Source organism: Albidovulum denitrificans, from assembly GCF_002973535.1.
GTDB lineage: Bacteria > Pseudomonadota > Alphaproteobacteria > Rhodobacterales > Rhodobacteraceae > Albidovulum > Albidovulum denitrificans.
Genome location: NZ_PVEP01000010.1, coordinates 1 through 55,935 on the forward strand (window position 1 = coordinate 1; position 55,935 = coordinate 55,935).

Below are 55,935 nucleotides of genomic sequence, written 5' to 3' on the forward strand. Positions count from 1 at the left end.
AGTGTCGCCACATCCATCATCTGCTCGGCCAACATCTTCTTGAGCTTCGTGTTCTCGGCTTCGAGCGCCTTCAGCCGCTTCGCATCGGCGACCTCCATGCCGCCATACTTGCGCCGCCAGTTGTAGAAAGTCGCGTCGCTGATCCCGTGCTTGCGGCACAGATCCGGCGCGCTCATGCCCGCCTGATGCTCCTTCAGAATACCAATGATCTGCGCTTCGCTGAACCGTGATCTCTTCATCGTCTGTCTCCTCAGTTGGAGAACAGGCTAACCTCAAATCGAGGACTTTTCAGGGGAGCAGGTCACTGCCCGATTTGTCCGTCGACAAATCGGGCCGCGCCTGCCTGCCCCCGGCAGGCGCGTTTCCGCGCCAGCCCAGGCAGCCGCGTCCCGATTGCGGACGCACGGCGCAAGCGGAGAACCCCTTGGCTTCCGGCTTGCGCCTCCAGCCAATCGGACCGGGTGACGTGCCACTGGCACGTCCCCTGCCGGTCCTCTCTTGCCCCATCCGATGTAGCTACAAGACCCCTACACAAACCCGACGCCTCCCCGACGGCATTCCGACGCGCCTGGACGCATGGGGCCCGCCCCGAACCCCTTCGCACGCGCAGAAACCGCCCTCTCTCCGAACGCATGGCCCTCAGACCGCCAACCCTGCCGGGGGACAGCAGAAATTCCCGCCGTCCACAGGTTGTCCACAAGGAAAATCAACGGGTTATCCCCCGCTAATTTTCATGCTGCACTGCTATTTCCTTGCGCGACTCAGCCCCGGCGCGCGAACGTTCCTTTACCGCAACGGATCGCAAGACACCGGGCGGGGCGCAAAGGCCTCCGCAACCCGCGGGTGGTAGGATCGGACTTCGGTTCAATCATACCCTTGCACGGTGTGGAACGCTGGCGGATCGTGGACGGTCTTCGGACTGGAAAGCGGACGCGGTGTCGCAAGGGCTGGAGCGGGCCACGGACGGGCCTTCGGGTTCCAAGTGGTTGTGATGGTTCACAGAATCGTCACATTGATGGGGATGCCCGGCAACGGGAAACCCGATCAGGAAGGCGTCAGGGAGGGTCGCAGGACCCATGCGAAGACCGCGTCTGAGCACCTGGCGCCTTTTCTGACTCCGTCTTTCGAAAAGCAACGGGACCCGCCTGCAAGCAGGGGGTCCCGTTTCGTCAGGGATAATCTACCGCGTCTGTAGCACCTGTGACGGTTTCATAGCGCCGATCGCGGGCCGGATCAACAAAATCTCGCGGGTAGGGCGGGGCTGAACGCAAGATATGCGCAAGGCGTCAGCCGTAAGAGATCGCCAGAACCTCAAGCGACACCCGCCCCGCAGGCCGGTTCCATTCCACCACATCCCCCACCGAGGCCCCGGTCAGCGCCCGCGCCAAGGGCGAATGCGGCGCGATCCGCCCCTGTGCCGCGTCCGCCTCATCCTCGCCGGTGATCTCATAGGTGGTCTCGACATCGTCCTCATCCACCACCCTGACCCTCGCGCCAAAGGCCACCTCATCCTGCGGTTGGGTCGCGGGATCGACCGGGATGGCCGAGGCGATGCGGGCGCTTAAGTATCTGATATCCCTTTCCGCCGCGCGTTCGGGCAGGGTATCCAACCGGTCCGCCCGCGCCTTCAGGCGGGCAAGCTCCGCCTGCCGTTCCTCCATCCGGTCGCGCAAGGATTGCAGTCCGCACGGGGTGACGTAGTTCGGGTGCGGGCTGATCGGCAGGTCGGGCAGAGGGGTGTTGTCCGGCCCGTCCTCCTTCACGAAGGCGCGGCTCATCTCACGATCTCCTCCAGCGGGTCGTAAAGGGCGGGGCCGGGGGGCGCGAAGGCCACCTTCGGCAGGCTGTCGGGCTTGAAGCGGATCGCGGTCATCTCCTCGCGGGCAAAGAAGCGGCGGTCGGTCACGACGTTTTCGGGGTCGCGCCAGCCGTCGTCAAGCGTGCCGCCGGTGATCTCGCAACGGAAGTAGAGGTCGATCTGGTGAAAGCCGGTGGCGGGGTCGTGGAATTCGTTGACGAGGGCGAGCGGGCCGACCGCGACGCTCAGCCCGGTTTCCTCATGCACCTCACGCCGCAGGTTGTCGGGCAGCGACGCACCCGCCTCCACCCCGCCGCCGGGCGCGCACCACAGGTCGCTGACCCCGCCGGGATAGGCGTTGACCAGCAAAAGCCGGTCGTCCCGAAGGATCAGGGCGCGGGTGGCGAGGCGGGGCAGGCGCGGTTTCATGGGGGGCGAGAGTGACGAAACGTCGCGTCGCACGCAAGGGGATGCGGTGGCGGGTTCGATCGCCTATCTTCCCTTCATGTTGAAAACGTTTCTGGTCGCCCTGTCCCTGATCCCCGCCGCCGCCGCACGGGCCGATTGCGTCGTGCTGCTGCATGGGCTGGCGCGGTCGGAAACGTCGCTTCTGGCGATGGAGGCGGCGCTGGAAGGGGCCGGGTACCGGGTTGTCAACGAAGGCTACCCGTCCACCAAGCAGCCGATCGAGGTTCTGGTGAAGGACTATGTCGGCCCGCAGATCGCCGAATGCGGGCAGGAAAGGGTGCATATCGTCACCCACTCCATGGGCGGCATCCTTGCGCGCGCCTGGCTGTCGGCGCATCGGCCGCCGGATATGGGGCGCGTCGTGATGCTGGCGCCGCCGAACCACGGCAGCGAGCTTGTCGATGCCTTTGGCGATCTGGGGCCGTTTCAGTGGATCAACGGCCCTGCCGGGCTTGCGCTTGGCACCGGGCCGGAGAGTGTGCCGAACGAATTGCCGCCGGTGCAGTTCGACCTTGGCATCATCGCGGGGGACGTGTCGCTGAACCCGATCTATTCAAGCGTGATCGAGGGGCCGGATGACGGCAAGGTCAGCGTCGCCTCGACCCGGATCGAGGGGATGCGCGACCATATGGTCCTGCCTGTCACCCACACCTTCCTGATGAACAACCCGCTGGTCATCGCCGAGGTGATCGAGTTTTTGCAAAACGGCCGGTTCAACCGCGAGCTGAGTTTTCTTCAGGCCGTGGGGCGGGTGACGACGGGCGAGTGAGCTGCCCGAACGCTCAGCCCTTCGTGACGATGCGGTTCACATGGCCCATCTTGCGGCCCGGACGGGCCTCGGCCTTGCCGTAGAGATGGATCGCGGTGTTCGCCTCGCGCGCCAGGTCGGGGATGCGGTCGATGTCGTCGCCGATCAGGTTTTCCATGACGACATCCGCATGCCGCGACCCGTCGCCCAAGGGCCAGCCCGCGACCGCGCGGATATGCTGTTCGAACTGATCGACGGCGCAGCCGTTCTGCGTCCAGTGGCCGGAATTGTGGACGCGGGGCGCGATTTCATTGACCACGAGGCCCGCGTCGGTGACGAACAGCTCAACCCCCATCACGCCGACATAATGCAGCGCGTTCAGGACCTTGCCCGCCAGCAGCACGGCGTCGGTGCGTTCGGCATTGGTCAGTTGTGCCGGTACGGTCGTGGTGCGCAGGATGCCGCCCTCGTGGATATTCTCGCCCGGATCGAAGGCCGCAACCTCGCCGGTCGCGCTGCGGGCGGCGATGACGGAGACTTCGCGGCTGAAATTCACGAAACCTTCCAGGATCGAGGGCGCGCCCGCCATGGCGGCCAGCGCGGTGTCGGCATCCTCCGGCCCGTTCAGCCGTGCCTGCCCCTTGCCGTCATAGCCCAGCCGCCGGGTCTTCAGGATCGCCGGGCAGCCGATTTCGGCAAGCGCCTCGGCCAGATCTTCGGCATCGTCCACGGCGGCGAAGGGCGCGGTTTGCAGGCCGAGGTCGCGCAGGAAGGCTTTCTCGATCAGCCGGTCCTGGCTGATGGTCAGCGCGCGGCGGTTGGGGTGGATCGGGCGATGCGCCTCAAGCGCGTCGAGGGCCGAGGCGGGGATGTTCTCGAACTCATAGGTGACGACATCGACCGCTTCGGCAAAGGCGGCCAGTGCATCAAGATCCTCATAGGGTGCGGTCGTTACGCGGTCGGCGACATGGCCCGCCGGGGGATTGGCGGCGGGTTCGTAGATATGGGTTCTGTAGCCAAGGCGCGCGGCGGCGACAGAGAGCATCCGGCCAAGCTGGCCGCCGCCGAGAATGCCGATGGTGGCGCCTGCGGGAAGGGGGCGGTCGGTCATGCCTGGTCCAGTCGTCTTTCAATCGCGTCAAGCGCGCGGGTCAGCGCCGCATGGGCGCCGCCATCACGCAGGATTTCGGTCATTTGCAGGCTAAGCGTCCCTTCGGTTGCCAGCGCATCGCGTTCTTGGGCCAGCCGTCCGGCGCGGCCCTTCTCCATCGCGGCAAGGAAGCCCGCCATCAACTGCGTGGTGTAGAACTCTGCCCCGTCGGCGCCGCTGCGCTGGCCAAGCCAGCCTGAGGCGGTCGCCATCAGGTCAAGGATGCCCGGCACCATGGCGCAGATTGCGAAATGGGCGTTCAGTGCGGCTTCGTCCGGCACTTTCACCACCGGGTTTTCGGGCGCGAAAAGGTCGGCCAGCAGGACGTCATTGCCATGCGCGGCCAGCGGGCAGCCGCCCTGTTCCAGAAAGCCAAGGGGGATGGTCTGGACGAAATCCGTGGCGGGGGCGCAGAGACGGGTCAGCGTTTCGACCGGCACCCCGGCCATGACCGACACGATCTGCTGGCCTTCGCGGAAGCGCAGTGGCGACAGCCCCGCCTCGGCATGATGCGGGCGCAGGCAGAGGAAGACGATGTCGCTTGCGTCGACAACCGCCTGCGGCTCGGCAATCGTCACGCCGCAGTCGCGCGCCAGCGCCGCCGACACGGTTTCGTTCCGCCGCGTGACCGCGATTTCGTGGCCCTTGGCGGCCAGGTGGCGGACCATGGGCGCCGCGATATGGCCGGTGCCGATGAAGCCGATCCGGCTCATCCCTGCGGTTCCTCGGGGATGGAGGCGGAAAGGGTCGCGCGCCACTGGTCGAGGCGTTTGGCCAGTTCGGGATCGTTCAGCGCCAGAATGCCCGCCGCCATCAGCCCGGCATTCGCGGCCCCGGCGGCGCCGATGGCCATGGTGGCGACCGGAAAGCCGCGCGGCATCTGGACGATGGAATAAAGGCTGTCGACACCCGACAGCGCGCGGGTCTGAACCGGCACCCCGATCACCGGCACGCGGGTCTTCGACGCCATCATGCCGGGCAGATGCGCGGCGCCCCCCGCGCCCGCGATGATGACCTGAAGGCCACGCTCCACGGCGGTCTTGCCATAGTCCCAAAGCCGGTCCGGGGTGCGGTGGGCGGAGACGATCCTTGCCTCATGCGGCACGCCGAGTTCATCGAGAACCCCCGCCGCCTCGCGCATCGTTTCCCAGTCCGACTGGGAGCCCATGATGATCCCGACCTTCACGCCCATGCCAATCCCCGCATGCCGAATGGAGCGCGCACTATAGCCATGCGCGCCCTGCGCGCAATGGCGTCAGGCGATGATATCGGGGGTCAGGATATCCTCGATCCGCGCGATCTGGTCCTTCAGCATCAGCTTTTGCTTTTTCAGGCGTCGCAGCCGAAGCTGATCCGACCGGCCCGAGGTCTCCATCATGTGGATCGCCTCGTCCAGGTCGCGATGTTCCTGCCGAAGGACGCCCAGCTTCACCTGCATCACTTCGATACTGTCCATTTCGGGATGGGCGTTCATTCGGGGCAATCCGTGCGGAAATTGGTCGGTATCGAAAGATAGCAATTCCATGCAGTTGCGGAAAGCATTTCCGTGCGCCGCCCCTTGCCGTGCGGGGCAGGGGCGACCATATCTGATCCATGGCCGCCGGGATCGGGGCCATGACCAGTGTCGCTTGAACCCGAGGACATGTCGAAATGACGAAACTGACCTTTGCCGCGCACCCCTTCCTTCTGGGCTTTGATCAGCTTGAAAGGCTTGTCGAACGCACCGCGAAAACCGGGAATGACGGCTATCCCCCGTTCAATATCGAGCAGTCCTCGGAAAACAGTTTCCGCATCACGCTGGCCGTGGCCGGTTTCCGCGAGGCCGATCTGTCGATCACGGTCGAGGATCGCCAGCTGATGATCCGCGGCCGTCAGGCCGACGATGCCGATGAGGGGCGCGTTTTCCTGCATCGCGGGATCGCCGCACGCGCCTTCCAGCGCAGTTTCGTGCTGGCCGATGGTGTCGATGTGGCCGGGGCGGTGATGGAAAACGGGCTTCTGCATGTCGATCTGCGCCGGGCGGTGCCTGAAAGGATCGTGCAGACGATCCGTATCGAGAAAGGGTGAGGAGAGCAGTCATGGATACCAGATACGATTTCGGCCCGGAAACGGGCGACCGCATCGTCTATGTCCGCCCCGTGGCGGTCGCCGATCTGCCCGAGGAACTGCGCGAGCAGGCGATGGGGCTTGAGACCATCTATGCCGTCCACGATGCCTCGGGCGAACGGCTGGCCCTGGTGAAGGACCGCAAGCTGGCCTTCATCGTGGCGCGTCAGAACGACATGGCGCCGGTCAGCGTTCACTGACCCCGGCTTCGGGATTGACCCGCGACGGAAAACGTTCCTCAGTGCGTTGAAGGGTATGGGCGCGGGTGCAAGCCGCGCCCCGCGCCACCCAAATGCATGAGGGACAAATGAGTAGTGTAAGCGGATATAGCCGGGGGCAGATCATCCTCCACTGGGCGATCGTCGTCCTGTTGATCGTCAACTATGTGACAAGCGAGGCGATGGAAGAGGCCTGGCGCGCCTTCCTGAAGGGGGGCGAGGCCTTCACGCTTGGCACCGCCGTTCATGTCTGGATCGGGGTGCTGGTCCTCGTCCTTGCGGTCGTGCGGCTTTTGCTGCGCAAGACGCGCGGCGCGCCGGACCTGCCGCCGGGCGGGCATCCGGTCGCCGATCTGGTCGCCAAGCTGACGCATCTGGGGCTTTATGCCTGCATCTTCCTGCTTCCCATCGTTGGTATGGTGGGCTGGTTCGGCGCGGTTCGGGACGCGGGCATGATCCACGGACTGCTGTTCAACATCCTGATGGTGCTGACCGTGCTTCACGTCGCGGGCGCGCTTTACCACCAATATGTGCTGAAGGACGGGCTGATCCGCCGGATGATGCGCGCCGAATGACGGCGCGGTGGTGAGACGAAAAAAGCCCCGCCGGTTGGCGGGGCTTTCCTGTTTCCGGGGGGCGGATCAGGCCTTGATAAGACCCATGCTTTCCAGCTTCAGGATCACCTGGTGGGCGCAGTTGTCGACGTCCACATTCTCCGTCTCGACCTTCAGTTCCGCGTTCAACGGTTCCTCATAGGGGTCGGAGATGCCGGTGAATTCCTTGATCTTGCCTTCGCGGGCAAGCTTGTAGAGCCCCTTGCGGTCGCGCCGTTCGCATTCCTCAAGGCTGGTCGCGACATGGACCTCGATGAAGGCGCCGAAGGCCTCGACCATCTCGCGCACGGCGCGGCGGGTCGCGGTGTAGGGCGCGATGGGCGCGCAGATCGCGATGCCGCCGTTCTTGGTGATCTCGGACGCGACATAGCCGATGCGGCGGATGTTGATGTCGCGGTGTTCCTTGGAGAAGCCGAGTTCCGAGGACAGATGCTTGCGCACCACATCGCCGTCCAGAAGCGTCGTCGGACGGCCGCCCATCTCCATCAGCTTGACCATCAGCGCGTTGGCGATGGTTGACTTGCCGGACCCGGAGAGGCCGGTGAAGAAGACCGTGAAGCCCTGTTTGGCGCGCGGCGGCGAGGTGCGGCGAAGCTCCTGCACCACCTCGGGGAAGGAGAACCAGTCGGGGATCTCAAGCCCTTCGCGCAGGCGGCGGCGAAGCTCGGTGCCGGAAATGTCGAGGACGGTGGAGCCTTCCGGCACCTCGTCGACGGGGAAGTACTGGGCCTTTTCCTGCACATAGACCATCTGTTTGAAATCAACCATCTCGATGCCGATTTCTTCCTGATGTTTGCGCACCAGTTCCTGCGCGGCATAGGGATCGTAGAAATCCTTGCCCTGGCTGTTCTTGCCGGGGCCGGCATGGTCACGGCCGACGATGAAATGGGTCAGGCCGTGGTTCTTGCGGATGATCGCGTGCCAAAGCGCCTCACGCGGGCCGCCCATGCGCATGGCAAGGTTCAGAAGCGACAGATGCGTGGTCGAGGCCGGGTATTGGTCCAGAACCGCCTCATAGCAGCGCACGCGGGTGAAGTGATCGACATCGCCCGGCTTGGTCATGCCGACGACGGGGTGGATCAGGAGGTTCGCCTGCGCCTCGCGCGCGGCGCGGAAGGTCAGTTCCTGATGCGCGCGGTGCAGCGGGTTGCGGGTCTGGAAGGCGACGATCTTGCGCCAGCCCATCTTGCGGAAATAGGCGCGCAGTTCGTTCGGCGTGTCGCGGCGGCCCTTGAAGTCATAGTGAACGGGCTGCTGGATGCCGGTGACCGGGCCGCCAAGATAGACGCTGCCCGCGGTGTTGTGCAGGTAGTTCACCGCCGGGTGGGCAAGGTCGTTGGCGCCAAAGACCTTCTCGGCCTCGACAACCTTGTTCGGCACCCATTTGTCGGTGACCGAGAGGATGGCGAGGATCACGCCCTCGGCGTCACGCAGGGCGATGTCCTGGCCCGGCTCGATCCCTTCGGCGAATTTCTCGCTGACGTCCAGCGTCACCGGCATCGGCCAAAGCGCGCCGTCGGCGGTGCGCATGTCAGAGACGACGCCATCGTAATCGGCCTCTGTCATGAAGCCCTTCAGCGGGTAGAAGCCGCCGTTCATCAGAAGCTCAAGATCGCAGACCTGGCGCTGGGTCAGGTCCCAGGACGGCAGCGCGCCCGCTTCGTGCTTCAGCTTCTGGGCGCTATCGTAAGAGACGTAAAGCTCCGGGATCGGGGCGAGGTTGGATTGCATGAGGGGGGTCCTTTTCTTGATCTGGAGAAGGCCGCTGTCGCTGCCGGTCAGTTCGGCATGCAGCGCGTCGTATTCGGCGAGTTTGCGGGTCAGGAACTGATCGGTCAGGCGGGCCTTGGTGGCGGCGCCCTTTGTCGTCAGCTCATAGGTGAAGCGCTGGCGGCGGTCCGGGCCGCTGCGGCTTGCAACGCGGATATGTCCGGCGTCGGTGGCGGCGCGCAGATGGGCGTTGAGGGTGCCAAGGCTGACACCCAGCGCCTGCGCCGTCGCCCGCTGCGAAGCCTCCGGCGCCAGGTCAAGCTGACGCAGAAGGCGGAAGAGCTGGTCGTCTTCCGAGGGGGATGTCACCACTTGCGACACGGGCGCGCTTTCGACTCACTATTTGTTCAGCGCTGAACATATCTCACGGAAAGCCTGAGAAAGAAAGGGCTGCGTGCCTATTGTACCCGTTGCGGCCGGAAGTGACCCGGCTGCAACAGGACTGTTTTGGGATATGGGGTTAAGTGGGCAAGGCCGGGCGCGGCCAGCCTGCCGGTGGGGGCGATGCCTCTGGCGGCTGGATTACTCCGCCGCCTCGACCTCTTTTTCGGCGTCCTGTTCGGCCAGCCAGCGTTCCGCATCCAGCGCCGCCATGCAACCCATGCCAGCGGAGGTCACCGCCTGGCGATAGACATGATCGGTCAGGTCGCCCGCCGCGAAGACGCCGGGGATGGAGGTTTCGGTGCTGCCCGGTTTCACCTTCACATAGGCGCCGTGGTGAAGCTCAACCTGATCCTTCACCAGTTCGGAGGCGGGCGCATGACCGATGGCGACGAAGAAGCCGTCGCAGGGGACGACCGTCTCTTCCCCGGTCTTGACGTTCTTCGCGCGCACGCCCGTGACGCCCAGCGGCTTTTCGGTGCCGAGGATCTCCTCGACCGTGTGGTTCCACAGAAGTTCCACCTTCGGGTTCTTGAACAGCCGGTCTTGCAGGATCTTCTCGGAGCGGAGTTCGTCGCGGCGATGGATCAGCGTGACCTTGCTGGCGAAATTGGTCAGGAACAGCGCTTCTTCCACGGCGGTATTGCCGCCGCCGATGACTACGACCTCCTTGCCGCGATAGAAGAACCCGTCGCAGGTCGCGCAGGCCGAAACGCCGAAGCCCTTGAACTTTTCCTCCGACGGCAGGCCCAGCCATTTCGCCTGCGCGCCGGTCGCAAGGATCACCGCATCGGCGGTATAGGTCGTGCCGCTGTCGCCTTGCGCGGTGAAGGGACGGCGCGAGAGGTCAAGCGAGGAGATATGGTCCGAGATCACCTCGGCCCCCATCGCCTTGGCATGGGCCTCCATCCGTACCATCAGTTCCGGGCCTTGGACCTCGGTATCGCCGGGCCAGTTCTCCACCTCGGTGGTGATGGTCAGCTGACCGCCGGGCTGGATGCCCTGCACCAGAACCGGGTTCAGCATCGCGCGCGCGGAATAGACGGCGGCGGTATACCCGGCCGGGCCGGAGCCGATGATGAGTACCTTGCTGTGGCGCTTGTCGGTCATGTCGGATGCCCCTTCACCTCGTTCGCTTCGCCATATAAGCAGCCACGGTCCGGGGGGAAAGCCCCAGAAGGGGAGCCGCCCCGACAAAAAATTGCGGTGTTTTGGAATAATATTGCGCAGAACGCGCCCGGACAGTAAGTTCCGCACCAAAAGGAGAGCCCGAGCATGAGCGCCAACAAACTCGACGAGATCGACCGCAAGATACTTGCCGAGTTGCAGGCCGATGGCCGCATGACGAATGTCGAACTGGCGCGGCGCGTGGGCATCTCGGCCCCGCCCTGTCTGCGACGGGTGCGGACGCTGGAAGAGGCGGGCTATATCCGCAGCTACCACGCCGATGTCGACACGCGCGAGTTGGGCTTCGAAGTGCAGGTCTTTGCCATGGTGCGCCTGCACAGCCAGGCCGAGGCCGACCTGTCGGCTTTCGAGACGCGCTGCCGCAACTGGCCGCTTGTGCGCGAATGCCACATGCTGAACGGCGAGATCGACTTCATCCTGAAATGCGTGGCGCTGGACCTGTCGAGCTTTCAGTCCTTCCTGACGGAAGAGCTTTTGCGCGCCGATAATGTGGCCAGCGTGAAGACGAGCCTGGTGATCCGGGTCGCCAAGGACGATCCGGGCGTGCCGTTCGAGGTGCTGGAAGACCGGCTGCGGCGCAGCGCCTGAACGCCGCGCCGCCTGGCCAGGGGTGGTCTCGCGGTCAGTAGGTCAGCGCCGCCTCGACCTCGCGCGCCGAAAGGCGCGGATGGGCCATCGGTCCGAACCCGGCAAAGCCGCGCAGATGCGGGAAGAGGCCCAGCAGTTCGGACGAAAGCTGCGCGTCCATACGGTCGCCGATGTCGCTGCCCGGATGGTAGCTTTCCACCTCAAGCCCCGCGGCGCGGAGCGAGCCGTGCTGTTCCAGCATGATGTGAAACACCGTGATCGGCGCCACCGGCGTGACCTCGATGATGCTGACACCGTCCGCGAAGCTGCGCGCGGGGGCATAGCTGGTGACGACGCCGGTTGCCATCCGGCTGCGGGCATCGCGCAGAAGGATGCGCGCGCGCGGCCCCAGGACGAGGTCCGGCATCGGCCGCCCGACACCGAAGGCGTCCGCCGTAATGCGCGTCATGCGCGCGGGCGCGACGCCGGGGATGGAGCAGTTGGGGAAAAGCGTCATCGACCCGATCCAGGTGATGCGGGCCGTCCCGCCCTCGGCGGTCAATGCCTGCATGCCCGGCACCAGATCCTCGACCGCGACGGGGCCGTCGGCGGTGGCGATCACCGTGCCGCGGGCGAGAGCGGAAAATGCCTCCTCGATCTCCGGCACGGCGGTGGCGACGCGGGTTTCATAGGCCACGGTGCCATCTTCGGCGAGATAGGACAGCTCATACCGACGGGTCAGCCGGGTGGAGCGGGTCAGCGCGGTGGATTTCGGGGACTGGGTCGGCGGGAAATTCGCCGGAGTTGTGATTTGCGGGGAAAAGAGATCAATCGAGCGCCGGGAAACGGCGTCACTATGGTAAGACACGCGAGCAGCCTTTCGGTCTGTCCTTCTGCGGGGCCCCCACCCGAAATGCAGATTGACTATGCGAACAAACTGCGGATTTTCTCCAATCTTGTCAAAAATCAGCGACTATTTTCCGGGGTGTGCAGGGCAATGCGGGGGGCGGTCGCCGCTTTGTCCACGGGGGCAAAACGGGGACCTGTCTAAAAGGACAAGTCCTTGAAATCTTAACACAACCTTAACGTGCGAATCGGACTGTGAAACTGGCGAAACCGGAAGGGGGGGGCCGGTTCCGCCAGTCCACAGGTCCGTGCGGGCGGCACGGGGGAGGTCGGCAAGGGATCGGGGTGCGGGAAACGGTGACGCGGGGCCGGATCAGCGGCGTCTGGCGGCCTTGCGGGCGCCACGCTGCCAGGGGAGGATCAGGTCGGACCGGGTGCTTTCGGCCAGAACCCATTGCATCCAGCGACGCGTCGGTTTCATGAAGTGCTCCTTTGCCTCAAGACGCGGCCTGCATTGGGCCGCCGGTGCCGGATCTTGCGCCCGGCTACGTCCTTCATCGCACCGCAATGCGGCGGGTTTTGGGCAAGGGTGGAGGGATTGTGTGGCTTTTGCCGTGGCGGTCAGGGCGCCCGGTCAGATGCGGATGGCCGAGATCAGGCGGCCGTAATCGGCTTCATGCCGGTGGACGGAGCGGCGGTAGCTGTAGAAGCGCGCGGCATCCTCATAGGTGCAGTGCCGGGTCCATTCGGCAAGGCCGACGCCGTGGCTGCGCAGCCGGTGCAGTCCGAAGGCGGGCAGGTCGAAATGGACCCGGTCGCCGCTGCCACCGGCGAAAAAGCGGCCATAGTCGGGGTCTTCGGTCAGGAATTCCTCAAGAAACTCGGGTCCGACCTCATAGGCGCGCTGGCTGATGGTCGGGCCGATCACCGCGCGGACCTTTTCGCGTCGCGCGCCAAGCGCCTCCATCGCGTCCACCGTCGCCTCAAGCACGCCGCCCAGCGCGCCGCGCCAGCCGGCATGGGCCGCGCCGATGACCTTCGCCTCGGGGTCGGCGAACAGGACGGGTTCGCAATCGGCGGTCAGGACGGTCAGCGCGATGCCGGGCGTCGCCGTCACCAGCGCATCGGCGCGGGGGGAAGAGGAAAGCGGCCCGGTCACGGTGACGACATCGGCGGAATGCACCTGATGCAGGCCCGCAAGATCGGTGGCGGCGACGCCAAGCGCCTCGGCCACACGGGCGCGGTTGATCGCGACCGCCTCGCTTTGGTCGGACGATCCCGCGCCGCAGTTCAGCCCCTGGAAGATGCCCGAGGATGCGCCGCCCTTGCGTGTGAAGAAACCGTGCCGGAACGGGGCGAGCGCGGGGTGGGTCAGGATTTCCAGCGTCATCGCATGGGGTCCAGTCCGGGCGGGGTCGCGTTTCCGGCCGGATAACAGGCCAGTACCTTGAACAACTGACCCATTTCTTCGGCATCGGTCAAGCGGCGATGCGCGGCGCGGTGGCTTTGCAGCGCCTCGCCGCCAAGATTGCGCGCCAGCGCCTCGGCCCGCGCGCCGATGCCCAGACGGGTCAGGAATGCGCCCTGCGGGGTCATCGCGCTGACGTCGCAGCCCGCGCCCCGGAACGCCGCCGCCAGCGCCTGAAAATCCACATGCGCGGTCAGGTCGGCCTCTCCCGGTGTGGCGAAGGGGTCCTCGAACCGATGCGCGCGCAGCGCTTGAAGCGTGTCGCCGCGCGACTGCCAGCCGCCATAGTCGATGGTCAGGGCGATACCGCCATGGGCGGCGATGCGGCGGGCGATTTCCGTGGCGATCGCGGGCAGGGCGGGGCAGGTTTCGACCATCCCGCCCTCGGCCGTGTCTTCCAGCCGGTCGGTCAGCTCGCCATAGCGCGTTTCCGGCCCGAAGGCGGGGGCAAGCCGACCCTCGGCCGCTGTCACATGCCGCTCCCGCCAGCCCGCGCCCGACCGCAGGAATTGCCGGATCGGCAGGGCGTCGAAGAACTCGTTGGCGATCAGGTAAAGCGGGCCTTCGGGCAGGTCTTCGACACGGTCATGCCAAGCGCTGACCGCCGCACCAAGGGTCGCCGCCTGCCGCGCCCTCAACGTCGGTGAGGTTTCCACCAGATGCACACGCGCCGCGTCCACCAGCCCCGGCACGGACTTCATCGCCCGCAGCGTATCGGCCATCAGCGTCCCGCGCCCCGGCCCGATCTCGGCCAGCACAAAGGGGGCAGGGCGGCCCTGATCCAGCCAGCACTGGGCGAGGAAAAGGCCGATCAGTTCCCCGAACATCTGGCTGATTTCCGGCGCGGTGGTGAAATCGCCCGCCTGCCCGAAGGGGTCGCGGGTGGAATAATAGCCATGGCGCGGGTGCATCAGACATTCGGCCATGTATTCCGCGATGGTGATCGGCCCCGTGGCCGCGATCCTTGCGGCGAGAATCCCGGCCAGCGGTGTCATGCCCGCGCCTTCGCCCGCACGATCAGCCAAAGGCCCGCAAGGATCATCGGCAGCGACAGAAGCTGTCCCATCGACAGCCCGACGGGGCCGAGTTGCAGGACATGGCCCAGCGGGTTGCCCGCCGTGATGAACTGCGCGTCGGCCTGACGGACGAATTCGACGATAAAGCGCGATAGGCCATAGCCGGTCAGGAAGGCGCCGGTGATCAGGCCCGGCCGCTTCAGCGCCCCCCGCGACAAGAGCAGCAACAGGATCAGCCCGAGGATCAGCCCCTCCATCCCGGCCTCGTAAAGCTGGCTCGGGTGGCGGGCGCAAAGTCCCGGCTCGATACCCGCGCAATCCTGCGCCGCCGGGCCGGGGAAGATCACGCCCCAGGGCAGATCGGTCGGGCGGCCCCACAGTTCAGCATTGATGAAATTCGCGATCCGGCCAAGGAAAAGGCCGACCGGCGCCACCAGCGCCATCGCGTCCGCCACCTGCATCGGCGGCGCGCCATAGCGGCGGCAGAACCACAGCCCCGCCACCACGACGCCAAGGAAGCCGCCGTGAAAGGACATGCCGCCTTCCCAGACCTTCAACACCTCAAGCGGATGGGACAGGTAATAGCCCGGCTGGTAGAACAGCACATAGCCCAGCCGACCGCCAAGGACGACGCCGAGGATGACGGCGGTGAACAGATCCTCCACCCGCCGTGGCTCCATCGGCGCTGTGTCGGCGGGCCAGAGACCGGGCCGCTTCATCAGCGCCACAAGGATGCGCCAGCCGATGACAAGGCCGATGATATAGGCCAGCGCGTAGAAGCGCAGCGTCAGGTCCCAGCCGAAAAGCGGGATCGTCAGGCCGTTGGGAATGTCTGGAAAGCGGATCGCGGCGAGCATGTGTCCTCCTGCGGCCTCTCTCAGACCTTCTCCCTGCGGCGAAGTCAACCTTGAGCTTTGCGGCGCCGGTGCGCATATAGGCCACAAGACCGAGATGGCCCGAACGGAGGCACCAGATGACCGGACCGAACAAGCTTTTCGACGATCTGTCGAAGCTTATGACCAATGCCATGGGCGTCGCACAGGGGGCGAGGACCGAGGCCGAGACGGCGATGAAGTCCTGGATGGACCGCTGGCTGGCCGACCGCGACTTTGTCACGCGCGAGGAATTCGATGCGGTCCGCGCCATGGCGCAGAAGGCGCGGGAAGAGAATGAGGCGCTGAAAGCCCGGATCGAGGCGCTGGAAAAAACGAAGCCCGCCAAGGGCTGAGCGGTCGGGGATGCTGCCCTCGGAAAGCGATTTCGCAGACTGGATCGGGCGCAGCTTCACGCGCCGGGAGCCGGTCGGCGAAAGGTTGGTCGAGGGGTTTCGCGCGACGCTGGGGCCTTGGCTGGCCGATCAGGACGCACCACCGGGGCTGCACTGGTGCCTTTGCCCCGACATGGTGGGGGCCGATCAGCTTGGTCGCGACGCCCATCCGCGCACCGGCCTCTTTCTGCCCGCCCTGCCATTCCCGCGCCGGATGTGGGCGGGTGGATCGCTTGACCTGACGGGCCGGTTCCGCCCCGGCGATCTGGTGACGCGGACGACGACCATCGAAAGCATCCGCTTCCGGCAGGGCCGCAGCGGTCCCCTGGGCTTCGTCGCCGTCCGGCATCTTTATGCGGTGGACGGGCAGATGGTGCTGGATGAGGTGCATGACATCGTCTACCGCCCCGATCCCGTTCCCGGCACGGCAGAGACGCCGCCAGTTGCCCCCGACCTCGGCGCGCCCCTTGATGCGATGGAACTGACCCCTGATCCGGTCCTTCTCTTCCGGTTCTCCGCGCTGACCTTCAATGGCCACCGCATTCACTACGATCCCCCCTATGCGACCGGGGTTGAGGGCTATGACGGCCTTGTCGTGCATGGGCCGTTGCAGGCGGTCCTGATGCTGAACCTTGCCACGCGGGTGCTTGGGCGGGCGCCGCGAACGTTCCGCTACCGGGGCCTGTCGCCGCTGACCGTCGGCAAACCCATCGCGGTCGAGGCGCATGGCGGGCAGGGCGGTCTTGCCCTGCGGGTGCGCATCACGGGCGGCCCGGTCACGATGGAGGCGGCGGCGGTTTAAGCCTTAGCCATGCCAGGCCGCGACGGTCTTCAGCGTGGTGAAGCCGTAAAGCGCCTCAAACCCCTTCTCGCGTCCGTGGCCCGACTTGCCGGTGCCGCCAAAGGGAAGCTCGACCCCGCCGCCCGCGCCGTAATTGTTCAGGAAGACCTGCCCCGCGCGCACCTTCCGCGCCATCCGCATCGCCCTCCCGAGGTCCTGCGTCCAGACCCCGGCGACAAGGCCATAATCGGTGCCGTTGGCGATGGCGGTTGCCTCCTCCTCATCCTCGAAGGGGATGACGACCTGCACCGGGCCGAAAATCTCGTCCTGCGCCAGAACGTGATCGGGCCGCGCATCGGCGTAGAGGCGGGGTGTCAGGTAAAAGCCCCCGGCGGGCGCGTCTTTGGCGATCCTCCCCTCGGCGGCCAGCGTCAGCCCGTCCGCCAGCGCCAGCATCCCCGCGATGCGGTCCTTCTGTCGGGCCGAGATGATCGGGCCAAGGTCGAGGTCATCAAGCGCCGGACCCGCGGTCAGCGCAGCGATTTTCGAGCCCATCTTCTCCACCACCTCCGCATAGCGGCTGCGCTGGACCAGAATGCGCGACCCGGCGGAACAGGTCTGCCCGGCGTTCTGGATGCCCGCATTGACAAGGAAGGGCAGCGCGCGGTCCAGATCGGCATCGGCGAAGACGAGTTGCGGCGACTTGCCGCCCAGTTCCAGGGTCACCGGCACGATGTTCTTCGCCGCCGCCTCCTGCACCATCCGCCCGACCGGGACCGAGCCGGTGAAGGAGACGTGGTTGACGCCGGGATGGGCGGCCAGCGCCGCGCCCGCCTCGGCGCCAAGGCCGGTGACGATGTTGATCGCGCCGGGCGGAAAGCCCGCCTCTTCCGCCAGTCGCGCCAGCGCCAGCGCTGTCAGGCAGGCATCCTCGGCCGGTTTCACGACACAGGCATTGCCCGCCGCCAGCGCTGCGCCCACGGACCGTCCAAGGATCTGCATCGGGTAGTTCCACGGCACGATATGGCCGGTCACACCATGGGGCTCGCGCAGCGTATAGACGGTATAGCCGTCCAGATAGGGGATCGTCTCGCCCATCAGCTTGTCGGCCGCGCCGCCGTAGAATTCCATGTAGCGCGCCATCGCCAGCGCATCGGTCCGTGCCTGTTTCAGGGGTTTGCCGACGTCCAGCGCCTCGATCCGGGCAAGGTCTTCGGCGCGGTCCTCGATGATCCGCGCCAGGCGCAGCATCAGCCGCCCGCGTTCCGCCGCCGTCAGCCGCCCCCAGGCGCCGTCCCGCGCGGCCCCGGCCGCCGCGACGGCGGCATCCACATCCCCGGCCCGCCCGCGCGCGATCGTGCAAAGAAGCGTCCCGTCCGAGGGGTTGGCGACCTCAAGCACCTCGCCCGCCGCCGCAGGCCCCCAGACCCCGCCGATCAGGATCTCATCCGCCGGAAACCACGTCACGCCATGCTTCGCCATCATCGCCCCCGCCTATTGCCGCGCCGAGGAAGTCACAGCGGCGGGTCGGGGTCAAGGAAGGGGCGATCAGCCCCGGCTGGCGACGGCGGCCTGATAGCGGTCAAGTTCGCCGATCAGCGCCTGACCCGTGGGGCGATCTTGGCGCGCGCAGAACTCTGCCCAGACGGCGGCGAAGGGCAGGTCCTTGACCTCCTCGGTCAGAAGAAGGCGCGCGGTATGGTCCAGCCTCTCTTCCGCCGCCTTCAGCCGCGCCTGCGGCAGAAGAAGCGCGCGCAGAAGCGCCTTTTGCATGTTGCGCGTGCCGATGACCCAGGCCGCCGTCCGGCTGATCGTGGCATCGAAGAAATCAAGGCCGATATGGGTCCGCCCCAAGAGGTCGGCGAAGACAAGTTCCTGCGCCATGGACAGGATGTCGTCACCAAGAAGGATCACATGATCGCTGTCCCAGCGCATCGGGCGCGAGACGTGCAGCAGGATCTCATCCACCGACAGGGCGACGGAGGACAGCTTGTCGGCGACATTCTCCGTCGGGTGGAAATGGCCCATGTCGAGGCATAGCACCATGTCCTTGCGGATCGCGTAGCCAAGGTAGAATTCGTGGCTGCCGACGGTGCAGGCCTCGACCCCGATGCCAAAGAGCTTCGATTCCACGGCGTCCCGCATATGGGCGCGGTCGTGGCTTTCCGCCGTCATCGCGTCCAGCGAGGCTTCAAGCCGCCGCCTTGCGGCCATGCGGTCCACGGGAATGTCCTTGTAGCCGTCCGGTACCCAGATGTTGTTGACCGCAGCGCTTCCCAGTGCCGCTCCGATCCGGGCGGCAATCTCGCGCGTGCGGCGGCCATGTTCGATCCAGAAATCGCGGATGCCCGCGTCGGGATGGGCAAGCGTCAGGTTGTCGTCGGCCTTGGCATGGGCGAAGAAGGTCGGGTTGAAGTCGATGCCGATCCCCTGATCCCTCGCCCAGTCCACCCAAGGGGCGAAATGGCGATATTCGATCGCGTCGCGGTCCGGGCTTTCGTCGGTGTCGAGGTAGCAGGCATGCAGGTTCAGCCGGTGCTTGCCGGGGATCTGCGCATAGGCGAATTCCAGGTCCGCGCGCAACTCGTCCGGGCTGCGCGCGCGGCCCGGATGGTTGCCGGTGGCCTGAATGCCGCCGCCCGAGGTGCCGGATTTCTTCTCGAACCCCGCCACATCGTCGCCCTGCCAGCAATGGACCGAAATCGGGATGGTCGCGATCCGGGCAAGTGCTGCCTCGGTATCGACGCCCCAGTCGGCGAAGACCTCTTTCGCGATGTCATAGCTTCTGGACATGGCCGTTCCCCCCCTGACCTCAGCGCGTGAAGGCCTGCACGTTGCCGGCATCGACATTCAGGATATTGCCGGTGGATTTCGACGCGTGGTCGGAGGCGAAGAAATACGCGGCTTCGGCGATGTCCTCGGGGTAGACCGAGCGTTTCAGCATGGAGCGCTGGCGATACATCTCCTCCAGCCCCTCCTTGTCGGTCTTGTAGGTCGAGGCGCGTTGGTCGAGCCATTCGCCCGACCAGATCTTCGACCCGCGCAGCACCGCGTCGGGGTTGACCACGTTCACCCGGATGCCCGCCTCGGCCCCTTCCAGCGCAAGGCAGCGGGCCAGATGGATTTCCGCCGCCTTGGCGGTGCAATAGGCCGAGGCATTGGGCGAGGCGGCAAGGCCGTTCTTCGAGGCGACGAAGATGATCGACCCACCCATGTCCTGCGCCCGCATCATGCGGAACGCCGCCCGGCTGACGAGGAAATAGCCGGTGGACAGGATGTCCATGTTCTTGTTCCAGAGCGCGAGCGAGGTGTCCTCCACCGGCGCGGATGAGGCGATCCCGGCGTTGGAGACAAGGATGTCGACCCCGCCGAATTCGACCGCCATCACTGCATAGGCGGCAGCGACGGCGGTTTCGTCGGTGACGTTCATCGCCACCGTGCGCACCACGTCCTTGCCGTGCCGTTTGGCCAGTGCCGCGCCGGTATCGGCCAGCGCCGCCGCGTCGATATCGGCCAGCATCACGCAGGCGCCCTCGGCCAGGTAGCGCTCGGCCGTGGCCGATCCGATGCCACCCGCCCCGCCGGTCACCAGCGCGACGCGCCCGGCCAGCGATTTCGGCTTCGGCATCCGTTGCAGCTTTGCCTCTTCCAGCAACCAGTATTCGATGTCGAAGGCCTCCTGCTCGGGCAGGCCGACATAGGTGCTGACCGAGGACGCGCCGCGCATCACGTTGATGGCGTTGACGTAGAACTCGCCCGAGATTCGGGCCGTCGCCTTGTCCCTGGCGAAGGTGATCATGCCGACGCCCGGCACCAGATAGACCACCGCGTTCGGGTCGCGCAGGGCGGGGCTGTCGGGGTGCTTGCAGCGGTCGTAGTAGGCCGCGTAGTCGGCCCGGTAGGCCGCGACCGCATCGGCAAGGCCCGCCAGCGTGGCGTCGACGTCCGGCCGGGCGGGATCGAAGGCCACGACCAGCGGCCGGATCTTGGTGCGCAGGAAGTGGTCGGGGCAGGAGGTGCCAAGCGCCGCGAGCGGTTCCATATTCCTTGCGTTGACGAATTCCAGCACCGCGTCGCTGTCGTCGAAATGGCCGACCATGGCCTGCTGGCCCGAGATCATGCCCCGGATCGCGGGCATCAGGCGGCTGGCGACGTCGCGGCGCTGATCGGCGGGCAGGCTTTGGTGCTTCGCGCCGCCAAAGGCCGGGACGCCCGCGGTGCGTTCGGCGAACCAGTCCATCGCCTGCTGGATGACCCGCAGTGTCAGCTCGTAGCACTCCCTGGCGTCATCGGCCCAGGTGAACAGCCCGTGGCTTTCAAGGATGACGCCCTTGGCATTGGGGTTCTCCCGACAGAAGGTCTCAAGCCACAGGCCCAGTTCATAGCCCGGCCGCTTCCACGGTAGCCAGCCGATCTCATCCCCAAAGATCTCTTGCGTCAGCGCCTTCGAATTCTGCGACGCCGCAATCGCGATGATCGCGTCGGGGTGCATGTGGTCGACGTGTTTCTTCGGCACATAGGCGTGCAGCGGCGTGTCGATGGAGGCGGCGCGCGGGTTCAGGTTGAAGGTGCAGTGGGGCAGGTAGCCCACCATCTCATCCTCGAACTCCGGCCCGCGATAGACGCCTTTCAGCGCGTTCAGCTTGTCCATGTAAAGCGTCGCGAAACCGTCCATCCTGATCGACCCGACATCGCCGCCCGATCCCTTGACCCAGAGGACCTCGACCGCCTCGCCGCTCAGCGGGTCCGTCTCCATCGCCTTGGCCGAGGTGTTGCCGCCGCCGTAATTGGTGATGCGCTTGTCGCTGCCCAGCAGGTTGGAGCGGTAGAGGAGCTTTTCCGATTCGCTCATCCCCTTTGCCCTGCCGTCGTCCCAGCCGTTTGCAAGGCGCTGATTCTCAGCGGTTTTCAGCATCGTTTCCTCCCGACAGGCGCGGGGGACGTCATGTCCCCGAATGCCGGAACGGTGCAGGGGGTGCGGCAGAATGTCAATCAGTTTCAGTCATATCCAATCATGCTGCGACGCAGAATGATTGATTGTGATTGTTTATGATTGACACATGGCGAGAATCCCCGCACCTTTCCTGGTGGGAGGCCATCATGCTTGAAACGGAACGCCACAGGATCATCCTCTCTGCCGTCCAGGACCGGCCGGTGGTGACGGTCGTCGATCTTTGCGCCCTGACCGGCGCGTCCGAGGCGACGATCCGGCGCGACATCGCCACGCTTGATGCGCAGAAAAAGCTGCGCCGGGTCCGGGGCGGGGCGGAATCGATCAACCCGCCGCAGATCGTGGGCCTTGCCGGGCGTCCCTTCGTCTTCAACGAACAGATGAACATCGCGCAGAAGCAGGCGATCGCCCGCGCCGCGGTGGCCCTGTGCGAGGATGGTGAACCGATCATCATCAATGGCGGGACGACGACATTCCAGATGGTGCATCCGCTGGCGACCCGGCGCTTGCAGGTCTTCACCAATTCCTTTCCGATCGCGGAACATCTTCTGAAGCATTCGAAGAACACGATCCTGCTGCCGGGCGGGGCGATCTACCGCGAGCAGAACATCATCCTGTCCCCCTTCGACAATGACGTGTCGAAGAACTTCTACGCCCGGCGCATGTTCATGGGCGCGCAGGGTGTCGGGCCGCTTGGCCTGATGGAGGCGGACCCGCTTCTGATCCAGGCGGAACAGAAGCTGATCGGCCAGGCGGAGGAACTGGTGCTGCTGGTCGATTCCACGAAATTCCGCAACAGGTCCAGCCTGGTGCTTTGCCCGCTGAAACGGGTTCATACGCTCATCACCGACGAAGGCATTTCCGACCGCGACGCCGCGATGTTGGAGGCCGCGGACATCAATCTGATCGTCGCCCCGGTGGCGGCGGCACAGCAGGAGGGGGCGGCCTCCTGACCGCCGCCCGCCAGAACAGACACGCTTGCTATCATGGGAGGTCCAGCAAGATGAAACGGCGCACGTTCACGACACTCACCACAGGGCTGACGCTTGCCGCCTGCCTGATGGGTACTTCGGCCATGGCGCAGGACAAGACCCGCATCGCGCTGGTCGTCAAGGCGCTTGGCATCGGCTTCTTCGAGGCCGCGAACAAGGGCGCGCAAGAGGCCGCGACCGAGCTTGGCGATGTCGAGATCATCTATACCGGCCCGACCGACACGACGGCGGAGGGCCAGATCGAGGTCATCAACTCTCTCATCGCGCAGCAGGTCGACGCGATCGCGATCTCGGCCAATGACCGCGACGCGGTGGCCCCGGCGCTGAAGAAGGCGATGGATCGCGGGATCACCGTCATCTCCTGGGATTCGGGCGTCGCGCCGGAAGGTCGGCAGATGCACCTCAACCCGTCCTCGAATCCGCTGATCGGCAACATGATCATCAAGCTTGCCGCCGACAACCTGCCCGATGGCGGCGATGTCGCGGTGCTGTCGGCCTCGGCCACGGCGACGAACCAGAACACCTGGATCGAGGAGATGAACAAGGTCCTGCCCAACTATCCGGGCATCAACGTCGTGGCGACCGTCTATGGCGACGACCTTGCCGACAAGTCCTACCGCGAGGCGCAGGGCCTGATGCAGTCCTACCCGGACCTCAAGGCGATCATCGCCCCGACCAGCGTCGGCATCGTCGCGGCCGCGCAGGCGGTGGAAGATGCGGGCAAGGTCGGCCAGATCAACGTGACCGGCCTTGGCCTGCCCTCGGAAATGGCGGGCGCGGTCGAATCCGGCGCGTCGAAAAGCTTTGCGATCTGGAACCCGATCGACCTTGGCTATTCGGCGACGATGATCGCCTATCACCTCGCCAAGGGCGACGCGACGGCCGAACCCGGCGCCGCGATCCCGATGGGCCGGATGGGCAGCGTCACGCTGGACGACAACAACGAAGGCGCGATGGCCGATCCCTTCGTCTATGACGCCTCGAACATCGAGGCGTTCAAGTCGATCTTCTGATCGGCCGACCCCTTCCCCGGCGCGGACGCTCCCCCGCGCCGGGTCCCTGATCCCGGCAGAGACGGACCGATGCAAATGCAGGCCCTTTCCGCTCAGGCGGACCCATCAGACATGCCCCCGGTTCTGGCGCTTGACGGCGTCACCAAGACCTTTCCGGGGGTGCGGGCGCTGTCAGAGGTGTCGCTGAACCTCTATCCGGGCGAGGTCACGGCGCTGGTCGGGGAAAACGGCGCGGGCAAGTCCACCGTGGTCAAGATCCTGACGGGGATCTACCAGCCCGACGGCGGCACGATCCGCGTCGATGGCGCGGCGGCGCGGTTTCCCACCGCGCAGGATGCCGCCGCGGCGGGCATCACCGCGATCCATCAGGAAACGGTCCTTTTCGATGAGCTGTCGGTGGCCGAGAACATCTTTCTTGGCCACGCCCCGCGCGGCCGCTTCGGCCTGATCGACACCGCGCGGATGATGTCGGCGGCGCGCGACATCCTGCACGGTATCGGCGCCGAGATCGACCCTTCGGTGCGGCTGCGCGACCTTGGCATCGCCAACAAGCACCTCGTCGCCATCGCCCGCGCGCTTTCCATCGACGCCCGCGTGGTCATCATGGACGAGCCGACCGCAGCGCTGAGCCACAAGGAGATCGAGGAGCTTTACGAGCTTGTCGAAAAGCTGAAAGGGCAGGGCAAGGCGATCCTCTTCATCTCGCACAAGTTCGATGAGATCTTTCGCATCGCCGACCGCTACACGGTCTTTCGTGACGGCCAGTTCGTCGGCGCGGGGCGGATCGCCGAGGTCAGCGAGGGCGATTTGGTGAAGATGATGGTCGGCCGCCCGGTCGATCAGATATTCCCCTCGCGCAGCCATCAGGCGGGCGATGAGGTGTTGCAGGTCGTGGGCTATTGCCACCCGACGGAATTCGATGACATCGGCTTTACCCTCAGAAAGGGAGAGATCCTTGGCTTTTACGGCCTTGTCGGGGCGGGGCGGTCGGAATTCATGCAGGCGCTTTTCGGGATCACCGAGCCTTCGAAAGGGGTGACGAAGATCGACGGCAAGGTCCGCGTCATCCGCTCGCCCGCCGATGCGGTGGCCAATGGCATCGTCTATGTGCCTGAGGATCGCGGCAAGCAGGGTGCGATCACCGCGCTGCCGATCTTTCAGAACGTCACGCTGCCCTCGCTGTCGCGCCTCTCGCGCGCCGGGTTTCTGCGGCTGGCCGAGGAATTCCGGCTGGCGCGCGACTATACCGGCCGCCTTGACCTGCGGGCGGCCTCGCTCGATACGCCGGTCGGCAATCTTTCGGGCGGGAACCAGCAGAAGGTGGTGATCGCCAAATGGCTGGCGACGCAGCCCAAGATCATCATCCTTGATGAGCCGACCAAGGGCATCGACATCGGATCGAAGGCGGCGGTGCATGACTTCATGGCCGAGCTTGCGGCGCAGGGGCTGGCCGTCATCATGGTCAGTTCGGAAATCCCCGAGGTGCTGGGCATGTCCGACCGCGTGATCGTGATGCGCGAGGGCCGGATCGCGGCCGAGCTGTCGGGCGCCGGGATGACACCGGAAACGCTGGTCCGCCACGCGGCGGGCATTTCGGAGGTGCGGAGATGATCAAACGGCTTGCCACCACGCGCGAGGCGATGCTGCTGGCCGCCATCGTCGTGCTGATCGCCCTGATCTCAACCCGGTTCGGCGATTTCGCGACGCCCCGGAACCTTGCCAACGTCTTCAACGACACCGCGCCGCTGATCCTGCTGGCCATCGGCCAGATGATCGTGATCCTGACCAAGTGCATCGACCTGTCCGTCGCCGCCACCCTTGCGCTGACGGGGATGGTCGTGGCGATGCTGAATACCGCCGCGCCGGGCGTTCCGGTGGCGGTGATCCTTCTCATCGCCGTTGCGCTTGGTGCGGCGCTTGGCGCGGTGAACGGCTTTTTCGTCTGGAAGCTTTCGATCCCGCCCATCGTCGTGACGCTGGGGACCATGACCATCTTCCGCGGCATCATCTTCCTGATCTCCGATGGCGCATGGGTCAACGCGCATGAGATGTCGGCCGCCTTCAAGGGTTTTCCACGCCATGTCATCCTTGGCCTGCCAATGCTGGGCTGGATCGCGATCCTGGCGGTGGTCCTCTTTCATGTCGTCACCACCCGCACGCCGCTGGGGCGCGCCTTCTTCGCGGTGGGCGGCAATCCCCATGCCTCGGTCTATACCGGGATCGACGTCGGGCGGACGCAGTTCTGGGCCTATGTCATCTCGGGCGCGCTGGCCGGGCTGACGGGCTATCTCTGGGTGGCGCGCTACGCCGTCGCCTATGTCGATATCGCCGGCGGGTTTGAACTTGACGTGGTCGCCGCCTGCGTGATCGGCGGGGTTTCCATCGCGGGGGGCAGCGGGTCGGTGATCGGGGCGCTTCTGGGGGCGCTGTTCCTTGGCGTCATCAAGAACGCGCTGCCGGTCATCAATATCTCCCCCTTCTGGCAGCTTGCGATTTCGGGCAGCGCGATCATCATCGCCATCGCGCTGAACGCACGCGCCAGCCGGGTCAAGGGGCGGGTCATCCTCAAACGGGCGGAGCATGCGGCATGACGACGACCGAACGCCATATCCCCGACAGGCTGACGACACCCCTCGCGCGGGTCCTGAAAAGCTGGGAAACGCTGCTTCTGGCGGTCGCCGTCGCGATCTTCATCGTCAATTCGCTGGCCTCGCCCTATTTCCTGAACGCCTGGAACCTGAGCGACGCGACCTTCAACTTCACCGAAAAGGGGATGATCGCGCTGGCCATGGCGCTTCTCATCGTCGCGGGGGAAATCGACCTTTCGGTCGCCTCGATCATCGCGCTGGCCTCGACCGCCATGGGGGCCGCCGCGCAGGTCGGGGCGGGACCGGCGGCGCTGGTCCTGATCGGGCTGGGCGTGGGCCTTGCCTGCGGGGCGTTCAACGCCGTCCTGGTGACGGTGATGGGCCTGCCCTCGATCGTCGTCACCATCGGCACGATGAGCCTGTTTCGAGGGATCAGCTACATCGTCCTTGGCGACGGGGTCTATGGCGGCTATCCGGCCGGGTTCGACTATTTCGGCCAGGGCTATGTCGTCTGGGTGCTGAGCTTCGAGTTCGTGCTGTTCCTGATCCTGGCCGTGATCTATGCCATCGTGCTGCACAAGACGAATTTCGGCCGCGCCGTCTATGCCATCGGCAACAACGCGACCGGGGCGCTCTTTTCCGGGATCCGGGTGAACCGGGTGAAGTTCATCCTGTTCCTGCTGACCGGCCTCATGTCCGGGCTGGCCGCGGTGTGCCTGACCTCGCGCCTCGGGTCCACCCGCCCCTCGATCGGCGTCGGGATGGAGCTTGAGGTGGTGACGATGGTCGTCCTTGGCGGGGTCAATATCCTTGGCGGTTCCGGTTCCATCCCCGGTGTCGTGATCGCGGCCTTCGTGATGGGGCTTGTCACCTTCGGGCTGGGCCTTTTGAATGTGCCGGGTATCGTCATGTCGATCTTCATCGGCGCCCTCTTGATCGGGGTCATCGCGCTGCCACGGCTCTGGTCGATGATGCGTCGCGGGTGATCGGGGGGAAGATGGAGAAATACGCCTTCAGGATGCAGCTCAATCCGGGGATGAGCGCGGAATACAAGCGTCGGCACGACGCGATCTGGCCCGAGCTTGTGGTGCTTCTGAAGGATGCGGGCGTGTCGGACTATTCGATCCACCTTGACGAGGAGACGCACACCCTGTTCGGCGTCCTCTGGCGGGCGGAGGATCACGGGATGGACGCCCTGCCGGACCATCCCGTCATGCGGCGCTGGTGGGCGCATATGGCCGACATCATGGTGGTGAAGCCGGATAACGAACCCGTCGCGACACCGCTTGTCACTGTCTTTCACATGCCATGACCACGCCCCGCCACGTCGCCGTCATCGACATCGGCAAGACCAACGCCAAGCTGGCGCTGGTCGATACCGAAAGCCTTGTGGAAATCGCCGTCCTGACGCGGCCGAACATCGTGCGGCCGGGGCCACCCTGGCCGCATTTCGACCTGGGGGGGCATTGGCAGTTCCTGCTGGCCGGTCTGGCAGAGTTTCAGCGCAGCCATGGCATCGACGCGATTTCCGTCACGACGCATGGTGCCTCCTGCGTGTTGCTGGACGGCGCGGGGCGGCTGGCGGCGCCGATGCTGGATTATGAACATGCCGGGCCGGACGAGATGCGCGCGGACTATGACAGCATCCGCCCGCCGTTTTCGGAAACCGGGTCGCCGCGTCTGGGGATGGGGCTGAACGTCGGCGCGCAGCTTTATTGGCAATTCGCCACCGATCCGGGGTTGAGGGATCGGGTGCGGGCGATCCTGACCTATCCGCAATACTGGGCCTTTCGCCTGACGGGTGTCGCGGCCACGGATGCAAGCTCCCTGGGCTGTCATACCGACCTCTGGAACCCTTACGCCGGGCGGCTGTCCTCGCTGGCGCAGCGTCTTGGGATCGCGGACCGGATCGCGCCCACGCGGCCCTCTTCGGACATCCTCGGCCCGGTTCTGCCGGGGATCGCGAAGGCGACCGGCCTGCCTGCCACGACCCCGGTCCATTGCGGTATCCACGATTCCAACGCCTCGCTTCTGCCGCACCTTCTTGGGCAGGCCGCGCCGTTTTCGGTCGTGTCCAGCGGGACCTGGGTCATCTCCATGGCGCTGGGCGGTGCTGCCGTCACGCTTGACCCGGCGAAGGACACGCTGGTGAACGTGAACGCCCTTGGCGATCCGGTCCCCTCGGCCCGGTTCATGGGCGGGCGGGAGTTCGACCTGCTGCTGGCGGAAGGATACCGCGACCCGACCGATGCGGAGGCGCTGGCTGTGCTGGACGAAGGGGTCATGCTGCTGCCCGCCGTGGTGCCGGATACCGGCCCGTTTCAGGGGCGCGCCGCCCGCTGGACAGCGGGAGAGCCGGAGCCGGGAAGCGGGACGCGATCCGCGGCGGTCGGCTACTACCTCGCGCTGGTCACCGCGCGCTGCCTGACGCTGATCGGGCATCGGGGAACGATTCTGGTCGAGGGGCCGTTCGCCCGCAACGGCGCCTATTGCGACATGCTGTCGGCGGCGACGGGCAGCGCGGTCGCCAAGGCGGGCAGCGCGACGGGGACAAGCCAGGGGGCGGCGCTGCTGGCCGCGCCGGGCGCCATTTCAGGGCTGCGCTATGCCGATCATGCCCCGCCGCGCGCGCGTGACGCGATGCAGCGCTATGCCCGGCGATGGGCGGAAGCGGTCGGCGATTAAAGCGTTTCGGGCTATCGTTGAGAGAGTAAGTATCAGAATTCGAACGAAATAAGTTCGAATTCTGATTCAGTGTAAACCCGAAATGCTCTAGCGGATCGTGAAGCCGCCATCGGCCATCAGGGTGGCGCCGTTGATGATCCCCGCCTCGGCCGAGGCGAGGTAGAGCGCCGCCGCCGCGATCTCGGACGGTTTGGCGAAGCGGCCGACGGGGATCTCCGCCCGGTGCCGGTCGCCCTTCTCGCCCGCCCAGCCGACGATTGCCATCGGTGTTTCCACCACGGTCGGCGCGATGGCGTTCGCGGTGATGCCGTGGCGTGCCCATTCGACGGCCATCACCTGCGTGAGGTTGACCAGCCCCGCCTTGCTTGCGCCATAGGCCGCGTGTTCGGCGATGGCGACGACACCGGCCTGCGAGGCGATGTTGATGATCCGCCCCCGCCCGCTGACCTTCAGGAAGGGCAGGGCGGCGGCCCCCATCAGCCAGGGCGCACGCAGGTTGATGGCCAGCGTCCGGTCCCAGGCGGCGATGTCGGTTTGCTCGGCCGGGAAAATCACGCCATAGCCCGCGTTGTTGACGAGGATGTCGATCCCCATCTCCGCGCCGATCCCGGCCACGGTCCGGGCAATGGCGGCGGGGTCCGCAAGGTCAAGCTGGTAGGCGCGATGATCGCCGCCGAGGCGGGCGGCAAGGTCGCTGGCATCCTTCACATCGACCAGCGCCAGCCGCGCGCCCGCCTTGGCAAAGCCTTCGGCCATTGCCGCGCCGATACCGCCCGCCGCGCCGGTGATGAGGGCCGTCAACCCGCTCAGATCGGTCATGGCAGCGCCTCAGATGTCGAAATTGGTGGGCAGCACGATCATGTCGCGGATCGTGACGTTGCGCGGACGGGTCAGCATGAAGACGATGCTGTCGGCAACCTCGGACGGCTCGATCAGCGAACCGCTTTCCTTCGCCTTCCTCAGGTTCTCCTCCGGCCAGTCGGCCAGAAGCGCCGAAATCACCGGACCGGGAGAGACCTGGCTGACCCGGATGCCCTTCTTGTTCAACTGCCGCCGCATGGTCTGCACGAAGCAGGTGATCGCCCATTTGGACCCGGAATAGACCGGCTCCCACGGGATCGCGGAATGGCCGGCCACCGAGCAGGTCACGACGATGTCGCCGGTGCCGCGTTCGGCCATATGCGGGATCACGGCGTGGACGTTCTTCATCACCGCGTTGATGTTGAGGTTCAGCATCCGGTCGATGGTGGCGGCGTTCGTCTCGGTCAGGTCACCTCCGATATAGGTGCCTGCGTTGCAATGCAGGATGTCGATCTGGCCGACCTTCTCCAGGATCTCCGGCACCATCGCGTCGCAGCTTGCGGCGTCCAGCAGGTCGGTCACCTGCGCCACGGCCCGGTCGCCGTGCTGTGCCGTCAGCCGGTCCAGCGCCGCCCTGTCGCGGTCGACGAAGACGACCCGCGCCCCTTCCGCGATCAGCGCCTCGGCCGTCGCAAGGCCGATGCCCGAGGCCGCGCCGGTGATGGCCGCGATCTTGCCGTTCAGTTTGCCCGTCATGTCCCTGATCCTTCGTTCAATGTGTGGTATAGCCGCCGTCCGCGATCAGCGTCGCGCCGGTGACATAGGATGCGGCGTCCGACGCCAGAAATAGCGCGCAGGTGGCCATCTCCTCGGGCTCTGCGAAGCGGCGCATCGGCGTGTTTTCCGTCCAGACGCGGTTCCAGTCGGCATTGGCGATGCCCCCCGCCGTCATGTCCGATATGACGTAACCGGGCGCCAGCGCGTTCACGCGGATGCCCCGGCCCGCATATTCGAAGGCCATCGTCGTCGTCATCTGGTGGATCGCGGCCTTGGAGGAGTTGTAGGCGACCTGAAGCTGCGGCGTGTTCGCGACATAGCCGGAGATGGAGCCGATGTTGACGATGGCGCCCGATCCCTGATCCAGCATCGGTCTGATCGCCTCGCGCGCGATGCGGAACGGGGCGGTAAAGTTCGTGTCCATGATCCGCGCCAGCTGGGCGTCGGTGAAGTCGTGGAAATCGCCGTTATCGGCAACCCCGGCATTGTTGACCAGCACGTCGAGCCTGCCGAAACGCTCCAGCGCCGCGGTGACGATCCGGGCGGGGGCGTCTTGCCCGGTCACGTCGGCCTGCACCCAGGCAAAGCGGTCGGGATCGCTGGCCAGAAGTTCCTTCAGTGCGGGCGTTTCCGACCGGCTGGTCAGCAGGCATCGCGCGCCGACCCCGCCGAACAGTCGGGCGATGGCAAGGCCGATGCCCCGGTTGGCGCCGGTGATCAGGGCGACCTTGCCGTCGAGGCGGAACTGGGATGGGGTCATGGGGTCCTCCGGGTGGGTCAGGCGGCCGCACCGCCGGGCTGGCAGGCGGCGTGATAGGTTTTCAGGCTTTCGGTGACGCGCCAGATCAGAACCTCATCGGGGTCAAGGGGCGCGTCGGCAAAGCGGGCGGCGGCGGGCATGTGCTGCCAGAACAGGGGCCGCGGCACGGATTGCCCCGCCAGCGCCTCCGTCAGCCGCGCCACGGCGGCCTCGGCCGCGGGTGCGGTCCAGTAATAGCGGATGCGGTCGGACAGCGAATAATGCCGCAGAAGGCGCGCGGGGCCGGTGCGGTAATGGCCCTGCCAGTGGTCCGGCGCGGCGCACATCAGCCCCTCCATCGCCCGGTATAGCGGCCTGTCGCCATAATCCGGCAGCAGGTCCGAGGCGATCAGGTCCAGCGCATAGAGCGCCTCGCGCAGGACGAAGGTCAGTTCCGGCCCGACCTTGAGGACGGCAAAGCCGTCGGTGACAAGGGCGCTCAGCGGTGCCGCGCCCTGATAGTCGGTGGAATGCGCCTCGAACACCAGCGCGGGGTGGTGGGCCAGAACGCCGGTCAGGGCGCGGGCCTTGGCGGGGTCATAGAAGACCACGTTCTGATTGCCGAACTCGACGCCCGGTTGCACCACGATGCCCACCACGCGGGCCAGCGCATCGGCCAGCCCGCGTTCGGCGAAGACGCGGGCGTGAACCGCGAAGGTCCGGTCGGCATTGGCCGGGGCGGTGGGGGTGATCGCGTCAAGCGCATGGTCGGCGCCGCCGGGGGGCGGGACCTCGGTCCCGATGATGTAGACCGGCATCGGCCCGCCCGCCTTGCGCGCGGTATCCTCCGCGACGGCGGCAAGGCGCGCGGCGCGGGCGGCGACGGTCATGTCGTCGGGCGGGGCGGTGTCGTCGGCGCAGGCCATCGAGGCGTCGAGATGCAGCTTGAGGAACCCGGCCCCGGCATAGGCCGCGACCATGCGTTCGGCCTCGGCCATCGCCGTCTCGGCCGGAAGGTGGCGCCAGGGGTTGGGGCCAAGGTGATCGCCGCCCAGCACGATCTGCCCCTCGGGACAGCCCTCCTGCCGCGCGAGGTCGCGCACCAGCGCCACGAAATCGGTGGGCGTCATGCCGGTATAGCCGCCCTGATGGTTGACCTGGTTGCAGGTCGCCTCGATCAGCACGGTCGCGCCCGTCTCGCGCCCGTGGCGCAGGGCGGCGCGCAGCACGACCGGATGGGCGGAACAGACCGAGGTGATGCCCCGTGGCGTTCCGGCCCGGAAAAGCGGGGCGAGATCGGTCAGCGCCAGCGCCATCACGCCCTCCGCCCGGTTTCGGCGATGAAGCGGTCCAGCTCGTCCCGCGTCCCCGCGCCTTCCATCGGGCCGCGTACCGTGACGTTGCGCGCCCCGGCGGCATTGGCATAGGTCAGCGCCATGGCCGGGGCCATGCCCAGCCTGCGGCAGGCGACATAGGCGCCGCCAAAGCAATCGCCCGCGCCGGTCGGATCGGTCTCTGTCACCGCGAAAGCCGCCGCGTCATGGCGCGTGCCATCGGCGAGGAGCGCCGAGGACCCCGCCGCGCCGCGTTTCAGCGCGATTTCCCGGACGCCGGCGTTGAAGAGGCGGTGCAACGCGGCGCTTTCCCCGATAGCCGGGTCCAGCCCGGCAGCGATGTAAAGCTCTTCCCCCGAGGGCAGGATCAGGTCCGACAGCGCCACGATCCGGTCGAGCCGCGCGCGCAGGTCGCCGTCCGAGGCAAGCTCGGGCCTGAGGTTGGGGTCAAGCGACACGGTGCCGCCGCGTGCCTTGAGCGCCGGGGCCGCGCGGGCGATCATCTCCCACACCTGCCGGTGGCCAAGAAGCGTCCCCATGACATGCAGATGCCCGGCCCGCGCGATCAGCGCCTCGGCCTCGGGCGTCCAGCCGATCCGGCCGGCGGCAGAGGTCCACATGTTGAAGACGAAATCGCGGCCGCCATCCGCGCGGTAGCGCACGAAGGCCGATCCGGTCGGAAGGTCCGGCACCACCGCCACGGCAGAGACATCGACCCCGTCGCGCCGCAGCCGGTCAAGGTTCAGCCGTCCGAAATCGTCCGCCCCGACCGCGCCGATCATCGCGGCCGCGCCGCCCATCCGGCCGCACTGGTCGATGAAGATCGCCGGGGCGCCGCTGGGGTAGGGGCCGTAAAGCGGCTGCGGCTCGGCAAAGCCGTTGCCGGGCGTCGTGGCGACGATCTCCACCAGGATCTCGCCGATCGTCACGGTCGGGCCAAGCGTATCGGGGGCAAGCGTCATCGGCGTCCCTCAGGGCCGGGCATTGGTGGCGCGGCGGCGCTGCGCCTCGGCGTATTTGGTTTCGATGAACTGCCTGGCATGGGCGGCGAGGGGGTCGTTCTTCGTCCAGGTGTCGCGCCAGATCGCGCAGGCCAGCGACAGCCCTTCATCCACAATGGCGGTCGAGAAGCTTTCGAAGACCACGTCGCGCGCATAGCCGATGTCGAGCAGCGCGTCGAAGATCAGGTCAAAGTCTATGACCCCGTCCCCCAGATAGCCGCGATTGCTTTCGCCGATGTGGAAATATCCCAGCCGGTCGCCGGCAAGGCGGATCGCGGCGGCGGGGTTGGCCTCTTCGATGTTCATGTGGAAGGTGTCAAGATGCAGCCGGACATGGTCCGATCCGGTGTCGTCGATGAACTTCATCCCCTGCGCGGTGGTGTTCAGCAGGTTGGTCTCGAAGCGGTTGACGACCTCAAGCACCAGGTCGATGCCCGCGTCCTTCGCGATTTCGCCCGTTTGCGCGATGGTGGCGACGCTGTTCTTCCAGCCCTCGGCTGTGGGCAGGCGGTTGTACTTGGTATGGGCCGAATAAAGGATGCCGCCCAGCTTGGTGCCGCCGATGTCGCGCACCGCCCGGACCGCATCGGCCAGCATGGAGGCGCCGCGCGCGACCGTCTCGCGGTCCTCGCTCGACACGTCCTTGTCCAGCGGCAGGCCCATCGTGACGCCGATCTCGACGTCAAGCGCCTGCGCCTTCCGCGCCAGCCGGTCAAGGTCGAACCGCTCGGGCCGGAGATAGGCGAACTCGATGGCGCGGTAGCCGTGTTCGGCCGATTTTTCGAGGGCCATCTCAAGCCCTTCCTGCGTCTGACCGCCGGTCCAGACGAAGGAATGAATGCCAAGACGATGCATCTGTCCGCCCCCTTTTGCAGGCGCCGTCCCTCCCGTCTGACCGGGGTGGTCCGGCGATACGATACGGGGGCGTCGCCGCGCGGATCGGCCCCTCCGCGGCGAAACTTACAAGTGCATATAAAAAATTACAAATGGATTTTGCGCGCTGTCGAGCAAGAGCGGTGCGGTGACGTCATCGGTGATGAGGGTGTTGGCAAGGCCCCGCTTCAGGGCGGCAACGATAATCTCCACCTTGTGATGGCCAGCGGCGGCCAGAATCCGGTCGGGGATGGCGCGCAGCACCTCAAGGTCGATGCCGATGGTGCGGCCTTCCAGCGCGTTCGACACGCTGTTGCCGTCGGTGTCGAGGAACCGGCCCACGACATCGCCGATGGCGCCCGCCTTCGTCAGGTCGGCTGTGCTGATCTCATCCGGCAGGCCGGTGGAGATCAGGTAGGAGCGTTCCGAAAGGTTGCTGGCCGTCAGGATCGCGGCGTCGAGTTCGCGGAACTTCGCGATATGGGTCTGAAACAGCGTCTGCGACAGGAAAAGGTCCAGATCGACCCCTTCGGACAGGAAGACCGGCGCGGCAAGCAGCGAATACTTGGCCCCCAACCGTTCGGCAAAGCCCGAGGCGATGCCGAAGGAATTGAACCGCGCACCCTGCGAGGTGCCGCCGATCATCGAAAGGACCTCGATCTCCGGGTAGGACTGTTCCGTCATCCGGGTGATCGCCGCCTGAAGCGTCATGCCCCAGGACACGCCGATCTTCTTCCAGCTTTTCGTCTTCAGGCTGGCGGTCAGGTAATCGGCCAGCGCGGCGCCGACCGGGCGGTGATAGTCATAGGCGCGGGGGTTGGCGGGGGCCACATGGGCGCCGTCCAGACCGAAGCGCTGCTTCAGCGCATCCTGAAGGTCGAGTCGGGGCAGGAAGGGCGATTCGATCTGCACCTTGACCATGCCGGTCTGCTTGGCGCGCTGGATCGCCTGGTTGACGCGCAACCGGGTCACGCCCATCACCTCGGCAATCTCGGCCTGGGTCATCTCGTTGATGTAATAGTGCCAGCACACCTCGGTGATAAAGGCGTCGCTGTCGCTTTGGGCATCCTTCGGCATGGCGCTTTCCCGTTTCGGTATGCCTACGTCATCGTGGCGCGGAATGCCACAACCTTACATCTGGGCTTGCTCCGATACAGATGAAATTTTCAGTTGAAAAATTTTATTTACATTTGTATTGAGGTGGCCGTGAGGCGCCGGGCGGAGGGAAAGATCCCCCGCTGTGCGCATGGACACGAAAAGGGAGGAAGACCCATGAAGATTGCGAACAAGCTCGGCGCGTCCGTGCTTGCGTTGATCGTCGCCACCGGCGGCGCCTTCGCGGATGATGCGTTCTGGGCCGAAGCGGCCAAGCCCTATCAGGGCGTCGTGCTGCACGGCGTGACGGAATCGACGCCGCCGTCGAACTACGTCAAGGACGTGCTTGCCCCGGAATTCGAGGCCAAGACCGGCATCAAGGTGGAAATCGAGACGACGTCCTGGGACCAGATGTACGACAAGGCGATCAAGGACATGGAGGCCGGCACCGGCATCTATGACATGGTCTATATCGAGCAGGACATCATCTACGCCTACCTGTCGCGCGACTTCCTTGTCGATACCACCCAGCTTCTGAAGGACCACCCGGAGCTGAAGGCGCCGACCTATGACGAGGCGAATTTCACCACCTTCGCCAATTACTTCAAGGGCGACAAGGGCGACCTGTTCGGCATCCCGATGGAAGCCTTCATCAAGGTCTATCTCTACCGCACCGACCTGTTCAACGATCCCGAGGTGCAGGCCGCGTTCAAGGAAAAGACCGGCAAGGACCTGAAGCCCGCGACCACGCACGAGGAATACACCGAGATCGCGGATTTCTTCACCCAGTGGGGCAAGGATCACGACGAACAGCTTTGGGGGACGACCGCGCAGGCCCATACCGGGCATCCGGCGTCCTGGTATGAGTTCTTCGAATCCGTCGCGCCGACCTATGGCGTCTATAGCTGGGGCATCGACGCGGGCAACAACTACGCAGCCAGCGTGGCCAATGGCGGCACGATGAACTCGGACGAGGCGAAGGCGGCGATGAAATGGTGGCTGCACCTGCGTGACGTGGCGCCGCCGGAATCGAACCAGTCGACCTGGACCGAAGTGGCGACGACCTTTGCCGCGGGCCGTGCCGCGCAGGGGCTGGTCTATGGCGAGAACGCCGCCTGGGTCGCCTCGGACGAGACGAAGTCGCGGGTTGTCGGCAATGTCGGCGTGGCGCTGCCGCCGCTTTCGGACGGCGTGCTGGCCGATGCGGAATCCGGCAAGGGCTATATCGGCTATTATGACGGCGGCGCCTTCGGCCTGCCGGTCACGTCGAAGAACAAGGAAGCCTCGATGCTGTTCCTTGAATACATCGCGCAGAACGAGGTGCAGCCGGACTGGGCCGTCGCCGGATCGCGGATCACCAATACCGCGACCTATGACGACCCGAAGGTGCAGGACCTTGACAAGAAGCTGAACGGCTACTTCACCATGCTGAAGGATCAGGGTCGGCTCTTTGCCGGGGCGCCCGCCTATCCGTTCCACGCGCAGGTGCGCGAGGCGACGGCGCCGATCTTCTATCAGATCCTGACCGGCGCGATCGACCCGGATACCGGCCTCGACCAGATGGCCGCGAAGGCCGAGGAAGAGCTTACGGCGCTCGGCTACCGCAAGTAGACCTGCCACCACGACAAGACGGGTCGCCGCGTCCGGCGGCGGCCCGTTCTTCTCCCGAACCTCACGGGCGGGGCCTGCCCTCTCCCCGTCGCCACGCCTTCGGAGGTGATGCGCCATGCAATCCAAGACACTGGGCTGGCTTTTGCTTGCGCCCACGCTGATCATCCTCTTCTTCTTCGGCGTGGTTCCATTCCTATATGTCCTCTGGGTGTCCTTCCATCAGTGGAACCCCTTCGCCGCCGATCCGGGGATGAGCTTCAACTGGGCCACCAACTACCGCCAGGTGGTCTTTGACGCGCAATTCATGGCCTCGCTCGGCGTCACGGCGGCCTTCGTCTTTTTCGCCGTCGTCTCGGAGCTGATCGTGGGCTACCTTCTGGCGCAGGCCTTCATGAAGGACTTTCCCGGCAAGGCGATCTTTCGCACCATCCATACGCTGCCGCTCATCATGGCGCCGATCATCGTCGGTTCGATCTGGAAGCTGATGACGACGCCTTCGATCGGCATCATCCCGCATCTCTTGCACAACTGGTTCGGCTATGACCTGAACATCGGCCAAAGTGCCGCCGCCGCCTTCATCGTGACGATCATCATGGATGTCTGGCACTGGACACCGCTGGTCACACTCACGCTGATCGCCGCGCTTGTCTCGCTGCCGCCCGACCCGTTCGAGCAGGCCCAGATCGACGGCGCGAACAAGCGCCAGATCTTCTGGCACATCACGCTGCCGATGATCCGCCCGGCGATCCTGGCCACCGTCTTCATCCGCCTGATGGACGCGCTGCGCACGGTGGATGAGGTGCTGATGCTGACCGGAGGCGGGCCGGGATCGGCCACGCGCTATGTCGGCGTCCACATCTACAAGGAGGTCTTCCCGCGCACGAATTACGGCTACGGCTCGGCGATCTCTGTCATCGTCCTTTACCTGACCATCGTCGCGTGCTGGCTGCTTTACGTCAGCCTGATCGCGCCGCGCACATCGAAGAAGGGATGATCCGATGAAGACGAAGACACCCTGGCTTTTCATCCTTTTCTGGTTGTTCGTCAGCTTCCTGACGCTGTTCCCGATCTACTGGCTGTTCGTCATTTCCGTGAAACCGGCGGTAGAGCTGTTTTCGACCCCCGAGGTGCTGCTGACCAAGGTCTACTGGCAGAACTATATCGACGTGCTGAACGATGCGACGCTGCGGCGCTACATGATGAACTCTCTCATCATCTCCTCCTGCAACGCGCTTTTGTGTACGCTGCTGGGGTTCCTTGCCTGCTATGCGCTGTCGCGCTTTGACCTTGGCGGGAAGGAAAGCATCTTCTTCTGGACCATCACCAACCGCATGGCGCCGCCCGCCGTCTTCCTGCTGCCGCTCTTCCTGCTGCTGACGCAGGTCTACAAGATCGGGGATTTCTCGCTGGCCGATACGCGGACGGGGATGATCCTTGTCTATTGCACCTTCAACCTGCCCTTCGCGATCTGGACCCTGCGCCCGACCGTGGACGGCATCCCCAAGGAACTGGACGAGGCGGCCTATGTCGACGGGGCAAGCCCCTTCAAGGTCATCACCGAGGTGGTCTTTCCGCTGGCCCGGCCCGGTCTGGCCGTCACGCTGATCCTGACCTGGGTCTTTGCCTGGAACGAATACCTGCTGGCCGCGACACTGACCAATTTCAACGCCCGGACGCTGACCACGGGCCTGTCCGAATACGTCACCACGACCGGCACCGAATGGGGGATCATGGCCGCGATTTCCGTCTTCACGCTGATCCCGGCGCTGATCGTCTTCAGCCTGGTGCAGCGCCATATCGTCGCCGGCCTGACCTTCGGCGCGGTGAAAGGATAGGGGCATGAGCGACAAGACCACATCCGTTGATCCGCTGCTGCATTTCGACGAGGACAGTCCGGCGGCCGCGCCCGACCGACCGGGCTTCCTGCCGATCGAGACCAACTGGTTCGACCGGATCTTCATCTCGGTCGTGATCTGGGTGGCGCTGTCGCTGTTCTGGTTCAGGTTCATCGAACCGCTTGGCCCGTCGATCTGGATCAGCAATGCCATCGCGCTGGCGCTTGCCGTGCTGATCGTCCGCAAGGGTTGAGGCGGGAAAGGATAAAGACATGAAATCGCTGGTTCTTGAACGGAAAGACGAACTTTCGCTGCGCGACTTCCCGGCCATCGACCGGGTCGAGGAAACCCTTGGCCCGCGCGATGTGCGGATCAGGCTGCATACCGTGGGTATCTGCGGATCGGATGTGCATTACTACACCCATGGGCGGATCGGCCCCTTCGTGGTCAACGAACCGATGATCCTTGGGCATGAGGCGTCCGGCACGGTGATCGAGACGGGGGCGGAGGTCACGACGCTGACTGTCGGCGACCGCGTCTGCATGGAGCCGGGCATCCCCGATCCGAACAGCCGAGCGACGCGGCTTGGCATGTATAACATCGACCCCGCCGTCCGGTTCTGGGCCACGCCGCCGGTCCATGGCATCCTGCGCCCGACCTGCGTCCACCCCGAGGGGTTCACCTTCAAGCTGCCCGACACTGTAAGCTTTGCCGAAGCCGCGATGGTCGAACCGCTGGCCGTCGGTGTCCATGCCGCGACCAAGGCGCGGGTGAAGCCGGGCGATATCGGCGTCGTCCTTGGTGCCGGGCCGATCGGGCTTGTCACCGCGCTGTCGGCGCTGGCCGCCGGGTGCGCGCGCGTCTATGTCAGCGACCTGTCCGAGAAAAAGCTGGAGATCGCCGAAAGCCTCAGCCCGGCGATCACCGGCGTGGCCGTGCCGGGCGGCGACCTCGTCGCGCGGGTGAAGGCCGAAACCGGCGGCTGGGGCGCCGATGTGGTGTTCGAGGCGACCGGCTCCCCCGCCGCCGCCGCGCAGGTGTTCGAACCGCTCGCGCCGGGCGGCTGCGTGGTGATGATCGGCGGCCAGCCCGACCCGATCCGCTATGACGCGGGCGCCGCGATGGTGCGCGAGGCGCGGGTGGAGAACATCTTCCGTTACGCCCATGTCTTCCCGCGCTGCGTGGCGATGCTCGCCTCCGGTGCCATCGACGTCAAACCGCTCATCACCCGGACCTTCGCCTTTGACGACAGCGTCCGGGCCTTTGAAATCGCCGCTTCGGCCCCGCCTGCCGACGTGAAGATGCAGATCGAACTGCCGCAGTAGGGGGACAGTCATGGCCAGCGTAACCATAAACAACGTCATCAAGCGCTATGGGCCCGTTCAGGTCATGCACGGCGTCAGCGTCGATATTGCCGATGGCGAATTCGTCGTCCTTGTCGGGCCGTCCGGCTGCGGCAAGTCCACGCTGCTCAGGATGCTTGCGGGGCTTGAGGAAATCTCGGCCGGGCAGATCTCCATCGGCGACAGGGTCGTGAACGGGGTGCCGCCCAAGGATCGCGACATCGCCATGGTGTTTCAGTCCTACGCGCTTTACCCGCACAAGACCGTGGCCGAGAATATCGGCTTTCCGCTGAAGATGGCGAAACGCCCTAAGGCCGAGATCGACGAGAAGGTCGGCAAGGCGGCGGGTATCCTTGATCTGGCGCATCTTCTCGACCGCTATCCGAAACAGTTGTCGGGCGGGCAGCGCCAGCGGGTCGCGATGGGCCGCGCCATCGTGCGCGATCCGAGCGTCTTTCTCTTCGATGAACCGCTGTCGAACCTCGACGCGAAGCTTCGCGTCACCATGCGGGTCGAGATCAAGGAACTGCACCAGCGGCTGAAGACCACCATCGTCTACGTGACCCATGACCAGATCGAGGCGATGACCATGGCCGACAAGATCGTCGTCATGCGCGACGGCCGGGTCGAACAGATCGGCGCGCCGCTGGACCTTTATGACCGGCCCGCAAATGTCTTTGTCGCGGGCTTCATCGGCTCACCTTCCATGAACTTCGTCCATGGCCGGATCGGGCAGGATGCGGGCGGGCGGCATTTCGTCTCGGACGGCGGGCTGCGCTTGCCGATCCCCGAAACGGGCGCCCGCGACGGGGCCGAGGTGGTCTATGGCATCCGCCCCGAACATATCGCCGTGTCGGCCGATGGCATTCCGGTCACGGTGGTGGTGACCGAACCGACCGGGTCAGAGACGCAGGTCTTCGCCCGCGCGGGCGAGGATCTGATCGACGCGGTCGTGAAGGATCGTATCCGGGCAAGACCGGGTGAGACGATCGGCTTTCTGATCGACCCCGCCAATGTCCATCTCTTCGATCGCAAGACCGAAGAGCGGCTTTGACGCGTCGGGCCGATGACGCAGAAAGCTATGCCGAACCGCGCGGTGATCTTCGATCTCGACGGCTGCCTTGTGGACAGCGAACCGCTCTCCATCGGCGCGATCGTCGCCGAGATGGAGGCGCTGGGCATTCCCGGCACCACCTTCGAGGCGATCCGGGATTCCTTCCTTGGCGTGTCGATGCGGGTGATCTGCGACCATGTCGCCGAAAAGCTGGGCGTCGATTGCCCGCCCGATTTCACCGACCGGGTGGAACGGCGGCTGTTCGAAAGCTACCGCACCGGGCTGCGGCTGATCGACGGTGTCGAGGCGCTTCTCGACCGGCTTGAAGGCGCGGGCATCCCCTTTGCCATCGCCACGGGCGGCTCCATTCGCCGGATGACCTACACGCTTGACTGTGCGGGTCTGTCGGACCGTTTCCGGGGCCGCGCCTTCAGCGCCGATCAGGTGGCACGCGGCAAGCCCGCGCCCGACATCTTCCTTTTCACGGCGGCGCAATTGCAGGTCGCGCCGTCCGCTTGCGTCGTGGTGGAGGATTCCCCCCTTGGCGTCACGGGCGCCGTGGCGGCAGGGGCGCGGGCGGTCGGCTTCGTCGGCGGATCGCATCTTGACGGGCGGCAGGGTCCCCATGCGGCGCTTCTTGCGGAAAAGGGGGCGTCGCCGGTTCTCTCCGACATATCCGGCGTGTTCGGGGCGATTGGCTGAGATGCGCCGGGGCCATGATCCGGCTGGACAGCCGCCCCGTTCGCGGCGACAGTGCGCGCGGCCGCGCAATGGCCTCCGGTTGCGACATATCGCGTCGCGGTTCGCTTGTGACGGCGCGCGGCGCGGAATTGCGAAGGGTGGAAGATGAGCTTTCTCGGCATAGACCTCGGCACCTCCGGGTTGCGCGCGCTTCTGGTCGATGAGGGGGGCGTTCCGGTCGGGTCGACCGAATGGCATTACGCCGCCGCCCATCCGAAATCCGGCTGGTCGGAACAGGACCCGGCGGACTGGATCGCGGCGCTGGAAGGGGCGGTGGCCAACCTGCGCGCGGCCCATCCCGAATTCGCGCGGCTGAAGGGGATCGGCATCGCCGGTCACATGCATGGCGCGACGCTGCTGGATGAGACGGACACGGTGATCCGGCCCTGTATCCTGTGGAACGACACCAGGTCCGAGGCCGAGGCCGCGCGGCTGGACGCCACCGACCGGGTGCGGGAGCTGTCGGGCAACATCGTCTTTCCGGGCTTCACGGCGCCCAAGCTGGAATGGGTGCGGGCGCATGAGCCCGCGCATTTCGCCCGCATCCGCAAGGTGCTTTTGCCCGCCGCCTATCTCAACCTCTACCTGACCGGGGATTATGTGTCCGACATGTCCGACGGTGCGGGGACCTCATGGCTCGATACCGGGCGGCGGGAATGGTCGGATTACCTGCTGGAACAGGGACATATGCGGCGCGACCAGATGCCCCGGATCGTCGAAGGGGCGGACCGCGCCGGGACGCTCAGGGCGGACCTTGCGCGCAAATGGGGTGTCGGCGGCGATGTCGCGGTCGCTGGCGGGGCGGGGGACAATGCCGCTGCCGCCTGCGGGATCGGGGCGCTGGACGAAGGGCAGGGCTTCGTCTCGCTCGGGACCTCCGGCGTCATCGTGGCCGCACGGCAGGGCTATACGCCCGCGCCCGAAACCGCGGTCCACACCTTCTGCCACGCGGTCCCGAACCGTTGGTACCAGATGGGCGTCATGCTGTCGGCGACCGACAGCCTCAACTGGCTGTCCGGCATCGTCGGCGCAAAGCCCGCCGACCTGACCGCCGCGCTGGGCGACGATCCGGTCGCGCCGGGCAAGGCGCGGTTCCTGCCCTATCTGTCGGGCGAACGGACGCCGCATAACGACGCGGTGATCCGGGGCGGCTTCACCGGGCTTGGCACCGACACCACGCGCGACGACATGACCCGCGCGGTGCTGGAAGGCGTGGCCTTCGCGCTGCGCGACAATTTCGATGCGTTGACGGCGACGGGCGCGCGGTTCGACGGGCTGATCGCCATCGGCGGTGGCACACGGTCGCTTTACTGGCTGCGGATGATCGCGACGGTTCTGGGCGTGCCGCTGCACCTGCCCGCGGGCGGGGAGTTCGGCGCGGCCCTTGGCGCGGCCCGGCTGGCGATCTGCGCGGCGACCGGCGCCGATCCGCAAGAGGTGATGGAAGGCCCCGCGCTTGGCCGTCAGATCGACCCTGTGGCAGAGCTTCGCGCGCCCTTCGAGGATGGCTATGCCCGTTTCCGCGCCGCCTATCCGCTGATCCGGCAGGCGCAGTAGGCCCCGGCGCGCACTCCCTGACATCGTCCGTTTGCGTCATTTTCTGGCGCATCCGGGCAATGCGGGGCCACCGCCATCGGATACTCCTTGCCCATGGGCGTTCAGCAGGGGGCAGCCATGAAGATCAAATCCGTCACGGTCACCTCGCTGCGACTGCCGCTGAAGGTGCCGTATATATGGTCGCAGGGGGTTGAAGAGGCGTTCGTCGTCAACCTGATCGCGATGGAGGCCGAGGATGGCACCATCGGCTATGGCGAAACGACGACCGCGCCGGATGCCACCGCGCAGGCGCGGGTGCTGGACAAGGTCGGGCGGCGGCTGGTCGGCACCTCGGTCTTCGACATTGCGGCGGGCTGGGCCGATGCCTATCGGGCGCTGTTCCTGACCTTCGGGGGCAACATGCCGCGCTATGCCAACCAGTTGCAGTCGGGACTGGAGATGGCCGCGCTCGATCTTCAGGGCAAACTTCTCGGCCGTCCGGTCTGGGACCTGCTCGGCGGGCAACGGCGCAAGGATGTGGGCTATTTCTATTTCCTTCAGGGCGAAAGCCCTAAGGCGATCGCGGCCGACGCCGCCCATGCGGTCAGCATCGGGGAGCCGGTGATCTACCTCAAGGTCGGTGTCGGGACCGAACATGACCGCGACGCCGTGCGACTGGTGCGCGAGGCCATTGGCGACGCGCGCCTCAGGCTGGACGCGAATGAGGCCTGGGACGTTTCCACCGCGATCCGGCGGCTGACCGATTTCGCGCCCTACGGCATCGAGTATATCGAGCAGCCGACCACCTCACGCTCCATCGAGGCGCTGCGGCGGGTGACGGAACGCTCGCCCATCGCCATCGGTGCCGATCAGGCGATCTTCACGCTGGACGAGGTCTACCGCGTCTGCGCGACCGGGGCCGCCGACATGGTCGCCATCGGCCCGCGTGAGATCGGCGGGCTGCGCGGCACGATCAAGGCGGCGACGATTGCGGAAGGGGCGGGGCTGAACCTCTGCATCCATTCCTCGATGACGACGGGGATTTCCACCTGCGCCGAACATCATGTCGGCCGCGCGATCCCGAACCTTGACGACGGCAACCAGATCATGTGGCAGCTCTTGAAAGAGGACATCGTGGAAAGCCCCGGCCTGACTCCGGTGAAGGGGCGGCTGGCGCTTGCGGGGCGACCCGGCCTTGGCTTCACGCTGAACGCGGATGCCGTCGCCCGCGCGGCGGAGCTTTTCCGCAAGCACGACTGGTCCTGAGGATGGCGGACGCGGCCCCCGACTGGATCAACGGTGACCCCGACGACCTTCGCCGCTGGCGCAATGCCAGCCCCGAGGTGGTCAACCCGGTCCTGCCGGATGATGTCGCGATCACGGCGCTTGCGCCCGATGGCGCCTGTCCCGGCGGCCTGATCTGCACGCCCGACCGGGTGGAGGGGGTGCCGGTGGTCTACTTCCACGGCGGCGGCTTTGTCGTCGGCTCTCCCGAGACGCACCGCATCAACACCGCCTGGATCGCGCATCTGACCCGCGCGCCGGTCATTTCGATCCGCTACCGGCTGGCCCCCGAACATGCCTTCCCGGCGCAGGCCAAGGATGCGGTGGCCGCCCTCCGCCGCCAGCTTCGTAGCCATCCGCGCCTGCGGCTGATGGGCGACAGTGCGGGCGGGCTGGTTGCGCTTTGGGCGCATGCCGGGCTGACGGTTGAGGAACGCGGTCGGATCGGGGACGTGGTCCTTTTCTATCCCGGTGGCACCGCCTCTATCCCCCGTCCGGTCGGGCTGGGGGAGGATGAGGCCGGGGGGCTGGGGCCGAAATCGCTTGCCGCCTATCAGCGCAGGCTGGATCCGAACGGGATTGCCGGGGGCGATGCGCGCTATGATCCGATGGCGGAGGGGTTCGCCGCCCCGGCGCGGATGACCATCCTCGGCGCCGGTGCCGACCCGATCCTGTATCAGGCGCGGGCGCTGGCCGACCGCCTGAAGGCGCGGCTTCTGGTGGCCGAGGGCGAGGCGCACAGCTTCCTCGCCGCGCTGCCGTCGGAGCCTGCCATCACCCATCTGAAACGCGCGCTGGGGGAAACGCCCTGATGCCGCAGGCCCGACAGAAGGTGCGCCCATGCACGACACGCTGACCCTGCCGCCCGGAAAGGCCGCGCTTCTTCTGATCGACATGCAGGAGGAGCATCGGAGCGATTTCCGTTACCTCGTCCACGGTTACGAGACGGTCGTCGCCAACTGCGCCCGGCTTCTGGCGGCGGCGCGGGCGCGGGGGATGCCGGTCCTGCACACCGTCTACCTTGTCGATACGGCGGCCGATGTGACCCGGCCCTTCCATCCAAAGGGCGATGATGGCCGGTCGGCCTTTTCCGATGCCGGGACGCCGGGGGCGGAGATTTCGCCGGAACTTGCCCCCCTGCCGCAGGAAACCGTCATCGTGAAACGCGATGCGAGTTGCTTTACCGCGCCCGGTCTGGCCGAGGCGATGGACCGGCAGGGCATCGACTGGCTGATCGTCTGCGGCTGCTGGTCCGAGGCCTGCGTCGCCGCCACCGTCAAGGACGGGGTGGAACGGGGGGTGCATATCCTTCTGGTCAAGGATGCCTGCGGTTCGGGCAGCCCGGCCATGCACGAAACCGCCGTCCTGAACATGGCCAACCGGCTTTACGGCGGCGCGGTCGCGGACACCGGCCGCGCGCTGTCGCTGATCGGCGGCGGGATGGCGCGGGTGTGGCGGACCACGCTGCCGGTGCCGATGAAATTCACCTATGAAAGCGCCTCGCGCGACTATGACGCGCTCTGATCCGGGACCCGATCCATGACCGAAGCCACGCCCCTGCCGTCCCATGCCCAGGCCGTCGTCATCGGCGGCGGGCTGGTTGGCTGTTCGATCCTCTACCACCTTGCCAAGCTTGGCTGGACCGACGTGGTGCTCTTGGAGCGGACGGAACTGACCTCAGGCTCTACCTGGCATGCGGCGGCGAATATCCACGGGCTGCATGACAGCACCAATATCAGCCGCCTTCAGCACTACACGATGGGCCTTTACAAGGAGCTGGAGGCCGAGACGGGACAGGGCTGCGGGATCTTTCAGCCCGGCTCCCTCTACCTTGCCCAGACCGAGGCGCGCGAACATCAGTTGCGGCTTCAGGCGGCCAAGGCGCGCTATTACAAGATGGATTTTTACGAGATCGGCCGGGATGAGGCAGAGCGTCTGCATCCGCTGGTCGATTTCGACGGCATCCGCTGCATCATGTACGAACCGCAGGGCGGCAATGTCGATCCCTCGGGCGTGACGATGGCCTATGCGGCGGGGGCGCGGGCGCGGGGCGCGCAGATCCACCGTTTCACGCCGGTGACGGCGACGGTGCCGCAGGCCGACGGGTCGTGGATCGTCGAAACCCCGCGCGGGTCGATCCGCGCCGGTTGGGTGGTGAACGCGGCGGGCCTCTGGGCGCGCGAGGTGGCGGCATTGGCCGGCATTGACCTGCCGCTGATGCCGACAGAGCATCAGTATTTCGTCACCGAGACCATCGCGGAGATCGCCGCGATGGACCGCCGCCTGCCCTCCGTCGCCGACCGCGACGGCGAATACTACCTGCGGCAAGAGGGCAAGGGCCTGCTGGTCGGCGCCTATGAACGCGACATGCGGTTCTGGGCCGAGGACGGCACGCCCCAGGGCTTCGGGCATGAGCTGTTCCCCGACGATCTTGAGCGGATCGAGCCGAACATGATGCGCGCCATCGCCCGCGTTCCGGCGGTGGGCGAGGCGGGGATCAAGCGCGTCATCAACGGGCCGATGATCTGGTCGCCCGACAGTGCCGCGTTGTTCGGCCCGGTGCCGGAACTGCGCAACTACTTCTGCTGCAACGGCATCATCCCCGGCTTTTCGCAATCCGGCGGGCTTGGCCTTCTTTCGGCCGAATGGATGGTGGAGGGGGAGCCGAAGCTGGACATGTTCGGCTGGGACCTTGCCCGCTATGGCCACTGGGCGGGGAAGGCGTTCACCCGCGCGCGGGTCGCCGACCAATACGCCAACCGCTTCAAGATCCACTTCCCGAATGAGGAACGCGCGGCAGGCCGCCCGGTGCGCACCCGTCCGGTTTACGCCATGCAGAAGGAGATGGGGGCGGTCTTTGGCCTGAACTACGGCTGGGAACATCCCTTGTGGTTTTCCGCCGGGGAGGAACCCGTCGAAGAAACGATCGGGTTCGACCGGCAGAACTGGTGGGCGCCGGTGGGGCGCGAGGCACGGATGCTGCGGGACCGCGCGGGCCTGATCGACATCTCCAACTTTGCCCGATACCGCGTCACCGGCCCCGGCGCGCGGGACTGGCTGAACGCCCTTGTCGCGAACCATGTGCCGGGGCAGGCGGGCCGGTCCTGCCTTGCGCCGCTGATCGGCAGGCGCGGCGGCATCGCGGGGGATTTCACCATCACCTGCCTGGGCGATGGCGATTACCTGATGATCGGCTCGGGCATGGCCGAACGCTATCACAAGCGCTTTTTCGACGCGGTGCCGCTGCCTGCGGGGACGGCGTGGCGGTCGGTGACCGAGGCGATGGCGGGCTTCAACCTTGCCGGGCCGCTTTCGCGGGAGATCCTGCAAGGGCTGACCGATACCGATCTGTCGAACGCCGCCTTCCCCTTCTTCCGCTCGGCGCGGATCACGGTCGCGGGGGTCGCCTGCATCGCGATCCGCGTCTCCTTCACCGGCGATCTGGGATGGGAGTTGCATTGCGCCGAGGCCGACCAACCGCGCCTTTACACCGCACTTCTGGACGCGATGGCGCCTCACGGCGCCGGGCCAGTCGGCAGCCGCGCGTTGATGAGCCTTCGGGTCGAGAAGGGCTATGGCAGCTGGGGCCGCGACTACAGCCCGGAATACTGGCCGCAGGAATGCGGGCTTGCGGGGCTGGTCCGGGCCGACAAGGACTTTCTGAACCGCGAGGCCTGTCTGCGGGTCTTGCAACAGCCCGCGCGCGAGGTGCTGCGGGTGCTTGAGGTCCGCGCCGAGACCGCCGATGCGACGGGGGGAGAGCCGATTTTCGACGCGGATGGGAAGCCCGCCGGCAAGATCTCTTCCGGCGCTTATGGTTATCACGTCGGCAAGTCGCTGGCGCTGGCCTATCTGCGGCCGGAGATCGTGCCGGGGACCGGGCTTGAGGTGATGATCCTTGGCCGCCCGCATGGCGCGACGGTTCTGGACGGCGCGCCCTTCGACCCGGTGGGGCGGCGGTTGCGGGGGTAGCGGGCCTTACCCCGCGAAGGCGCGTTCCAGATCGCGGGCCAGCGACACAAGCCGGTTGTCCCGATAGGGATGACCCACCAGTTGCAGCCCGACCGGCATTCCGTCGCCCACCGGCAGGGGCAGGCTGATGGCCGGGCAGGGGGCAAGCAGGTTGAACGGGCTGGTCATGTCCAGCCCGCCATAGCGCCCGTCGGGCAGCGTCTTGTCGTGCATGTCGTCGGTGTCGGTGGCCAGAGGCGCGGTCTTGGCGCAGGTCGGGCAGATAAAGGCGTCCGCACCGTCCAGCAGGGCGGCGAAGTCGTGCCAGAAGGTTGTGCGTTCGAATTCCAGCCGCTTGTAATCCACCGCCGACAGCCCGGCGGAAACCTCGATCAGCGACAGAAGCTCGGGGTCCATGCGGTCGCGCTGGCCCTCTACCCGGTCGCCCCAGGCGGCGGCCAGCGCCACGGACCAGAGCGTCAGCCACAGGTCGTTGACGCGCCGCGTCCAGGGCAGGGCGACCTCTGTCACCTCGGCCCCCGCCGCCCGCAGCCGCGCGATGGCGTGGTCCATGGTCGCCGCGACCTCGGGCGCGACGGCATAGTAGCCAAGGTCGGGCGAATAGGCGAAGCGCTTGCCCGTCAGCCCCTCCGCCGGGGCCGGGTCCGGTAAGGCGGGGCGCGACAGGATGTCGGCCGGGTCCTGCCCCTCCACCGCTTTCAGGAACAGTGCGGCATCCCCGACCGAGGTCGCGAGCGGGCCGAAATGGGACATGTCGTCGAAGACGGTCGGCAGGATATCCATCGGGATGCGGCCAAGGCCGGGCTTCAACCCGACCACCCCGCAAAGCGCCGCCGGAATGCGGACCGAACCGCCCATGTCGGTCCCTTCGGCCAGCGGCACGCAGCCGCTTGCCACGGCGACGGCAGACCCGCCGGACGATCCGCCCGCGCTGCGCATGGGATCGTGCGGATTGCGGGTCATGCCCCAGCGCGGGCTGCGGGTAAAGCCGGAATGGGCGAATTCGGGCGTCGTCGTCTTGCCGACGATGATGGCGCCCGCGGCCTTCAGGCGCCGCACGATCACCGGGTCATGGGTGCCGGGCGCATCGGACAGGGTCCATGACCCTCGGGTCGCGGGATGGCCCGCCGAGGGGGTGAAATCCTTCAGCGCCACCGGCACGCCGCAGAGAAGACCCGGTTTCGCGCCGCCGTCCAGCGCCGCGTCAAGCGCCCGCGCCGCTGCCATCGCCTCATCCCGCAGGATGATGGTGAAAGGGTTCAGCGCTGGCTGAACCTCCTCCATCCTCGTCAGGGCGGCGGCGATCCGGTCCTCGGCCGTCAGGCGCCGCGCGGCGACGGCGCGGGCGGTGTCGGCGGCGGAGAGTTGGGGCTGGATCAGGCGGTTCATCGTCCCTCCACCACGCGCGGCGCGTCAAGGTGCCGTTTCGTGGCCCCGATCATCCTTGTCGGCTTGGGGAAATGCAAGCGGCCGGGTGGGGCGCTCAGAGGGCGTTCAGCATGTCCTCGATATGCGGAAACCCTTCCTTCAGCGGGCGCTGGAACCAGTGCCGGGCCAGATCGGGGTCACGCGGGCGCAGGCGGCCCTCGGCATAGACGATTCCAAGGATCTTGGCCGCATAGGCGGGGCTGTTGGACAGCGCGGGATAGCTGCCCGTGGGTCGCCCGGCATAAAGCGCGGGTCGGCCGAAGGGGCTGTTGTCCACGCGGTAGGTTTCGCGCGTTGCCGTGGCGCAGTCTTCAGCGTAGGCAAGCGCTTCTTCGGTCTCCGCGTCCAGCGGACCGGGCGCCTGCGCGGCCTGGGGCAGCGTTTCCTGCCGCGAGATTTCGCGCAGCCGGTTGACCGCGATGGCGCATTTGGCCGAAAGAAGCCCGCCGTCGGCCGCGACTTTCCACCAGCCGAAACGGTCCCTTGCCGAGAAGGCCGCCGGAAGGCCGGCGAGGTCGCGCGCCGGTGTCTGCCAGGCGATCCCGGCCAGTGCCGAGGCGCCGCGGGGTTCCCCGAGGTCCAGCGCGGCCAGCAGGGCCTCGACCGCTTCGCCAAGATCGGCCAGATTGCCGGTTTCGCCATAGCGCTCCTCCAGCGTCTGGCCAAGCAGGTAAAGATAGACCGGAGATCCGCTTTCGGCGGCTTGGCGGGCATAGGAAACGCGGAGGTCGGAGAGGCCTTCGCCGATACCGAGGATCTCGGCGCGGTTGAGGAAATAGAGCCGCCGGACCATCTCGGCTGCCGCGTGCGGGTCGCCCGCATCGGCCAGCGGCTTGAGAAGGGCGATGTGGCGGCGCACCTCTTCCGGGTCGGTGCCATACCGGTCCTTGCCCATCCGGGCGAGGTTGTAGGCGGCGACGGCGCTGCCCTTGTCTGCGGCCGTGGTGAAATGCGCGCGGGCAAGATCGGGGTCCGGCGGCATGTCATATCCGCGCTGCGCCAGTACGCCGAGGTTGTTTTCCGCGGTCGCATCCCCGGTCAGGGCCAGTGTTGCCCAGTAAAGCCGGGCGGTGGGGATGTCGGACGCCTCGAACCGGTCAAGCGCGCGGTCGTTGATCCGGGCGGCGATCCCGTCCCAGGCCAGAAACGTCACTGCCATCAGGCTGCCGAAAACGACAAGGGCCGTCAGGCCCAGCTTTCGTGAACTCATGAATACTGCTCTTCCTTCGTGTTCCGCGCAGCGCTTTATCGGGCGAATCTGACGATAGTTGGACAGCGTCCTTGCCGCGCCTGAGGCACCACCCAGATCACACCCAGCAGGCGTCGTCCGAGAACCGCGTCAGGCTGACCAGTTCGGCAAACGCGCCGGGGCCTGCGCCCAGAACCGGGGCGGGGTAAGTGATCGCCGCGCCTTGCGGGAAGGGGCGGACCTTGCCGCCCGCCTCAAGGATCAGCGCATAGCCCGCCATGCAGTCCCAGGCGCTCATCCTCGGTTCGGCATAGCCCACCAGCCGCCCCGCCGCGACCCAGGCCAGCATCAGCGCGCCCGAGCCATAACGGGTCCAGGCCGCTTCGGCCTCCATCAGCCGCGTGACCATCTCGCCCACCCGCGCCGCCGGGACCCGGTCATTCGCGCCGATCCCCAGAAGGCCAGACCGCAGATCGCCCGCGGCAGCCCGCATCGGCACACCGTTGACCGTCGCACCCCGCCCTCGCGCAGCCACGAACATCTCCCCCAGCACCGGCGCATGGATCACCCCGATCACGGGCCCGTCGGCGTCGCAGGCGCCGATGGACACGCACCAGCCGGGCAGGCCGTTCAGATAGGGCGCGGTGCCGTCAATGGGGTCGATGACCCAGGTCAGACCGGAGGTGCCGGGGCTTTCGCCATGTTCCTCACCCAGTTGCGCATCCTCGGGGAAGGCGGCGGTGAGGGCGTCGCGGATCAGCACCTCGACCGTGCGGTCGGCCTCGGACACGAGGTCGGTCACATGACGCTTGGTCTCGATCACCAGCCGGTCGCGGTTCTGAAAATGATGCAGCGCCAGCGCGCCGGCCTCTTTCGCGATCTCGGTCGCGCGGGCCAGCCGGGCATCGAGGTCCGGTGTCATCATCGTCTCCGTCATGGGATCAGCGCCGCGCCGCGCGGCTTCAGGGTCAGCGTCACCGGGGTGCCGGGGGCAAGCGGCTGGTCGCTTTCGTCGTCGATCACGAAGATGCGGCCAAGGGCGCTGTCGATTTCGTATTCGACATGATCGCCGAGGAAGGCCGAGGTGGCCACGGCGCCGTCAAGCCCGCCGCCCGTCATCGCCCCGACGCGGAGCGCGTTCGACCGCAGCGCCACCCGCGCCGGTCCCGCCAGCAACCCGCGGGCGGGCATGTCCGCCAGCAGGCCGCCAAGGCGCACCTGCGCCTGCCCGCCGGAGGTTGCGACAATCTCCGCATCGACCACATTCGCCTCACCGATGAAATCCGCGATGAATTCGGAGGCTGGCGCATCGTAAAGCTCTCGCGGGGTGCCGATCTGGGCGATTTCGCCGTCGCGCATGACCACGATCCTGTCGGAGACGGCCAGCGCCTCTTCCTGGTCATGGGTGACATAGACGGCGGTGAAGCCAAGGCGCTGCTGAAGGTCGCGGATCTCGGTCCTGACCCGGCGGCGCAGGCGCGCGTCGAGGTTCGACAGCGGTTCGTCCAGCAGCAGAACCTGCGGTTCCAGCACCAGCGCGCGGGCCACCGCCACGCGCTGCTGCTGCCCGCCCGACAGTTCCGCCGGAAGCCGGTCGCCCAGCCCGCCAAGCCCGACAAGGTCCAGCCCCTTTTCGGCCGCCGCGCGTGCCTCCGGCCCCTTCAGGCCGCCCGCCTCCAGCCCGTAGGCCACGTTTCCCGCGACACTCATATGCGGAAAAAGCGCGTAGCTTTGGAACACCATCGACACGTCGCGCCGGTTCGCGGGCAGCCGCGTCACGTCCTGCCCGCCGATCTCGATCCGGCCCGAGGTCGGGCTTTCCAGCCCGGCCAGCATCCTTAACGTCGTTGTCTTGCCGCAGCCCGAGGGGCCAAGCAGCGTCACCAGCTCCCCCGGCGCGATGGACAGGTCCAGCGACGGGATCGCCGTGAAGGCCCCGAATTCCTTGCGGACGTTGCGGAATTCCACCGCGCCCCGGCGTGCCTCGGTCATGCGGCGGCCTCCTTCAGCTTGTGTTCCCGTCGGCGCATCTGCCGTTCCCCCACCAGCAGCTGGAAGCCGCCGATCACCGTGATCATCACCACGATCAGGACCGAGGAATAGGCGATGGCGATGCCATATTCGCCGTTTTCGACCAGGCCGACGATATAGGCGGTCGCCATGTTGTACTTGGCGCTGACCAGGAAGATTACCGCGCTGATCGAGGTGATGGCGCGCACGAAGCTGTAGACGAGGGCCGCCAGGATCGCGGGCCGCATCAGGGGCAGGATCACCCGGCGCATCGTCCGGCCCGAGCCTGCGCCAAGGGTCAGCGACGCCTCATCCAGCGACCCGTCAAGCTGCGCCATTGCCGCCACACCGCCGCGCACGCCGACCGGCATGTTGCGGAAGACGAAGCAGGCGATCAGGATCGCGGCGGTGCCGGTCATCTGAACCGGCGGCAGGTTGAAGGCCATGATATAGCTGATGCCGATCACCGTGCCGGGGATCGCAAAGCTCATCATCAGCGCGAATTCAAAGATCGCGCGGCCGGGGAAGCGCTGGCGCACGATCAGCCAGGCGGTCAAGAGGCCCACGGCGGCGGTCAGCGGCGCGGCCAGAAGCGCGATCCGCATCGTCGTCCAGAAGCTGTTCCACGCCACCCCGGTCCAGCGCAGCCCGCCGTCCAGCGCCACGCCGAAGGCACGCTGGTAGTGCTCGAACGTCAGCGAATGGTCGAGACCCCAGACCCGGACGAAACCGCCGAAGAGGATCAGCGCATAGACCGCGATGGTGAAGGCGCCCCAGAAGAGGACGATCCCGATCACCGGCGCGGCCACCCGTGCGGGCAGCATCGCGTGACGCCCGCCATCGCCCTTGCCGGTCACGGTGGCAAAGTTCCGCCCCGCCAGCCAGAAGCGCTGGGCGAGGAAGGCGGAAAGCGTGAAGATCAGAAGGACGGTGGCCAGCACGGCGGCGCGGGCGGGGTCGTTCTGCGCGCCGACGACGGCAAAGAAGATCTCGGTCGACAGCACGCCGCCCGATCCGCCAAGAACCAGCGGGTTGCCGAAATCGGCCATCGACTCGATGAACCCGATCAGGAAGGCGTTGGCGAGGCCGGGCGCCATCAGCGGCAGAGAGACCTTTCGGAATGTCCGCCAGCGGTCGGACCGCAGCGTCTGGCTTGCCTCTTCCATCGAGGGGCTGACGCCATCGACGACCCCGATCAGGATCAGGAAGGAGATCGGCGTGAAGGACAGCATCTGGGCGATCCAGATGCCGGTCAAGCCGTAAAGCCAGCGACCCAGTTCGAACCCCGTGAGTGCCTCGATCCATTGCGTCACCACGCCCGACCGGCCCAGCATCATCGTCAGGGCAAGGCCGACGACGAAGGGCGGGGTGATGATTGGCAGGACGGTCAGCAGGCGCAGGGATTTTTTGAACGGAAAGGCCGTGCGGGTGGCGACCAGCGCGAAGGCGAGGCCCAGCGTCGTGGTCCCGGCAGCAGTACAGATCGCAAGGAAGAAGGTCCGCCAGGCGACGCCGCAATAGCCGCCCGTCAGGCAGGACAGCGACCAGATCTTCGGGTCGATGATGTTGCGCGCCACGCCCTCGGTCGTGAAGGAGCCGTCGAAATCCTGAAACGCGCCGGTGAACATCGACAGGATCGGGTAGAAGACGAATGTCGCGACCAGCGCGATCAGAAGCGCGATGGAGCCAAGCACGAAGGCGTCGCCCTTCAGCGCCCCGCGCTCTGCCTGGCCGAAGGCGATCATCAGGGTGAAGATCGCGCCAAGGATCAGCGCCCCGGCGCCGAAGGCGGGCTGTCCCCCGACCGCGCCAAAGGTGGTCTCCAACAGGCCCCAGTTCCAGCCGCGCAGGCCGATGGACAACCCCTCGACCACCATCCAGACCAGCCCCGCCGCGCCGGTCAGGGCCAGCGCCCGTCCGCGCGATGCGCCCGGCGCGCGGGTCAGCCGCAGGAAGATCGCGAGCGCCCCCAGCGCAAGGATCGGCCATAGCTGCCAGCGGCCCGTGACGGCCTGCACCAGCGCGGGCCAGAGGTCGCGCTTGGTGGTCAGGTCGGCCAGCCAGTCAAAGCCGAAGAAGCCGTGGCGGATGCGGTACCATGGCATCAGCACCAGCGCGATCAGCCCGGCGGCCAGAGTCAGATCAAGCCTGCGATTGTCCTGCGACGTCACCCGATGCCCCGCTTAGGAAAGGGCCGGGCGGACCGCAAAGCCCGCCCGGCGCAAAGGTCATTCGGCCGCGCGGCCGCCGATCTCGGCATCCCAGCGCGCCAGCAATTCCTTGCGCCTGTCCGAGGAGCCATAGGTGGCGAAATCATAGTCGATCAGCTTGATCGAGCCGAGGTCGGGCGCCTCATCCGGGACCTTGGCGGATGCGTTCGACGGGATCTGGAACGACCCGGCCTCGGGCATCAGTTCCTGCACCTCTGGCGTCAGGACCCAGTCGTAGAAGACCTTCGCCTCATCCGGGTTCGGGCCGCCCAGGACCATCGACATCGACCCGATTTCGTACCCCGTGCCTTCGCAGGGGGAGCCGACGACGATGGGGAAACCTTCCACCGCCTGCGACACGGCGTCATGCTGGAAGACGATGCCAAGGCCCGTCTCGCCCCGCGCTGCCGCCTTCACCGGGGCCGAGCCCGACTTGGTGTATTGCGCGACGTTGTTGTTCAGTTCCTTGAGGTAGGCAAATGCCTCA

At 66.4% G+C, this 55,935-nt stretch carries 55 protein-coding genes (1 of these 55 only partly in view); 26 read left to right on the top strand and 29 right to left on the bottom strand.

Translation table 11 applies throughout. From position 1 onward, the window contains the following. The 3 genes from LX70_RS17140 to LX70_RS17150 all read right to left on the bottom strand — a co-directional run. On the bottom strand, positions 1–239 hold a 239-nt coding region (locus tag LX70_RS17140), incomplete at its 3' end, for a transposase (RefSeq protein WP_146111647.1). Positions 240–1,286: 1,047 nt separating this feature from the next. Further along, a complete protein-coding gene (locus LX70_RS17145; protein WP_105516017.1) occupies positions 1,287–1,778 on the bottom strand; it encodes a GreA/GreB family elongation factor in 492 nt (163 codons plus the stop codon). Beyond that, entirely contained in the window at positions 1,775–2,227 is a 453-nt protein-coding gene (locus tag LX70_RS17150; RefSeq protein WP_105516018.1) for an NUDIX domain-containing protein, read from the bottom strand. The genes LX70_RS17145 and LX70_RS17150 overlap by 4 nt, the downstream gene beginning before the upstream one ends. 76 nt (positions 2,228–2,303) lie before the next feature. On the opposite strand from LX70_RS17150, the gene LX70_RS17155 reads away from it, so the two are divergent. Further along, on the top strand, positions 2,304–3,035 hold the full coding sequence (locus LX70_RS17155; RefSeq protein WP_105516139.1) for an alpha/beta fold hydrolase: 732 nt from the start codon (positions 2,304–2,306) through the stop codon (positions 3,033–3,035). Between the two features lie 13 nt (positions 3,036–3,048). Here the strand turns inward: LX70_RS17155 and LX70_RS17160 are convergent, their stop codons facing one another. From LX70_RS17160 to LX70_RS17175, 4 genes are all read right to left on the bottom strand, one after another. Then, positions 3,049–4,125, bottom strand: coding sequence for a 5-(carboxyamino)imidazole ribonucleotide synthase (locus LX70_RS17160; RefSeq protein WP_105516019.1), 1,077 nt, complete (start codon positions 4,123–4,125; stop codon positions 3,049–3,051). Further along, on the bottom strand, positions 4,122–4,877 hold the full coding sequence (locus tag LX70_RS17165; RefSeq protein WP_105516020.1) for an NAD(P)-binding domain-containing protein: 756 nt from the start codon (positions 4,875–4,877) through the stop codon (positions 4,122–4,124). Before LX70_RS17165 ends, LX70_RS17160 begins: the two co-directional genes overlap by 4 nt. Then, positions 4,874–5,356 (bottom strand): 5-(carboxyamino)imidazole ribonucleotide mutase, encoded by a 483-nt coding sequence (gene purE, locus LX70_RS17170; RefSeq protein ID WP_105516021.1) that lies wholly within the window; start codon positions 5,354–5,356, stop codon positions 4,874–4,876. Before purE ends, LX70_RS17165 begins: the two co-directional genes overlap by 4 nt. Positions 5,357–5,419: 63 nt before the next feature. Then, positions 5,420–5,638, bottom strand: coding sequence for a YdcH family protein (locus LX70_RS17175; RefSeq protein ID WP_105516022.1), 219 nt, complete (start codon positions 5,636–5,638; stop codon positions 5,420–5,422). Between the two features lie 176 nt (positions 5,639–5,814). Between LX70_RS17175 and LX70_RS17180 the strand changes: the two genes are divergently transcribed. The 3 genes from LX70_RS17180 (at position 5,815) to LX70_RS17190 (ending at position 7,063) form a co-directional block, all read left to right on the top strand. After that, positions 5,815–6,231 carry an Hsp20 family protein gene (locus LX70_RS17180; protein WP_105516023.1) on the top strand — a complete coding sequence of 139 codons (417 nt, stop codon included), beginning with the start codon at positions 5,815–5,817 and terminating at the stop codon, positions 6,229–6,231. Positions 6,232–6,242: 11 nt separating this feature from the next. After that, entirely contained in the window at positions 6,243–6,470 is a 228-nt protein-coding gene (locus tag LX70_RS17185) for a DUF1150 family protein (protein ID WP_105516024.1), read from the top strand. A 107-nt stretch (positions 6,471–6,577) separates the two neighbouring features. Next, positions 6,578–7,063, top strand: coding sequence for a cytochrome b (locus LX70_RS17190; protein WP_170076245.1), 486 nt, complete (start codon positions 6,578–6,580; stop codon positions 7,061–7,063). A gap of 66 nt (positions 7,064–7,129) precedes the next feature. On the opposite strand, the gene LX70_RS17195 is transcribed toward LX70_RS17190, so the two are convergent. Both LX70_RS17195 and trxB read right to left on the bottom strand, forming a co-directional pair. Next, entirely contained in the window at positions 7,130–9,193 is a 2,064-nt protein-coding gene (locus tag LX70_RS17195) for a bifunctional sulfate adenylyltransferase/adenylylsulfate kinase (protein WP_105516026.1), read from the bottom strand. A gap of 201 nt (positions 9,194–9,394) precedes the next feature. Beyond that, positions 9,395–10,363 (bottom strand): thioredoxin-disulfide reductase, encoded by a 969-nt coding sequence (gene trxB, locus LX70_RS17200; protein WP_105516027.1) that lies wholly within the window; start codon positions 10,361–10,363, stop codon positions 9,395–9,397. Positions 10,364–10,528: 165 nt separating this feature from the next. Between trxB and LX70_RS17205 the strand changes: the two genes are divergently transcribed. Beyond that, positions 10,529–11,029 carry an Lrp/AsnC family transcriptional regulator gene (locus LX70_RS17205; protein WP_105516028.1) on the top strand — a complete coding sequence of 167 codons (501 nt, stop codon included), beginning with the start codon at positions 10,529–10,531 and terminating at the stop codon, positions 11,027–11,029. Positions 11,030–11,063: 34 nt separating this feature from the next. Here the strand turns inward: LX70_RS17205 and LX70_RS17210 are convergent, their stop codons facing one another. From LX70_RS17210 to lgt, 4 genes are all read right to left on the bottom strand, one after another. Then, positions 11,064–11,876 carry a Hint domain-containing protein gene (locus LX70_RS17210; protein ID WP_170076246.1) on the bottom strand — a complete coding sequence of 271 codons (813 nt, stop codon included), beginning with the start codon at positions 11,874–11,876 and terminating at the stop codon, positions 11,064–11,066. A gap of 612 nt (positions 11,877–12,488) precedes the next feature. Then, positions 12,489–13,244, bottom strand: coding sequence for a peptidoglycan editing factor PgeF (gene pgeF / locus LX70_RS17215; protein ID WP_105516030.1), 756 nt, complete (start codon positions 13,242–13,244; stop codon positions 12,489–12,491). Then, positions 13,241–14,317: a class I SAM-dependent methyltransferase gene (locus LX70_RS17220; protein WP_105516031.1), complete on the bottom strand. Its 1,077-nt coding sequence runs from the start codon at positions 14,315–14,317 to the stop codon at positions 13,241–13,243. The genes pgeF and LX70_RS17220 overlap by 4 nt, the downstream gene beginning before the upstream one ends. Further along, on the bottom strand, positions 14,314–15,195 hold the full coding sequence (gene lgt, locus LX70_RS17225) for a prolipoprotein diacylglyceryl transferase (protein ID WP_105516032.1): 882 nt from the start codon (positions 15,193–15,195) through the stop codon (positions 14,314–14,316). The genes LX70_RS17220 and lgt overlap by 4 nt, the downstream gene beginning before the upstream one ends. 116 nt (positions 15,196–15,311) lie before the next feature. Between lgt and LX70_RS17230 the strand changes: the two genes are divergently transcribed. Beyond that, entirely contained in the window at positions 15,312–15,566 is a 255-nt protein-coding gene (locus LX70_RS17230; RefSeq protein ID WP_105516033.1) for an accessory factor UbiK family protein, read from the top strand. 10 nt (positions 15,567–15,576) lie between these two features. Beyond that, entirely contained in the window at positions 15,577–16,407 is an 831-nt protein-coding gene (locus LX70_RS17235) for an HTD2 family dehydratase (RefSeq protein WP_105516034.1), read from the top strand. Positions 16,408–16,410: 3 nt separating this feature from the next. Here LX70_RS17235 and LX70_RS17240 read toward each other — a convergent pair whose 3' ends face one another. The 3 genes from LX70_RS17240 to LX70_RS17250 form a co-directional block, all read right to left on the bottom strand. Then, positions 16,411–17,868: an aldehyde dehydrogenase family protein gene (locus LX70_RS17240; protein WP_105516140.1), complete on the bottom strand. Its 1,458-nt coding sequence runs from the start codon at positions 17,866–17,868 to the stop codon at positions 16,411–16,413. Positions 17,869–17,934: 66 nt separating this feature from the next. Further along, complete coding sequence (locus LX70_RS17245) at positions 17,935–19,179, bottom strand: L-rhamnose isomerase (RefSeq protein ID WP_105516035.1); 1,245 nt, start codon at positions 19,177–19,179, stop codon at positions 17,935–17,937. Between the two features lie 19 nt (positions 19,180–19,198). Beyond that, positions 19,199–21,301, bottom strand: a complete 2,103-nt coding sequence (locus LX70_RS17250; RefSeq protein ID WP_105516036.1) for a bifunctional rhamnulose-1-phosphate aldolase/short-chain dehydrogenase — start codon at positions 21,299–21,301, stop codon at positions 19,199–19,201. Positions 21,302–21,486: 185 nt separating this feature from the next. Between LX70_RS17250 and LX70_RS17255 the strand changes: the two genes are divergently transcribed. From LX70_RS17255 to LX70_RS17285, 7 genes are all read left to right on the top strand, one after another. After that, complete coding sequence (locus LX70_RS17255) at positions 21,487–22,290, top strand: DeoR/GlpR family DNA-binding transcription regulator (RefSeq protein WP_105516037.1); 804 nt, start codon at positions 21,487–21,489, stop codon at positions 22,288–22,290. Between the two features lie 107 nt (positions 22,291–22,397). Continuing rightward, the gene (gene rhaS / locus LX70_RS17260; RefSeq protein WP_425430602.1) at positions 22,398–23,342 is read left to right on the top strand and encodes a rhamnose ABC transporter substrate-binding protein; all 945 of its coding nucleotides are present in this window, start codon (positions 22,398–22,400) and stop codon (positions 23,340–23,342) included. 69 nt (positions 23,343–23,411) lie between these two features. Next, entirely contained in the window at positions 23,412–24,953 is a 1,542-nt protein-coding gene (locus tag LX70_RS17265) for a sugar ABC transporter ATP-binding protein (protein WP_211301751.1), read from the top strand. Then, positions 24,950–25,933 carry an ABC transporter permease gene (locus tag LX70_RS17270; protein ID WP_105516040.1) on the top strand — a complete coding sequence of 328 codons (984 nt, stop codon included), beginning with the start codon at positions 24,950–24,952 and terminating at the stop codon, positions 25,931–25,933. The genes LX70_RS17265 and LX70_RS17270 overlap by 4 nt, the downstream gene beginning before the upstream one ends. Continuing rightward, positions 25,930–26,916, top strand: coding sequence for an ABC transporter permease (locus LX70_RS17275; protein WP_105516041.1), 987 nt, complete (start codon positions 25,930–25,932; stop codon positions 26,914–26,916). The genes LX70_RS17270 and LX70_RS17275 overlap by 4 nt, the downstream gene beginning before the upstream one ends. 11 nt (positions 26,917–26,927) lie before the next feature. Beyond that, on the top strand, positions 26,928–27,242 hold the full coding sequence (rhaM, locus tag LX70_RS17280; protein ID WP_105516141.1) for an L-rhamnose mutarotase: 315 nt from the start codon (positions 26,928–26,930) through the stop codon (positions 27,240–27,242). After that, positions 27,239–28,615: an FGGY-family carbohydrate kinase gene (locus LX70_RS17285; protein ID WP_105516042.1), complete on the top strand. Its 1,377-nt coding sequence runs from the start codon at positions 27,239–27,241 to the stop codon at positions 28,613–28,615. The genes rhaM and LX70_RS17285 overlap by 4 nt, the downstream gene beginning before the upstream one ends. An 87-nt stretch (positions 28,616–28,702) precedes the next feature. On the opposite strand, the gene LX70_RS17290 is transcribed toward LX70_RS17285, so the two are convergent. From LX70_RS17290 to LX70_RS17320, 7 genes are all read right to left on the bottom strand, one after another. Next, positions 28,703–29,434 (bottom strand): SDR family oxidoreductase, encoded by a 732-nt coding sequence (locus tag LX70_RS17290; RefSeq protein WP_105516043.1) that lies wholly within the window; start codon positions 29,432–29,434, stop codon positions 28,703–28,705. Between the two features lie 9 nt (positions 29,435–29,443). Then, positions 29,444–30,172 (bottom strand): SDR family oxidoreductase, encoded by a 729-nt coding sequence (locus tag LX70_RS17295; RefSeq protein ID WP_105516044.1) that lies wholly within the window; start codon positions 30,170–30,172, stop codon positions 29,444–29,446. A gap of 16 nt (positions 30,173–30,188) precedes the next feature. Further along, entirely contained in the window at positions 30,189–30,953 is a 765-nt protein-coding gene (locus LX70_RS17300) for an SDR family NAD(P)-dependent oxidoreductase (protein WP_105516045.1), read from the bottom strand. A 17-nt stretch (positions 30,954–30,970) separates the two neighbouring features. Further along, entirely contained in the window at positions 30,971–32,248 is a 1,278-nt protein-coding gene (locus LX70_RS17305) for a class II D-tagatose-bisphosphate aldolase, non-catalytic subunit (RefSeq protein WP_105516046.1), read from the bottom strand. Continuing rightward, entirely contained in the window at positions 32,248–33,228 is a 981-nt protein-coding gene (locus LX70_RS17310) for a tagatose kinase (protein ID WP_105516047.1), read from the bottom strand. Before LX70_RS17310 ends, LX70_RS17305 begins: the two co-directional genes overlap by 1 nt. A gap of 9 nt (positions 33,229–33,237) precedes the next feature. Beyond that, positions 33,238–34,122, bottom strand: a complete 885-nt coding sequence (locus tag LX70_RS17315; RefSeq protein ID WP_105516048.1) for a sugar phosphate isomerase/epimerase family protein — start codon at positions 34,120–34,122, stop codon at positions 33,238–33,240. A 105-nt stretch (positions 34,123–34,227) separates the two neighbouring features. Continuing rightward, positions 34,228–35,217, bottom strand: a complete 990-nt coding sequence (locus LX70_RS17320; protein ID WP_105516049.1) for a sugar-binding transcriptional regulator — start codon at positions 35,215–35,217, stop codon at positions 34,228–34,230. A gap of 195 nt (positions 35,218–35,412) precedes the next feature. Between LX70_RS17320 and LX70_RS17325 the strand changes: the two genes are divergently transcribed. The 12 genes from LX70_RS17325 (at position 35,413) to LX70_RS17380 (ending at position 48,611) form a co-directional block, all read left to right on the top strand. Continuing rightward, positions 35,413–36,846 (top strand): extracellular solute-binding protein, encoded by a 1,434-nt coding sequence (locus LX70_RS17325; protein ID WP_105516050.1) that lies wholly within the window; start codon positions 35,413–35,415, stop codon positions 36,844–36,846. Positions 36,847–36,961: 115 nt separating this feature from the next. Further along, on the top strand, positions 36,962–37,840 hold the full coding sequence (locus LX70_RS17330) for a carbohydrate ABC transporter permease (protein ID WP_105516051.1): 879 nt from the start codon (positions 36,962–36,964) through the stop codon (positions 37,838–37,840). A gap of 4 nt (positions 37,841–37,844) precedes the next feature. Then, on the top strand, positions 37,845–38,681 hold the full coding sequence (locus tag LX70_RS17335; protein WP_105516052.1) for a carbohydrate ABC transporter permease: 837 nt from the start codon (positions 37,845–37,847) through the stop codon (positions 38,679–38,681). A 4-nt stretch (positions 38,682–38,685) separates the two neighbouring features. Further along, the gene (locus LX70_RS17340; protein WP_105516053.1) at positions 38,686–38,934 is read left to right on the top strand and encodes a DUF2160 family membrane protein; all 249 of its coding nucleotides are present in this window, start codon (positions 38,686–38,688) and stop codon (positions 38,932–38,934) included. 19 nt (positions 38,935–38,953) lie between these two features. Continuing rightward, entirely contained in the window at positions 38,954–40,006 is a 1,053-nt protein-coding gene (locus tag LX70_RS17345; RefSeq protein ID WP_105516054.1) for an NAD(P)-dependent alcohol dehydrogenase, read from the top strand. A gap of 10 nt (positions 40,007–40,016) precedes the next feature. Then, positions 40,017–41,078 carry an ABC transporter ATP-binding protein gene (locus tag LX70_RS17350; RefSeq protein ID WP_105516055.1) on the top strand — a complete coding sequence of 354 codons (1,062 nt, stop codon included), beginning with the start codon at positions 40,017–40,019 and terminating at the stop codon, positions 41,076–41,078. Between the two features lie 12 nt (positions 41,079–41,090). Next, positions 41,091–41,780: an HAD family hydrolase gene (locus LX70_RS17355; RefSeq protein WP_245885125.1), complete on the top strand. Its 690-nt coding sequence runs from the start codon at positions 41,091–41,093 to the stop codon at positions 41,778–41,780. 144 nt (positions 41,781–41,924) lie between these two features. After that, positions 41,925–43,376, top strand: a complete 1,452-nt coding sequence (gene xylB, locus LX70_RS17360; protein ID WP_105516057.1) for a xylulokinase — start codon at positions 41,925–41,927, stop codon at positions 43,374–43,376. A gap of 117 nt (positions 43,377–43,493) precedes the next feature. Beyond that, a complete protein-coding gene (locus tag LX70_RS17365; protein WP_105516058.1) occupies positions 43,494–44,621 on the top strand; it encodes a mandelate racemase/muconate lactonizing enzyme family protein in 1,128 nt (375 codons plus the stop codon). A 2-nt stretch (positions 44,622–44,623) separates the two neighbouring features. Further along, positions 44,624–45,451, top strand: coding sequence for an alpha/beta hydrolase fold domain-containing protein (locus tag LX70_RS17370; RefSeq protein WP_105516059.1), 828 nt, complete (start codon positions 44,624–44,626; stop codon positions 45,449–45,451). 28 nt (positions 45,452–45,479) lie between these two features. Beyond that, on the top strand, positions 45,480–46,163 hold the full coding sequence (locus tag LX70_RS17375) for an isochorismatase family protein (protein WP_105516060.1): 684 nt from the start codon (positions 45,480–45,482) through the stop codon (positions 46,161–46,163). A gap of 15 nt (positions 46,164–46,178) precedes the next feature. Next, the gene (locus LX70_RS17380; RefSeq protein WP_425430599.1) at positions 46,179–48,611 is read left to right on the top strand and encodes a GcvT family protein; all 2,433 of its coding nucleotides are present in this window, start codon (positions 46,179–46,181) and stop codon (positions 48,609–48,611) included. Between the two features lie 6 nt (positions 48,612–48,617). On the opposite strand, the gene LX70_RS17385 is transcribed toward LX70_RS17380, so the two are convergent. From LX70_RS17385 to LX70_RS17410, 6 genes are all read right to left on the bottom strand, one after another. Then, positions 48,618–50,000 (bottom strand): amidase, encoded by a 1,383-nt coding sequence (locus tag LX70_RS17385; RefSeq protein ID WP_105516061.1) that lies wholly within the window; start codon positions 49,998–50,000, stop codon positions 48,618–48,620. A 94-nt stretch (positions 50,001–50,094) separates the two neighbouring features. Next, the gene (locus LX70_RS17390) at positions 50,095–51,249 is read right to left on the bottom strand and encodes a tetratricopeptide repeat protein (protein ID WP_105516062.1); all 1,155 of its coding nucleotides are present in this window, start codon (positions 51,247–51,249) and stop codon (positions 50,095–50,097) included. Between the two features lie 97 nt (positions 51,250–51,346). Continuing rightward, positions 51,347–52,150 (bottom strand): inositol monophosphatase family protein, encoded by an 804-nt coding sequence (locus LX70_RS17395; protein ID WP_105516143.1) that lies wholly within the window; start codon positions 52,148–52,150, stop codon positions 51,347–51,349. A gap of 11 nt (positions 52,151–52,161) precedes the next feature. Continuing rightward, positions 52,162–53,220 carry an ABC transporter ATP-binding protein gene (locus LX70_RS17400; protein ID WP_105516063.1) on the bottom strand — a complete coding sequence of 353 codons (1,059 nt, stop codon included), beginning with the start codon at positions 53,218–53,220 and terminating at the stop codon, positions 52,162–52,164. Then, positions 53,217–55,343 (bottom strand): ABC transporter permease, encoded by a 2,127-nt coding sequence (locus LX70_RS17405; RefSeq protein WP_105516144.1) that lies wholly within the window; start codon positions 55,341–55,343, stop codon positions 53,217–53,219. Before LX70_RS17405 ends, LX70_RS17400 begins: the two co-directional genes overlap by 4 nt. A gap of 123 nt (positions 55,344–55,466) precedes the next feature. After that, positions 55,467–55,935, bottom strand: partial view of an ABC transporter substrate-binding protein gene (locus LX70_RS17410; protein ID WP_105516064.1) — the final stretch only. Its footprint extends 554 nt past the window's final position; 469 of the gene's 1,023 nt are visible here — the last part of the coding sequence; its start codon lies beyond the right edge, outside the window — the gene reads right to left on this strand; it ends in the stop codon at positions 55,467–55,469.

Excerpts from the sequence above, each read along its gene's own strand:
- LX70_RS17145 (WP_105516017.1), bottom strand. The coding sequence starts at position 1,778 with ATGAGCCGCGCCTTCGTGAAGGAGGACGGGCCGGACAACACCCCTCTG.
- LX70_RS17150 (WP_105516018.1), bottom strand. The coding sequence starts at position 2,227 with ATGAAACCGCGCCTGCCCCGCCTCGCCACCCGCGCCCTGATCCTTCGG.
- LX70_RS17155 (WP_105516139.1), top strand. The coding sequence starts at position 2,304 with ATGTTGAAAACGTTTCTGGTCGCCCTGTCCCTGATCCCCGCCGCCGCC.
- LX70_RS17160 (WP_105516019.1), bottom strand. The coding sequence starts at position 4,125 with ATGACCGACCGCCCCCTTCCCGCAGGCGCCACCATCGGCATTCTCGGC.
- LX70_RS17165 (WP_105516020.1), bottom strand. The coding sequence starts at position 4,877 with ATGAGCCGGATCGGCTTCATCGGCACCGGCCATATCGCGGCGCCCATG.
- purE (WP_105516021.1), bottom strand. The coding sequence starts at position 5,356 with ATGGGCGTGAAGGTCGGGATCATCATGGGCTCCCAGTCGGACTGGGAA.
- LX70_RS17175 (WP_105516022.1), bottom strand. The coding sequence starts at position 5,638 with ATGAACGCCCATCCCGAAATGGACAGTATCGAAGTGATGCAGGTGAAG.
- LX70_RS17180 (WP_105516023.1), top strand. The coding sequence starts at position 5,815 with ATGACGAAACTGACCTTTGCCGCGCACCCCTTCCTTCTGGGCTTTGAT.
- LX70_RS17185 (WP_105516024.1), top strand. The coding sequence starts at position 6,243 with ATGGATACCAGATACGATTTCGGCCCGGAAACGGGCGACCGCATCGTC.
- LX70_RS17190 (WP_170076245.1), top strand. The coding sequence starts at position 6,578 with ATGAGTAGTGTAAGCGGATATAGCCGGGGGCAGATCATCCTCCACTGG.
- trxB (WP_105516027.1), bottom strand. The coding sequence starts at position 10,363 with ATGACCGACAAGCGCCACAGCAAGGTACTCATCATCGGCTCCGGCCCG.
- LX70_RS17205 (WP_105516028.1), top strand. The coding sequence starts at position 10,529 with ATGAGCGCCAACAAACTCGACGAGATCGACCGCAAGATACTTGCCGAG.
- pgeF (WP_105516030.1), bottom strand. The coding sequence starts at position 13,244 with ATGACGCTGGAAATCCTGACCCACCCCGCGCTCGCCCCGTTCCGGCAC.
- LX70_RS17220 (WP_105516031.1), bottom strand. The coding sequence starts at position 14,317 with ATGACACCGCTGGCCGGGATTCTCGCCGCAAGGATCGCGGCCACGGGG.
- lgt (WP_105516032.1), bottom strand. The coding sequence starts at position 15,195 with ATGCTCGCCGCGATCCGCTTTCCAGACATTCCCAACGGCCTGACGATC.
- LX70_RS17230 (WP_105516033.1), top strand. The coding sequence starts at position 15,312 with ATGACCGGACCGAACAAGCTTTTCGACGATCTGTCGAAGCTTATGACC.
- LX70_RS17235 (WP_105516034.1), top strand. The coding sequence starts at position 15,577 with ATGCTGCCCTCGGAAAGCGATTTCGCAGACTGGATCGGGCGCAGCTTC.
- LX70_RS17240 (WP_105516140.1), bottom strand. The coding sequence starts at position 17,868 with ATGGCGAAGCATGGCGTGACGTGGTTTCCGGCGGATGAGATCCTGATC.
- LX70_RS17245 (WP_105516035.1), bottom strand. The coding sequence starts at position 19,179 with ATGTCCAGAAGCTATGACATCGCGAAAGAGGTCTTCGCCGACTGGGGC.
- LX70_RS17250 (WP_105516036.1), bottom strand. The coding sequence starts at position 21,301 with ATGCTGAAAACCGCTGAGAATCAGCGCCTTGCAAACGGCTGGGACGAC.
- LX70_RS17255 (WP_105516037.1), top strand. The coding sequence starts at position 21,487 with ATGCTTGAAACGGAACGCCACAGGATCATCCTCTCTGCCGTCCAGGAC.
- rhaS (WP_425430602.1), top strand. The coding sequence starts at position 22,398 with ATGGGTACTTCGGCCATGGCGCAGGACAAGACCCGCATCGCGCTGGTC.
- LX70_RS17265 (WP_211301751.1), top strand. The coding sequence starts at position 23,412 with ATGCAAATGCAGGCCCTTTCCGCTCAGGCGGACCCATCAGACATGCCC.
- LX70_RS17270 (WP_105516040.1), top strand. The coding sequence starts at position 24,950 with ATGATCAAACGGCTTGCCACCACGCGCGAGGCGATGCTGCTGGCCGCC.
- LX70_RS17275 (WP_105516041.1), top strand. The coding sequence starts at position 25,930 with ATGACGACGACCGAACGCCATATCCCCGACAGGCTGACGACACCCCTC.
- rhaM (WP_105516141.1), top strand. The coding sequence starts at position 26,928 with ATGGAGAAATACGCCTTCAGGATGCAGCTCAATCCGGGGATGAGCGCG.
- LX70_RS17285 (WP_105516042.1), top strand. The coding sequence starts at position 27,239 with ATGACCACGCCCCGCCACGTCGCCGTCATCGACATCGGCAAGACCAAC.
- LX70_RS17290 (WP_105516043.1), bottom strand. The coding sequence starts at position 29,434 with ATGACCGATCTGAGCGGGTTGACGGCCCTCATCACCGGCGCGGCGGGC.
- LX70_RS17295 (WP_105516044.1), bottom strand. The coding sequence starts at position 30,172 with ATGACGGGCAAACTGAACGGCAAGATCGCGGCCATCACCGGCGCGGCC.
- LX70_RS17300 (WP_105516045.1), bottom strand. The coding sequence starts at position 30,953 with ATGACCCCATCCCAGTTCCGCCTCGACGGCAAGGTCGCCCTGATCACC.
- LX70_RS17305 (WP_105516046.1), bottom strand. The coding sequence starts at position 32,248 with ATGGCGCTGGCGCTGACCGATCTCGCCCCGCTTTTCCGGGCCGGAACG.
- LX70_RS17310 (WP_105516047.1), bottom strand. The coding sequence starts at position 33,228 with ATGACGCTTGCCCCCGATACGCTTGGCCCGACCGTGACGATCGGCGAG.
- LX70_RS17315 (WP_105516048.1), bottom strand. The coding sequence starts at position 34,122 with ATGCATCGTCTTGGCATTCATTCCTTCGTCTGGACCGGCGGTCAGACG.
- LX70_RS17320 (WP_105516049.1), bottom strand. The coding sequence starts at position 35,217 with ATGCCGAAGGATGCCCAAAGCGACAGCGACGCCTTTATCACCGAGGTG.
- LX70_RS17325 (WP_105516050.1), top strand. The coding sequence starts at position 35,413 with ATGAAGATTGCGAACAAGCTCGGCGCGTCCGTGCTTGCGTTGATCGTC.
- LX70_RS17330 (WP_105516051.1), top strand. The coding sequence starts at position 36,962 with ATGCAATCCAAGACACTGGGCTGGCTTTTGCTTGCGCCCACGCTGATC.
- LX70_RS17335 (WP_105516052.1), top strand. The coding sequence starts at position 37,845 with ATGAAGACGAAGACACCCTGGCTTTTCATCCTTTTCTGGTTGTTCGTC.
- LX70_RS17340 (WP_105516053.1), top strand. The coding sequence starts at position 38,686 with ATGAGCGACAAGACCACATCCGTTGATCCGCTGCTGCATTTCGACGAG.
- LX70_RS17345 (WP_105516054.1), top strand. The coding sequence starts at position 38,954 with ATGAAATCGCTGGTTCTTGAACGGAAAGACGAACTTTCGCTGCGCGAC.
- LX70_RS17350 (WP_105516055.1), top strand. The coding sequence starts at position 40,017 with ATGGCCAGCGTAACCATAAACAACGTCATCAAGCGCTATGGGCCCGTT.
- LX70_RS17355 (WP_245885125.1), top strand. The coding sequence starts at position 41,091 with ATGACGCAGAAAGCTATGCCGAACCGCGCGGTGATCTTCGATCTCGAC.
- xylB (WP_105516057.1), top strand. The coding sequence starts at position 41,925 with ATGAGCTTTCTCGGCATAGACCTCGGCACCTCCGGGTTGCGCGCGCTT.
- LX70_RS17365 (WP_105516058.1), top strand. The coding sequence starts at position 43,494 with ATGAAGATCAAATCCGTCACGGTCACCTCGCTGCGACTGCCGCTGAAG.
- LX70_RS17370 (WP_105516059.1), top strand. The coding sequence starts at position 44,624 with ATGGCGGACGCGGCCCCCGACTGGATCAACGGTGACCCCGACGACCTT.
- LX70_RS17375 (WP_105516060.1), top strand. The coding sequence starts at position 45,480 with ATGCACGACACGCTGACCCTGCCGCCCGGAAAGGCCGCGCTTCTTCTG.
- LX70_RS17380 (WP_425430599.1), top strand. The coding sequence starts at position 46,179 with ATGACCGAAGCCACGCCCCTGCCGTCCCATGCCCAGGCCGTCGTCATC.
- LX70_RS17385 (WP_105516061.1), bottom strand. The coding sequence starts at position 50,000 with ATGAACCGCCTGATCCAGCCCCAACTCTCCGCCGCCGACACCGCCCGC.
- LX70_RS17390 (WP_105516062.1), bottom strand. The coding sequence starts at position 51,249 with ATGAGTTCACGAAAGCTGGGCCTGACGGCCCTTGTCGTTTTCGGCAGC.
- LX70_RS17395 (WP_105516143.1), bottom strand. The coding sequence starts at position 52,150 with ATGACACCGGACCTCGATGCCCGGCTGGCCCGCGCGACCGAGATCGCG.
- LX70_RS17400 (WP_105516063.1), bottom strand. The coding sequence starts at position 53,220 with ATGACCGAGGCACGCCGGGGCGCGGTGGAATTCCGCAACGTCCGCAAG.
- LX70_RS17405 (WP_105516144.1), bottom strand. The coding sequence starts at position 55,343 with ATGCCATGGTACCGCATCCGCCACGGCTTCTTCGGCTTTGACTGGCTG.